This window comes from Microbispora sp. CL1-1 (genome assembly GCF_012034195.1).
Lineage (GTDB): Bacteria > Actinomycetota > Actinomycetes > Streptosporangiales > Streptosporangiaceae > Microbispora.
In genome coordinates, this window is the sequence record NZ_JAATEK010000020.1 from 55,597 (window position 1) to 113,025 (window position 57,429).

At 72.5% G+C, this 57,429-nt stretch carries 49 protein-coding genes (2 of these 49 cut by a window edge); 19 read left to right on the forward strand and 30 right to left on the reverse strand.

The genetic code is table 11. The features are described 5' to 3' along the window. Window positions 1–763, reverse strand: partial view of an AfsR/SARP family transcriptional regulator gene (locus HCK04_RS22770; protein ID WP_142649399.1) — the beginning only. The gene continues 2,144 nt to the left of window position 1, outside the view; only the first 763 of its 2,907 coding nucleotides appear in the window; it begins with the start codon at window positions 761–763; its stop codon lies off the left edge, out of view. A gap of 100 nt (window positions 764–863) precedes the next feature. Between HCK04_RS22770 and HCK04_RS22775 the strand changes: the two genes are divergently transcribed. From HCK04_RS22775 to HCK04_RS22785, 3 genes are all read left to right on the forward strand, one after another. Further along, window positions 864–1,763, forward strand: a complete 900-nt coding sequence (locus HCK04_RS22775) for a M23 family metallopeptidase (RefSeq protein WP_142649400.1) — start codon at window positions 864–866, stop codon at window positions 1,761–1,763. 5 nt (window positions 1,764–1,768) lie between these two features. Further along, complete coding sequence (locus HCK04_RS22780; protein WP_142649401.1) at window positions 1,769–3,295, forward strand: peptidoglycan recognition family protein; 1,527 nt, start codon at window positions 1,769–1,771, stop codon at window positions 3,293–3,295. 195 nt (window positions 3,296–3,490) lie between these two features. Beyond that, window positions 3,491–3,781, forward strand: a complete 291-nt coding sequence (locus tag HCK04_RS22785; protein WP_142649402.1) for a hypothetical protein — start codon at window positions 3,491–3,493, stop codon at window positions 3,779–3,781. A 105-nt stretch (window positions 3,782–3,886) separates the two neighbouring features. Here HCK04_RS22785 and HCK04_RS22790 read toward each other — a convergent pair whose 3' ends face one another. Both HCK04_RS22790 and HCK04_RS22795 read right to left on the reverse strand, forming a co-directional pair. Then, complete coding sequence (locus tag HCK04_RS22790; protein ID WP_142649403.1) at window positions 3,887–4,534, reverse strand: nitroreductase family protein; 648 nt, start codon at window positions 4,532–4,534, stop codon at window positions 3,887–3,889. Between the two features lie 11 nt (window positions 4,535–4,545). After that, a complete protein-coding gene (locus tag HCK04_RS22795; protein WP_142649404.1) occupies window positions 4,546–4,725 on the reverse strand; it encodes a hypothetical protein in 180 nt (59 codons plus the stop codon). Window positions 4,726–4,856: 131 nt separating this feature from the next. Between HCK04_RS22795 and HCK04_RS22800 the strand changes: the two genes are divergently transcribed. From HCK04_RS22800 to HCK04_RS22820, 5 genes are all read left to right on the forward strand, one after another. Then, window positions 4,857–5,306, forward strand: coding sequence for a MarR family transcriptional regulator (locus HCK04_RS22800; RefSeq protein ID WP_142649405.1), 450 nt, complete (start codon window positions 4,857–4,859; stop codon window positions 5,304–5,306). A 380-nt stretch (window positions 5,307–5,686) separates the two neighbouring features. Continuing rightward, window positions 5,687–6,268, forward strand: a complete 582-nt coding sequence (locus HCK04_RS22805; RefSeq protein WP_312845761.1) for a histidine kinase — start codon at window positions 5,687–5,689, stop codon at window positions 6,266–6,268. 340 nt (window positions 6,269–6,608) lie between these two features. Further along, entirely contained in the window at window positions 6,609–7,223 is a 615-nt protein-coding gene (locus HCK04_RS22810) for a hypothetical protein (RefSeq protein WP_168066186.1), read from the forward strand. A 51-nt stretch (window positions 7,224–7,274) separates the two neighbouring features. After that, complete coding sequence (locus HCK04_RS22815) at window positions 7,275–7,946, forward strand: response regulator transcription factor (RefSeq protein WP_142649408.1); 672 nt, start codon at window positions 7,275–7,277, stop codon at window positions 7,944–7,946. After that, a complete protein-coding gene (locus HCK04_RS22820) occupies window positions 7,943–9,292 on the forward strand; it encodes a HAMP domain-containing sensor histidine kinase (RefSeq protein ID WP_142649409.1) in 1,350 nt (449 codons plus the stop codon). The genes HCK04_RS22815 and HCK04_RS22820 overlap by 4 nt, the downstream gene beginning before the upstream one ends. Window positions 9,293–9,401: 109 nt before the next feature. Here the strand turns inward: HCK04_RS22820 and HCK04_RS22825 are convergent, their stop codons facing one another. Together HCK04_RS22825 and HCK04_RS22830 are read right to left on the reverse strand one after the other, a co-directional pair. Beyond that, a complete protein-coding gene (locus tag HCK04_RS22825) occupies window positions 9,402–10,133 on the reverse strand; it encodes an alpha/beta hydrolase (protein WP_142649410.1) in 732 nt (243 codons plus the stop codon). A 426-nt stretch (window positions 10,134–10,559) separates the two neighbouring features. Further along, window positions 10,560–11,375 carry a DUF998 domain-containing protein gene (locus tag HCK04_RS22830; RefSeq protein ID WP_142649411.1) on the reverse strand — a complete coding sequence of 272 codons (816 nt, stop codon included), beginning with the start codon at window positions 11,373–11,375 and terminating at the stop codon, window positions 10,560–10,562. Between the two features lie 356 nt (window positions 11,376–11,731). Between HCK04_RS22830 and HCK04_RS22835 the strand changes: the two genes are divergently transcribed. Beyond that, window positions 11,732–12,106 carry a YciI family protein gene (locus tag HCK04_RS22835; protein WP_142649412.1) on the forward strand — a complete coding sequence of 125 codons (375 nt, stop codon included), beginning with the start codon at window positions 11,732–11,734 and terminating at the stop codon, window positions 12,104–12,106. 103 nt (window positions 12,107–12,209) lie between these two features. Beyond that, window positions 12,210–14,390 (forward strand): DUF6596 domain-containing protein, encoded by a 2,181-nt coding sequence (locus HCK04_RS22840; RefSeq protein ID WP_260617375.1) that lies wholly within the window; start codon window positions 12,210–12,212, stop codon window positions 14,388–14,390. On the opposite strand, the gene HCK04_RS22845 is transcribed toward HCK04_RS22840, so the two are convergent. The 4 genes from HCK04_RS22845 to leuA form a co-directional block, all read right to left on the reverse strand. Beyond that, complete coding sequence (locus tag HCK04_RS22845) at window positions 14,320–14,997, reverse strand: phosphatase PAP2 family protein (RefSeq protein WP_142649413.1); 678 nt, start codon at window positions 14,995–14,997, stop codon at window positions 14,320–14,322. The two genes, HCK04_RS22840 and HCK04_RS22845, sit on opposite strands and share 71 nt — an antisense overlap. 108 nt (window positions 14,998–15,105) lie before the next feature. Continuing rightward, window positions 15,106–16,428 (reverse strand): APC family permease, encoded by a 1,323-nt coding sequence (locus HCK04_RS22850; protein ID WP_142649414.1) that lies wholly within the window; start codon window positions 16,426–16,428, stop codon window positions 15,106–15,108. Between the two features lie 71 nt (window positions 16,429–16,499). Next, the gene (locus HCK04_RS22855) at window positions 16,500–19,298 is read right to left on the reverse strand and encodes a LuxR family transcriptional regulator (RefSeq protein WP_142649415.1); all 2,799 of its coding nucleotides are present in this window, start codon (window positions 19,296–19,298) and stop codon (window positions 16,500–16,502) included. A 102-nt stretch (window positions 19,299–19,400) separates the two neighbouring features. Then, window positions 19,401–21,134, reverse strand: coding sequence for a 2-isopropylmalate synthase (gene leuA, locus HCK04_RS22860; RefSeq protein ID WP_185949013.1), 1,734 nt, complete (start codon window positions 21,132–21,134; stop codon window positions 19,401–19,403). A 357-nt stretch (window positions 21,135–21,491) separates the two neighbouring features. Between leuA and HCK04_RS22865 the strand changes: the two genes are divergently transcribed. The 3 genes from HCK04_RS22865 to HCK04_RS22875 are packed head-to-tail and all read left to right on the forward strand — an operon-like array spanning window position 21,492 to window position 24,217. Next, complete coding sequence (locus HCK04_RS22865; protein WP_168066188.1) at window positions 21,492–22,379, forward strand: UbiA family prenyltransferase; 888 nt, start codon at window positions 21,492–21,494, stop codon at window positions 22,377–22,379. Window positions 22,380–22,421: 42 nt separating this feature from the next. Continuing rightward, window positions 22,422–23,510, forward strand: a complete 1,089-nt coding sequence (locus HCK04_RS22870) for a histidine kinase (protein WP_168066190.1) — start codon at window positions 22,422–22,424, stop codon at window positions 23,508–23,510. Further along, the gene (locus tag HCK04_RS22875; RefSeq protein ID WP_142649419.1) at window positions 23,507–24,217 is read left to right on the forward strand and encodes a response regulator transcription factor; all 711 of its coding nucleotides are present in this window, start codon (window positions 23,507–23,509) and stop codon (window positions 24,215–24,217) included. Before HCK04_RS22870 ends, HCK04_RS22875 begins: the two co-directional genes overlap by 4 nt. Window positions 24,218–24,341: 124 nt before the next feature. Here the strand turns inward: HCK04_RS22875 and HCK04_RS22880 are convergent, their stop codons facing one another. The 12 genes from HCK04_RS22880 to HCK04_RS22935 all read right to left on the reverse strand — a co-directional run bounded on the left by HCK04_RS22880 (window position 24,342) and on the right by HCK04_RS22935 (window position 40,853). Next, a complete protein-coding gene (locus tag HCK04_RS22880; protein ID WP_142649420.1) occupies window positions 24,342–25,304 on the reverse strand; it encodes an aldo/keto reductase in 963 nt (320 codons plus the stop codon). 183 nt (window positions 25,305–25,487) lie between these two features. Next, on the reverse strand, window positions 25,488–26,294 hold the full coding sequence (locus HCK04_RS41345) for a cupin domain-containing protein (protein ID WP_205830591.1): 807 nt from the start codon (window positions 26,292–26,294) through the stop codon (window positions 25,488–25,490). Between the two features lie 13 nt (window positions 26,295–26,307). Next, window positions 26,308–27,615: an MFS transporter gene (locus HCK04_RS22890; RefSeq protein WP_205830592.1), complete on the reverse strand. Its 1,308-nt coding sequence runs from the start codon at window positions 27,613–27,615 to the stop codon at window positions 26,308–26,310. Next, window positions 27,612–28,832 carry an ATP-grasp domain-containing protein gene (locus tag HCK04_RS22895; protein ID WP_142649421.1) on the reverse strand — a complete coding sequence of 407 codons (1,221 nt, stop codon included), beginning with the start codon at window positions 28,830–28,832 and terminating at the stop codon, window positions 27,612–27,614. Before HCK04_RS22895 ends, HCK04_RS22890 begins: the two co-directional genes overlap by 4 nt. Window positions 28,833–29,137: 305 nt before the next feature. Continuing rightward, complete coding sequence (locus HCK04_RS22900; protein ID WP_142649422.1) at window positions 29,138–30,631, reverse strand: MFS transporter; 1,494 nt, start codon at window positions 30,629–30,631, stop codon at window positions 29,138–29,140. 33 nt (window positions 30,632–30,664) lie between these two features. Then, entirely contained in the window at window positions 30,665–32,143 is a 1,479-nt protein-coding gene (locus HCK04_RS22905) for an FAD-dependent oxidoreductase (RefSeq protein ID WP_142649423.1), read from the reverse strand. Next, entirely contained in the window at window positions 32,140–34,317 is a 2,178-nt protein-coding gene (locus HCK04_RS22910; protein ID WP_142649424.1) for a molybdopterin oxidoreductase family protein, read from the reverse strand. Before HCK04_RS22910 ends, HCK04_RS22905 begins: the two co-directional genes overlap by 4 nt. Window positions 34,318–34,350: 33 nt before the next feature. Beyond that, a complete protein-coding gene (gene aroF, locus HCK04_RS22915) occupies window positions 34,351–35,433 on the reverse strand; it encodes a 3-deoxy-7-phosphoheptulonate synthase (RefSeq protein WP_142649425.1) in 1,083 nt (360 codons plus the stop codon). 189 nt (window positions 35,434–35,622) lie between these two features. After that, window positions 35,623–37,314, reverse strand: coding sequence for a class I adenylate-forming enzyme family protein (locus HCK04_RS22920; RefSeq protein ID WP_142649426.1), 1,692 nt, complete (start codon window positions 37,312–37,314; stop codon window positions 35,623–35,625). Window positions 37,315–37,319: 5 nt separating this feature from the next. Next, the gene (locus HCK04_RS22925) at window positions 37,320–38,411 is read right to left on the reverse strand and encodes a prephenate dehydrogenase/arogenate dehydrogenase family protein (protein WP_142649427.1); all 1,092 of its coding nucleotides are present in this window, start codon (window positions 38,409–38,411) and stop codon (window positions 37,320–37,322) included. 2 nt (window positions 38,412–38,413) lie between these two features. Then, window positions 38,414–40,489, reverse strand: coding sequence for an aminodeoxychorismate synthase component I (pabB, locus tag HCK04_RS22930; RefSeq protein WP_142649428.1), 2,076 nt, complete (start codon window positions 40,487–40,489; stop codon window positions 38,414–38,416). A 55-nt stretch (window positions 40,490–40,544) separates the two neighbouring features. Continuing rightward, window positions 40,545–40,853: a chorismate mutase family protein gene (locus HCK04_RS22935; protein WP_142621117.1), complete on the reverse strand. Its 309-nt coding sequence runs from the start codon at window positions 40,851–40,853 to the stop codon at window positions 40,545–40,547. Between the two features lie 350 nt (window positions 40,854–41,203). Between HCK04_RS22935 and HCK04_RS22940 the strand changes: the two genes are divergently transcribed. Further along, window positions 41,204–42,484, forward strand: a complete 1,281-nt coding sequence (locus tag HCK04_RS22940) for an ATP-grasp domain-containing protein (RefSeq protein WP_205830593.1) — start codon at window positions 41,204–41,206, stop codon at window positions 42,482–42,484. A gap of 93 nt (window positions 42,485–42,577) precedes the next feature. Here the strand turns inward: HCK04_RS22940 and HCK04_RS22945 are convergent, their stop codons facing one another. Both HCK04_RS22945 and HCK04_RS22950 read right to left on the reverse strand, forming a co-directional pair. Next, window positions 42,578–45,214: a discoidin domain-containing protein gene (locus HCK04_RS22945; protein ID WP_142649429.1), complete on the reverse strand. Its 2,637-nt coding sequence runs from the start codon at window positions 45,212–45,214 to the stop codon at window positions 42,578–42,580. A gap of 439 nt (window positions 45,215–45,653) precedes the next feature. Continuing rightward, window positions 45,654–46,838 carry an ROK family protein gene (locus HCK04_RS22950; RefSeq protein ID WP_142649430.1) on the reverse strand — a complete coding sequence of 395 codons (1,185 nt, stop codon included), beginning with the start codon at window positions 46,836–46,838 and terminating at the stop codon, window positions 45,654–45,656. A 187-nt stretch (window positions 46,839–47,025) separates the two neighbouring features. Between HCK04_RS22950 and HCK04_RS22955 the strand changes: the two genes are divergently transcribed. Next, window positions 47,026–47,178, forward strand: coding sequence for a hypothetical protein (locus tag HCK04_RS22955; RefSeq protein ID WP_168066192.1), 153 nt, complete (start codon window positions 47,026–47,028; stop codon window positions 47,176–47,178). Between the two features lie 36 nt (window positions 47,179–47,214). Here the strand turns inward: HCK04_RS22955 and HCK04_RS22960 are convergent, their stop codons facing one another. Then, a complete protein-coding gene (locus HCK04_RS22960; protein ID WP_142649431.1) occupies window positions 47,215–47,784 on the reverse strand; it encodes a TetR/AcrR family transcriptional regulator in 570 nt (189 codons plus the stop codon). An 81-nt stretch (window positions 47,785–47,865) separates the two neighbouring features. Between HCK04_RS22960 and HCK04_RS22965 the strand changes: the two genes are divergently transcribed. Then, window positions 47,866–48,789, forward strand: a complete 924-nt coding sequence (locus HCK04_RS22965) for an NADP-dependent oxidoreductase (RefSeq protein ID WP_142649432.1) — start codon at window positions 47,866–47,868, stop codon at window positions 48,787–48,789. Window positions 48,790–48,798: 9 nt separating this feature from the next. On the opposite strand, the gene HCK04_RS22970 is transcribed toward HCK04_RS22965, so the two are convergent. The 3 genes from HCK04_RS22970 to HCK04_RS22980 are packed head-to-tail and all read right to left on the reverse strand — an operon-like array spanning window position 48,799 to window position 53,282. After that, window positions 48,799–49,875, reverse strand: coding sequence for a nitronate monooxygenase (locus tag HCK04_RS22970; RefSeq protein WP_261985735.1), 1,077 nt, complete (start codon window positions 49,873–49,875; stop codon window positions 48,799–48,801). A 9-nt stretch (window positions 49,876–49,884) separates the two neighbouring features. Beyond that, window positions 49,885–51,264, reverse strand: coding sequence for a 3-carboxy-cis,cis-muconate cycloisomerase (gene pcaB / locus HCK04_RS22975; RefSeq protein ID WP_142649433.1), 1,380 nt, complete (start codon window positions 51,262–51,264; stop codon window positions 49,885–49,887). Then, window positions 51,264–53,282 (reverse strand): FAD/NAD(P)-binding protein, encoded by a 2,019-nt coding sequence (locus HCK04_RS22980; RefSeq protein ID WP_142649434.1) that lies wholly within the window; start codon window positions 53,280–53,282, stop codon window positions 51,264–51,266. The genes pcaB and HCK04_RS22980 overlap by 1 nt, the downstream gene beginning before the upstream one ends. A gap of 109 nt (window positions 53,283–53,391) precedes the next feature. On the opposite strand from HCK04_RS22980, the gene HCK04_RS22985 reads away from it, so the two are divergent. Beyond that, window positions 53,392–54,330 (forward strand): LysR family transcriptional regulator, encoded by a 939-nt coding sequence (locus HCK04_RS22985; RefSeq protein WP_142649435.1) that lies wholly within the window; start codon window positions 53,392–53,394, stop codon window positions 54,328–54,330. A gap of 7 nt (window positions 54,331–54,337) precedes the next feature. On the opposite strand, the gene HCK04_RS22990 is transcribed toward HCK04_RS22985, so the two are convergent. Then, on the reverse strand, window positions 54,338–54,985 hold the full coding sequence (locus HCK04_RS22990; protein ID WP_142649436.1) for a DsbA family protein: 648 nt from the start codon (window positions 54,983–54,985) through the stop codon (window positions 54,338–54,340). Between the two features lie 163 nt (window positions 54,986–55,148). Between HCK04_RS22990 and HCK04_RS22995 the strand changes: the two genes are divergently transcribed. After that, window positions 55,149–55,925 (forward strand): isocitrate lyase/phosphoenolpyruvate mutase family protein, encoded by a 777-nt coding sequence (locus HCK04_RS22995; protein WP_142649437.1) that lies wholly within the window; start codon window positions 55,149–55,151, stop codon window positions 55,923–55,925. A 14-nt stretch (window positions 55,926–55,939) separates the two neighbouring features. Here HCK04_RS22995 and HCK04_RS23000 read toward each other — a convergent pair whose 3' ends face one another. Then, entirely contained in the window at window positions 55,940–56,374 is a 435-nt protein-coding gene (locus HCK04_RS23000; RefSeq protein ID WP_142649438.1) for a TIGR03668 family PPOX class F420-dependent oxidoreductase, read from the reverse strand. Between the two features lie 71 nt (window positions 56,375–56,445). Here HCK04_RS23000 and HCK04_RS23005 point away from each other — a divergent pair, with 71 nt between their 5' ends. Continuing rightward, entirely contained in the window at window positions 56,446–56,865 is a 420-nt protein-coding gene (locus HCK04_RS23005) for a ClpX C4-type zinc finger protein (protein WP_168066194.1), read from the forward strand. Window positions 56,866–56,874: 9 nt separating this feature from the next. Here the strand turns inward: HCK04_RS23005 and kynU are convergent, their stop codons facing one another. Next, a protein-coding gene (gene kynU / locus HCK04_RS23010; RefSeq protein ID WP_142649440.1) for a kynureninase crosses the window boundary here: on the reverse strand, window positions 56,875–57,429 show its end. Its footprint extends 684 nt past the window's final position; 555 of the gene's 1,239 nt are visible here — the last part of the coding sequence; its start codon lies beyond the right edge, outside the window; it ends in the stop codon at window positions 56,875–56,877.

Below are 57,429 nucleotides of genomic sequence, written 5' to 3' on the forward strand. Positions count from 1 at the left end.
GTGGTCGTGGGGGCGGCTCCCCGGCGAGCACTGCAGCGTGCGCCCGGCGCAGCTCGGGCCCCGGCCCGACGCCGAGCTCGCTCACGAGGTGTTCGCGGATCGTGCCGAAGGCGCGCAGCGCCTCACCCTGCCGTCCCGACCAGTGCAGGGCCAGCATGAGCCTGCCCCACAGGTCCTCGCGGAAAGGATGGTCGGCGAGCAGGGCGCGCAGCTCCCCGGCCGCCTCGCCGTACTCTCCGGCCGCCATCAGCAGCTCGACCAGGTCTTCCGCGGCGCGCAGCCGTGCCTGCGCGAGCCGTCCGAGCCTGCGGTCCCACAGCGGGCTGCCGGGCAGATCGGACAGCGGGACGCCCTGCCACAGCGCCAGCGCCCGTGCCAGCAGGCCGGCCGCCTCGTCCGGCCGGCCCCGCGCCCGGCGCTCCCGCGCGGCGGTCACCCGCTCCTCGAACAGCAGCAGGTCGAGCTCATGTGGCGGCAGCTCGATCGCGTACCCCGACCCGATGGCCCGGATGCGAGCCGGGGCGGGCCCGAGCTCCGCGCGCAGCGCGCTCGCGTACGTGCGGAGGTTGGCCGCGGCCGAGCGCGGCCGGTGGTCCGGCCACAGCACCTCGGCGAGCACGTCGCCGCCGACGGTGTGGTTGGCGTGGAGGAGAAGGGTGGCCAGGAGCATGCGGGGCTTCGGCCCGCCGAGCCGTGGCGCCGTGCCCGGCAGGCGGACCTCCAGGGGACCGAGCACGCTGAACATAGGCCGATCGACTGTCATGACCGTGTTGCTCCTCGAAGGACCGGTTCGCCATGACTCGCGCAGTCTTTGTACCCAACTCTTGATGTTTTTTGTGCGGCAGATTCCGACTCTTTTGGTCATGAGACTCAAATCGCTTGTCACGGCGGGTTTCGCGCTGGTCCTGGGCCTCGCGTTCGGCACCGCCACCGCCCCGGCGGCCTCCGCAGCGGGTGCGCGCCCGAACTTCCAGATGCCGTTCCCCTGTGGCCAGACGTGGACGGGCAACTCCAGCGCGAGCAGCGCCCACCAGTCGTACGAGATCGACTTCAACCGGGGCAGCACGGCCGACGCCGACTACGGCGACACGGTCGTGGCCGCGGCGGCCGGCACCGTCGTCATCTCGGCCCACCAGGGCTCGACGAACGGCTTCGGCAACCTCATCAAGATCGACCACGGTGGCGGCTGGTTCACCTACTACGCCCACCTGAGCGTGCGCTCGGTGGGCGAGGGGGCCCACGTGAACCAGGGGCAGAAGATCGGCGAGGTCGGCAACACCAGCAAGCCGGGCAACAACATCTCCCCGCACCTGCACTACGAGGTGCGCACGAGCGACACGACCTACCCCGCCAACATCCAGAAGGCGGTGTTCAACGGGGTCACCTTCGGCTACCCCGCGCAGACCGTGACCTCGCAGAACTGCGGCGGCGGATCGACCAACCCCTACACCCCGCAGGAGGTCTGCGGCAGCGGCTACTCGGTGATCGACTCGGCCGGCCTCGGCACGGCGGGCACCGTCTATCTGCTCTACAACTCCGGCAACGGCTACAACTGCGTCGTCACGATGAAGAAGACCTCGCTGGGCACGCCCACCGCGACCACCGCCTACCTGGAGGTCAAGGGCAAGAGCCGGGTGACCGACTCGGGCAACTTCGGCTACTACGCCGGACCGGTGCGCGCCTCGGCCGCCGGCACCTGCGTCAAGTGGGGCGGCAAGGCGGGCTCGAACACCTACGACAGCCCCTTCGAGCACTGCGGCTGATCCCCATGACCGCATCCCCGATCGTCCGCGCGCCCCGATGTGCGGCCCTGACCGCCGCGGGCGTCGTGACGCTCCTGCTGTGCCTGGCCGGGCTCGTCCCGGCCGGGCCTGCCTCAGCCGGACCCGCCTCAGCCGGACCCGCCTCGGCCGGGCCTGCCTCGGCCGCCGAGGGCCCGCTCGCCACCGCCTTCACGCAGGCGGCGGCGGCCCACGGCGTCCCCCGCGACCTGCTCGTCGCGCTCGCCTACGCCGAGACCCACCTCGACGGCCACGGCGGCAGGCCGAGCGCGAGCGGCGGCTACGGCGTGGCGCACCTGGTCAGCAACCCCACGCTGCACACCCTGGAGGAGGCGGCAAAGCTCACCGGAGCGCCGGTCGCCTCGCTCAAGGCCGACGACACGGCCAACGTGGCGGGCGCGGCGGCCGTCCTGCGGGCCAGGGCCGACGCCCTGGGCCTGGACGCCGCCGCCCGCGCCGACTCCGACCGCTGGTACACCGCCGTCGCGCGCTACGGCGGGGCGAGCACGCCCGAGGTCGCCCGGCTGTACGCCGACGCCGTCTACGACCTGCTGTCGGCCGGGTTCACCGCGCGGACGCCGGCGGGCGAGACGATCACGGTGGCCGCCCGTCCGGCGCATCCCGACCGGGGAGCCCTCGCGAACGCCCGCGACCTCGGCCTGCCGGAGAACAACCGCACGCTCGCCGCGGCGGCCGTCGACTACCCCGGCGCGACGTGGGTGGCCGCCAGCAGCGCCAACTACGCCGTGTCCGACCGGCCGGCGAGCGACTCCATCGACCGCATCGTCATCCACGTCACCCAGGGCTCGTACGCCGGGACGATCTCCTGGTTCCAGAACCCCGCCGCCCAGGTGTCCGCGCACTACGTCGTACGGTCGTCCGACGGCGCGATCACCCAGATGGTGCGGGAGAAGGACCGGGCCTGGCACGCGGGCAACTCCGACTACAACCACCACTCCGTCGGCATCGAGCACGAGGGATACGTCGACAACGCGTCGTGGTTCACCGACGCGATGTACCGCTCCTCGGCCGCCCTCGTGCGCTCCATCGCCGCGCGGTACGGCATCCCCACCGACCGGTCGCACATCGTGGGGCACTCCCAGGTCCCCGGCACCGACCACACCGATCCCGGGCCCAACTGGAACTGGACCACGTACATGCAGTACGTCACGGGCGGCGGCGGCACCGGGAACCCGTACACGCCGGAGCAGGTGTGCGGCGACGGTTACTCGGTGATCGACTCGGCCGGCCTCGGCACGGCGGGCTCCGTCTATCTGCTCTACAACTCCGGCAACGGCTACAACTGCGTCGTCACGTTGAAGAAGACCTCGCTGGGCACGCCCACCGCGACCACCGCGTACCTGGAGGTCCAGGGCAAGAGCCGGGTGACCGACTCGGGCAACTTCGGCTACTACGCCGGGCCGGTACGGGCGGCAGCGGCGGACAAGTGCGTTAAATGGGGTGGCAAGGCGGGCTCGAACACCTACGACAGCCCCTTCGAGCACTGCGGCTGACCTTTTCCGGCATCGGTTCGTGATCCGGGGCCTCCGCGCGCCGCACTGCGCGGGGGCCCTCCGGTGCTGGTGCGGAGATCTGCGAAAGCATGGGCTGTGGGGTGTAGAGGCCGCAGGGAGGGCATTAAGGCCCTGATGCAGCCCGCTCCGCGGGCGATCCGTGCCCGCGGAACCACCCTCACGCAGAGGACGTCGATGAACGACCAGCCGCCCGAGTGGGCGAGAAATCTTGAGAAGGCGGCGATCGAGGCGGCCAGGGCCGTCGAACGCGCCGGCCGGGCACTCGGCAAGGCGGTGGAGCAGGCGGGGCGCACCGCCAAGGCCCAGGCCGCGATGGCGGCGGCCTACCAGGCCGACCTGGAAACGCTGGAAAAGGTGCTGCGGGGCCTCCCCGCGGAGCAGGTCAGGGACATCTCGGCCGCCGCGGCGGTGGTCACGGCGACCGCCGACCGGGTGCTGTCCCAGACGCCGAAGGACGACCTCTGAACCTGGCTCCGGCCCCGACGCGGCGGGACACGGACGTTCGCGAACCGGCAGTGGGTCCGCGGCCTTTGCGGCTCGGGTCAGATGGTCGGCCTGGTGGCCGGGCGTTCACCATCCTTCCCAGTGCAGGACCTGGTCACGTGGGATGCGGCGCGCGGGTTTGAAGTCGGTGCCGATCGTGTAGGCGAGCGGGATGAACGCGGCGAGCATGACCTCGTCGTAGGGGACGCCCAGGGTGGCGGCGAGCTCGCGTTCGAGGGGTCCCTGGGCGGTGGTCCATGTGGTGCCGAGGCCGCGGGCGCGGGCGGCGAGCATGAAGCTCCAGGTCGCGGGCAGGATGGATCCCCATGTGCCGGATTGGACGGCCGCCGAGGCGTGATCGGTGCGTCCTTCGATGGCGGGGATGACGAACGCCGGGACGCGGTGGATGTTGTCGGTCAGGTGCCGTAGCCCCTCGAACACGCCCTGGGTGGAGCGCGGAGCGTGGTTCATGCGGCGGAGGTCGTGTTCGTTCAGTGGTTGGCCCTCCGCGACGGCGAGCGCGCGGCGGAAGATGTCGCCCACCTTGCGGCGCAGGCACGGCTCGGTGACCACGATGAAGTGCCAGCGTTGCCGGTTGCGTCCGGTGGGTGCTTGGGTGGCCAGGTCGATGCATTCCTCGATGAGCTCGCGCGGGACGGGCCGGTCGAAGTCGAGCCGCTTGCGGACGGCCCGGGTGGTGGACAGCAGTTCGTCGGGGGTCAGGTTGAGGGTCATCGTCATGCTCCTCATGCGCGTGTGGAGGTCGGTGCGGTGGTCGCCGGTTCGCCGGCCGCGGGTTCGACGCCGGCTCGCAGGCCGAGGCAGGCGATGAGCACGCCGAGCAGCGAGAAGGATCCGGCGGTAAGGAACGCCGCTGCGCACAGCAGGATCAGGGCCGCCGCCGCCCGGCGGTCGGAACGCATCACCAGAGCCCTCCGTCTTTGAGCAGATGATCTACAGCAAGACGAAACCGTATTCTCACAAACAATCTGCTGTCAAACAATCGCCTGACAGATGGCCCTGGTAGCCTCGGACGGGTCGACAATGCAGGAGACCCATGCCTTCCAAGCCCGCCCGGCCGGCGTACTTCCCGACGCTGGCGGCCGAACGCCCGGACATCGCGATGTGCCGCGCCTCGGCGTACCTGGCCCGCGCCGCCGACGCCCACGCCACCCGGCACGGCCTCGGCGTCGGCCAGCACCTGGTGCTGAAGATGCTCGACGCCGTCGGCCCTTGCTCCCAGCAGGCGCTCAGCGAGGAACTGCGGATCGACCGCAGCGTCATGGTGAACGTGTGCGACGACCTGGAGCAGTCCGGATTCGTCCGCCGCGAACGCAACCCCGACGATCGCCGCTCTTACGCCGTCACCATCACCGACAAGGGCCGCGAACGCCTCGCCGAGGCCGAGAGCACCGTCTCCTCCTACCTGGAAGAAGCATTCGCCCCTCTCACCACCGGCGAACGCGCCCAGCTCACTGCCCTGGTCTGCAAGCTCATGCAGCTCTGATCTCGGGGCAGGCGCGAACGATGCGTTGGTCGTCTCCGATCGTTCCCCGGCCCGTGAACGATGCGGCGGAGGGTGGAGCGGCCGACGCCGTACTGCATGGCGAGGTGATGCTCATCATCTTCCGGCGCATTCCGGCCGCCTCCCTGGAGGACCGGCGGCCGAGCGGCACGCCGATATCCACAGCCTGTGGATGACCGTCCGGAGCTGCGGTTTTCGGCACCCCTGATGTGAGGCGCACCGTAGGAAGCCCGGCGGCGCCCCTCATGGTGACCGCACCACCCGGCTTCTAGCGTCAATCCGCATGAACAGCACCGAAATCGGAGGAATCGCCGGGTGGGCGATGGAGCATCGACGAGCCGGCCAGGACCCGCGCCGGCATCGTGAGCGCGGTCGACCAGGAGCGGCGCAGGATCGAACGCGACCTGCACGACGGCGTGCAGCAGCGGCTGGTCGCCCTCGCCGTGCTGATCGGGCGGGCCCGGCGCGGGCGGAGTCCCCAGCTCCTCGACGACCTGCTTCATCAGGCCCACGAGGAGGCGCAGGAGGCCCTGCGCGAGCTGCGCGAGGTCGCCTGGCGGGTCTACCCGGCCGAGCTCGACACGCTCGGGCTGCGCGAGTCCCTGTCCGCCGTCGCCGAGCGGGCCGGAATGCCCGTCACGGTCGCGTACGGCCTCGCCGCCCGCCCGCCCGGCGAGGTCGAGACGGCGATCTACTTCGTCGTACGGGAGGCCGTGACGAACGCCGCCAAGCATGCGGCGGCGGGGCAGGTGCGGGTGGAGATCGTGGAGGACGGCGACACGATCGTCGTGCGGGTGCGCGACGACGGGCGGGGCGGCGCCGACCCCGGCGGTGGCGGCCTGTCCGGGCTGGCCCGCAGGGTCGCCGCGCTGGACGGCCGGTTCCAGGTGGACAGTCCGCCCGGCGGCCCGACCATCGTGAGCGCGGAACTCCCCCGCGAATGACCCCGGCCCGGCCGCCCCCTCCCAATGGGCTCGTCCAGCCCCTCCCGACCAGCTCGCCCACCACCCACCCCGCAGGGACAGCGATCAGCTGTCGCCGGCGTACGCGCGTCGCGTGGCCGTCTCGTTCAGACCGGTGGCTGTTCGCCGTGCGGCGTTATCGTCGGCGACATGACCGATCGATCGCTCGCTTGGGACAACGCGGCCCTTCTAAGGAACCTCTAAAGTTGGCTGAAACCACGCCAGAGGCCGCGATGTTTGCGTTGTCGCCAGGACGCCGGTAATCGTCCGGCGCGCTTCGTGGACGAAAGGCATCACGATGGTGAAACGCACACGACTGGTCGTGGCCGCGATCACGCTCACCACGCTGGCCGCGAGCGGTACGGCCGCGGCGGCCGGTCCGGCCCCGACACCCGGCGCGGTGAAATCCGACGACGCGACGATCAAGCCAGGCGCGAGGGCCGGGGCGGATGCGGACGCCGATCTGGCCGCGATCGCGGCGAAGGTCGGGGTGACGACCGAGCGGCTCGACGCCGCGCTGGTCGCGGCCAAGACGACGCCGGCCGGCTCGGCCGACCTCACGCCGGATGCCTTCGTCGCGGCGGTCGCGGCCGGCCTGGAACTGCCGGTCTCGCAGGTTCGGGATGCTCTGGGACCGATCGTCGCCAAGCCCGCATCCGGTGGCGACAATCAGGGCAAGCCTGACAGCGCGGGCCCAAAGGCCCAAGATGGTTCGCAGGACTCGCCGTTCACCACCGACGCCGCGGCGGCGTCTTTGGCCGCGGCGCTCGGTGTCGGTCAAGCCAAGGCCAAGGCCGCTCTGGCCGCTCTGGTGGCGTCGGACAGAGTCCGCCCGACGTCCAGGGATTTCGGTGACATCGCCGCCTCGCTCGGGGTGGGCTCCGACCGGCTCGAAGCCGCGTTACGCGACCTGAAGCGGTCACTGAGCCAGGGCTGACAGCCACCGCGTCTCACACAACTGCGGCATCGAGGGTGAGGATGGGCGACCATGCGGATACTCGTGGTGGACGACGACCCGGCTGTGCGGCGGTCCCTGGAGCATGCGTTGCGCCGGGACGGCTATGACGTGTCATCCGCCGCCGATGGGGCGTCCGCCCTCGCCGAGCACGGCGTGTTCCGCCCGGACGCGGTGGTGCTCGACGTCCTCATGCCCGAACCGAACGGGCTGGAGGTGTGCCGGGCGCTGCGCACGGGCGGGCACGACACGCCGATCCTGATGCTCACAGCCCGCGACCTGGTCGTCGACCGGGTCGCCGGGCTCGACGCGGGGGCCGACGACTACCTGACCAAGCCCTTCGCCTTGGAGGAGCTGCGGGCCCGGCTGAGAGCCCTGCTCCGGCGCAGCGGCGCCAGGGCCGAAGTGCTGCGCTTCGCCGACGTCGATCTGGACGTCAGCGGCTGCAGGGCCGAGCGCGCCGGCCGGCGCCTGGATCTGACCAAGACGGAGTTGTCCCTGCTGGAGCTGTTCCTGCGCAACCCCGGCCGGGTGCTGAGCCGGACCCAGATCTTCGAGTCCGTCTGGGGCTACGACTTCGGCCCCGAGTCGAACGCGCTGTGGGTGTACATCAGCTACCTGCGAAGCAAGCTCGAAGCGGACGGCGGCAGCAGATTGATCCAGACGGTGCGCGGCCTGGGGTATGTCCTGCGCGAGGAACCATGAACCTGCGCACCCGGCTGGCCATCGCCGGCGGTTCCGTGGTCGCGGGCGCCCTGGTGCTCGTGTCGGTGGTCCTCTATCCGGCCGTGAACGCCAACCTTCGCGGCCAGATCGACAGCGCGCTCGTCGCGGCCGCCGACCGGGCACCGAGCGTGGCCGCGGCCATCAAGGCCAAGTTCAGGGACGCCAACGGAGAGCCGGGCTTCCCGACTGCTCCGCTGGCGATCGGAAGCACCCAGCTGCAGATCGTGCCGGACCCGGTCCGGATCGGGCCGTCGACGGAGTTCGTCGACCTCACCGCCCGCGACGTCGCCGTCGCGGACGGCACCTCCGGCGCCTACTTCCGTGACGCGGCCTACGACGGAGTCGTCTACCGGGTCTACACGGCCCGGCTGCCGGACTCACCAGGGACGCTCGTACGCACAGCAATCCCGGAATCCGATCCCGCGCCCACGCTACGCGAACTCGCCTTGCTGCTCGCCGGCTCGACGGTGGCCGCCGGACTCCTGGCGGCACTGGCCTCACGTTTGGCGGCACGTCGCGTCCTGCGCCCGGTGCACCAGCTCACCGAGACCGTCGAGCTGATCCGCACGACCGGCGACCTGTCCATCCCGATCCCCGCCGACGGCCGGGATGAGATCGGCCGGCTCGGCTCGGCGTTCGCGGCGATGACCGCCGCCCTGGACGAATCGGTCGGTGCCCAGCGCCGCCTGGTGGCCGACGCCTCGCACGAACTGCGCACACCGCTGACGAGCCTGACGGTGAACCTCGAACTGCTGTCGGAGAACCTGGCCGACGCGCAGGCCCCGCTCCTCGCCGCCGAAGCGCTCGGCCAGGCCGGCGAACTCAAGACGTTGGTCAACGACCTGATCGACCTGGCCCGCTACGGCCAGGCGCCGTTCCACACGGAAGACGTCCGCCTCGACCTCGTCGCCGAACGCGTCGCGGCCCGGGCGGCGCACCGGGCCCCGCGGATCGGATTCGAGCTGACCTGCGCGCCCACTCTCGTCCACGGAGACCCCGACGCCCTGGAACGCGCCGTCGCGAACCTCGTCGACAACGCCGTGAAGTGGAGCCCGCCCGACGGCCGGATCAAGATCAGCGTCAAGGCGGGCACCCTCGAGGTCGCGGACACCGGCCCGGGGATTCCCGACAGCGATCTCGAATTCGTCTTCGACCGCTTCTACCGATCACCCGCGGCCCGCGCGCACCCTGGCTCCGGGCTGGGCCTGGCCATCGTCCGGCAGGTCGCCGAGGCTCACGGCGGTACGGCCGAAGCCGTGCCGTGTGAAAGGGGCGCGTTACTGCGGCTGACCCTGCCGACGTGTGCCGAGCAGGCGGAGCCCTAGGCACCCCCGGGGGGATGCCCAGGGAGTGCCCGGGGCTCCTTGCAGTCGGCGGAGATCGTGGGCACCCGCAGCCTCGGGCCTGCCTGAAGGTCCGAACGCCGTACAGGCGCTAACCGAGGTGCCGCGCGAAGAACCGCAGCGAGCTGCCGGTCTCGAACTCGGGGATCTCCCCATGGCCGCCGGGATTGGCGTGCAGCGTCTTGTCGGCCGGCCCCAGAGCGTCGAACAGCGCCAGGGCCCGGTCTCGCGGCACCCTGTCGTCGTCCCACTGGAGCAGGAACCGGACCGGAACGGTGACCCGGGCGGCGTCCTCGGCCAGCCCGTCCACGCCCAGCAGGCCCAGCACCGCCGCGCGGACCCGGGGCTCCGCTGCGACGAAGGGCACGCCGAGCCCGCAGCCCATCGACATGCCGAAGTAGCCCACAGGGCCGGTGCCGACGACGTCGAGCTTCTGCGCCACGGTCACGACCGCCTGCCATTCCGGCACGGCGTGACCGGCCAGGAACGTGTGCATGGTGGCGAGATGCGGGGCGACGTCCTCACCCGCGGCCATGCCGGCCCGCAATCCGGCCGCGACCCGGGCGAACTCCTCTGTTTTCGGCCGGTCGCCATGGTTGGGCGCGTCGACCGCGACCACCGCGAAGCCGCCCTCGGCGACGAAGCGGCGGGCGCGCTCCACGACGCCGGGGGCCCTCTTGTGCTGCCCGCCGCCGTGGCCCATCAGGATCAGGGGACGAGCCCCGGCGGCGCCTTCCGGTGTCCACAGCACACCGGGGATCTCGCCGAGGAAGAACTGCTGTTCGGTGACGCCGTCCGACGACGTCCGAGAAATGAAACGCAACGCGTTACACGCCTTTCGGGATGCCTTCTGCGGGCGCTCCCTAGACCATGCGACGGAGGGAGCCCCGACCTGACACAGCGTTGATCGGTCTCACCTCCTCGGGTCGCGGCAATGCACGGCGACGCAGAACGTATCACCAGAACGCGCAGAGCTCCCAGTGGTTTATCACCGGGGGCTCTGCGCGGTCTCCGCGTCGGCGGGGCCGACGCGTGGCCAGGGTCAGCGCGTGGCCGGGGTCAGTGCCGGACTCTCAGCGCCGGACTGGTCAGCACGGGGCGTGTCAGCGTCGGGCCGGTCAGCACCGGGCCGGTCAGCGCGGAACTGGTCAGCGCGGAACTGGTCAGCGCGGAACTGGTCAGCGCGGAACTGGTCAGCCACCGGGCCGGTCAGCGCGGAACTGGTCTGCGCCGGTCCGCCTCGGAGTGGTCAGCGTCGTGCGGCGTCACCCGTGAGGTCCGCGCGCTTGACGGCGGCGACCACCGAGACCCAGGCCATCGCGACGAGCACGCCGACGCACAGGGTGAGGGAACCGGCCCGCCCGCCGGACATGGCCCACCCGTTGCCCAGCAGGAGAGCCAGGCCGGCGAGCCGGGAGGCCACCGCATGCCGGGCCCGCCCGGCGCGGGTGAAGTGCCGGCCGAGCACGAAGCAGGCCGCGATGAGCGAGGTGAAGGCCACCGAGCCGGCCGCCATGTGCAGCATCGCGTGCCAGCTCATCCCGGCCGGGGCACCCAGCGGGGTGCCCGCGGGGAAGCCGTCGCCCGGGTCCATGCTGAAGACCCCGGCCGCCGCGAGCCCGGCGCCCTCGACGAGCAGCAGCCTGGGCGCCCACGTCCCTCCGGGCGTGCCGCGCATGACCCGGCGCAGTCCGATCGCCCCGGCGACCGTCAGGACGGCGGTGATCCAGAAGTTGGCGATCTGCAGCCACCCGAGGTCGCCGGTGCTGAGCATGCTCAGCGGGTGACGGAGCAGGTCGAACCCCTCGCGGGTGAACGCCTGCGTCAGCGAGACGATCCCGAAGACGGGCGTGGTGAGCGCGGCGCAGGTGAGCAGCGCACGCGTCGATCCCGTGGAGCCCGCCAGGCTCGTGGCACCCGTCGCCCCCGCCGCGCCCGACGAGCCCGGGGTGCCCGATGCGGAGCGCCGTGCGGCCTGCCGCCCGATGAGCCGAGACGTCGGCCGAGAGGTGAGCTGAGAGGTGAGCTGGGTCGTGGGCTGGGCGGTGTCCTGCGTGGCGGTCATGGCCGTTCCCTTCTTCGGTGTCCCGGCCGGGGGTTGGCTCGTCCGGCCTTCGGTGTCCTGGCCGGGGTGGTGTCCGGCCTCGCTCACGCGTCGAACGGCGGCGGCGCGATTCGACCATCCGCGCCCGCTCCCGCCGCCCGGCCGCCCTTCAACCCCGCCCACCTGCGATAACGGTCGCGAATGCGCATTCCCTGTCACATGCGCATTCCCTGTCACATCGAGGCGTCGGCCCAGGTCACGGCGTGCCAGGATCGGAGCCTGTCGATTCCGGCCCGGCCCGTACGACGTGGAGGTGACGGCAGGGACCGGCGAACGGCCCGGCCGGCCACAGGACCAGAGAAAGAAGGAGAACGACGATGCGGTTTCTGATGACCACCAAGGGCGGCTCCCGCACCCCGGACGCGGCGATGATGGCCGAGATGGGCGCCTTCATCGAGGAGATGACCCGGGCCGGCGTGCTGCTCGCCACGGGTGGGCTGGAGCCGGGCGGGGTGCGGATGGTCTCCTCCGGGGGCGAGATCACCGTGACGGACGGCCCCTTCACGGAGGCGAAGGAGGCGATCGTCAGCTTCGCCCTGGTCGAGGCGCGCTCCCGTGAGGAGGCCGTGGAGCTGGCCCGCCGCTTCTGGAAGATCGTCGGTGACGGCGAGGGCTTGATCCAGCAGGTGTTCGGCCCCGAAGACGCCCCCGGAGACGCCCCCGGAGACGCCCCCGAGGACGGCCCCCGCTGACACCCGGAGAGCGCCGGCGAGGCCGTGACCAGGCAGGCGTCCGGCCTCCGGCGGCGTACGCGCCGGGTTGCGCGGCGGACGGGCCGATGCTGTCATCGGTCGGGTGACCTCCCTGGACGCCCATCGCGTCGTGGACGCCGTCTGGAAGATGGAGTCCGCGAGGATCGTCGCCGGTCTCGTACGGATGATCGGCGACGTCGGCCTGGCGGAGGAGCTGGCGCAGGACGCCGTTCTCACGGCGCTGGAGCAGTGGCCCGAGGCGGGCGTCCCGGACAACCCGGGCGCCTGGCTCATGGCCGTCGCCAAGCGCCGGGCCGTCGACCACCTGCGCCGGGAGGAGCGGCGCGACCGCGGGCAGGAGTTGCTCGCCCACGATCTGACCACCCGCCCCGACGAGGGCGAACGCGACGTGGACGAGGTGGTGGACGCTCTCGACGGGGAGATCGGCGACGACGTCCTCCGGCTGATGTTCGTCTCCTGTCACCCGGTGCTGTCCACCGAGGCCCGGGTCGCGCTCACGCTGCGGCTGATCGGCGGCCTGCGGACCGACGAGATCGCGCGGGCCTTCCTCGTCTCCGAGAGCGCCGTCGCGCAGCGGATCGTGCGGGCCAAGCGGGCGCTCGCCGACGCGCACGTCCCCTTCGAGGTGCCATCGGGGCCCGAGCGGGCGGCCCGGCTGTCGTCGGTGCTCGAAGTGATCTATCTCGTGTTCAACGAGGGATATTCGGCGACGGCGGGCGACGACCTGATGCGCCCGTCCCTGTGCCTGGAGGCGCTGCGCCTGGGCCGCCTCCTGGCCGATCTGGCCCCGGACGAGGCCGAAGTGCACGGCCTGGTCGCGCTGATGGAACTGCAGCAGTCGCGCTCCGCCGCGCGCACCGGCCCGTCGGGGGAGCCTGTCGTGCTGCACGAGCAGAACCGGGGGCGCTGGGACCCGCTGCTCATCCGGCGTGGCTTCGCGGCGCTGCTGCGGGCGCGGCAGGCGGGCGGCCCCCTCGGCCCGTACGTGCTGCAGGCGGCCATCGCGGCCTGCCACGCGCGGGCCGCCACCCCGGAGGAGACCGACTGGCCGCAGATCGCGGCGCTCTACGAGGCCCTCGTCAGGGTGCTGCCCACGCCGGTGGTCCAGCTCAACCGCGCGGTCGCGCTGGCCATGGCCCATGGTCCGCGCGCCGGTCTCACGCTGGTGGACACGCTGACCGGAGAACCGGCGCTCAAGGGCTATCACCTGCTGCCCGCCGTACGCGGGGACCTGCTGGCCCGGCTCGGCCGGCACGACGAAGCCCGTGCGGAGTTCGAACGCGCCGCGTCCCTCACCCGCAACACCGCCGAACGGGCGGTGCTGCTGCGCCGCGCCGCGACGTGCGCCGAGAACGCCGAACCCGCGAATTCACTGTCCGCAAGGGCCGCAGGGCGGCAGACGGCGGGCGGGGACGTCACCCTCGGCGGGGCGATGACGCTCTTCCTCACCCGGCCAGGTCTGAGCGCCGACACCGTCCGGTCCTACAACCAGACTCTGACGCGGCTGTGCCGGCACCTCGGCGAAGACGTCCCGCTGCGCGACGTGACGTCCGACCGGATCACCGAGGTCTTCGCCGCGGCGTGGGGCACGGCGGCGGGCGCGACCTGGAACCGGCACCGCGCGGCGCTGCGGTCGTTCGCCGCGTGGGCGGCCGAGCGCGGCTGGGCCGCCGCGGACCTCGCCGCCCCGCTCGACCGGCGGCCCGAACCCCGTGGCCGCACCCGCCCCATCGACCGGTCGCGCCTGGAGAGCCTGTGGGAGCGGCAGGACCTCCCGCTGCGCGAGCGCACACTCTGGCTGCTGCTGTACGAGAGCGCGGCCCCGGCGGAATGGGCGCTCTCGCTCAACGTGGAGCACCTCGACCTGCCCGGCATGCGCGGCGAGGTGAAGGCCAGGGGTCACTGGCTGCGCTGGCAGTCCGGCACGGCCGCGCTCCTTCCCCTCCTCGTCGGCGACCGCCGCCGTGGCCCGCTGTTCCTCGCCGACCGCAGGCCGGGGCCGGGCCGCATGCCGGCGGCGGCCGACCTGTGCCCCCACACGGGCCGGGGCCGCCTGTCGTACGAGCGGGCGGAGTATCTGTTCAAACGGGCCACCGCGGAGCTCGACCCGGAGGGCGGCGGCTACACCCTCCACCGCCTGCGCCACTCGCGCCTGGCCCACCTCGGCGAGGACGGCTGGTCGGCGCCGATGCTCATGTCCCTGTCCGGCCACGCCAGCGCCCGCACCCTGCACGGGTTCGTCCGGGTGGCGGGCGGCCCGTAGCCACCAGCACCGCCAGCGCCGGGCGCCGCCGCATCGCGGAGATCAGCGCGGTCGCCGGGCTCCGCAGGGCCGGCAGGACCACCGGCGCGACCAGCGCGCCGAGCAGCAGCCCCGCCGCCACGTCGTGGGGATAGTGCACGCCGACGAAGACCCGGGAGAACGCCTCCAGCAGCGCGAGCACCGGCGCCACCACCGCCACAACGCCGCGCCACAGGACGGCCGGCCCGACGGCCGCCGCCGCGGCGAACGTCGCGTGGTTGCTCGGCAGCGACCAGTCGCCGTACGGCGGGCAGGTCGCCACCGTGACCACGTCGGTGAGGTCCCAGCAGGGGCGGTGCAGCCGCAGCACGCTCTTGACGCCCTCGCTCGCGAGGTAGGCCGTCACCACCGCGACCGGTGCGAGCAGGGCGAGCGCCATCGTGCGGTCGTCCCCGCGCCGCGCCCGCCACCAGCCGAAGACGAGGAGCGCGAAGAGGATCACAGGGACGGCGTCCGTCGCGACCGCCGCCGCGTCGCGCACCCACCCGGGGGTGTGCAGGGCGAACGCCGTGATCTCCCGGTACCACTCCGCGCTGATGTCCGGAACGTCCTCGATCTGGTTCCCCACCGGTTCCCTTTCGTGCCGCTGCCCGCCGTGCCGTCCGGCCCCTAGACCCTAGAGACCGGACGGCACGGCGGGCACTCTCGGAAGGTCGCCGGTGACCCTCCACTTTCGTCAATGGTCGGGCTGCTCACCCCCGGGTACGGCCTCCTCCCTGCGGACGAACCGCGCGTACGCCAGGGCGGCGCCGCCGACCAGCAGCGGCCAGACGAGGTAGACGCCCGACGCGGCGACCAGCAGGGCGACCGCCACGAGCGCGAGCAGGGCGGCGGCCCTGGCCCGGCCGCGCGGCAGCAGCCGGATCGCGGCCGCCACGCCGATCGCGTAGACCACCACGAACGACCCGTTGGTCATCAGCACCAGCGGCCGGATGCCCGTCCCCGCCGCGTACACGACGGCGAGCGCCAGGAAGGACAGCACGGCGACGACCGTGAGGCTGCGCCGGGGCACCTCCCCCGCGACGCTGCCGCGGGACAGCCAGCCGGGCAGGGCGCCGTCGCGCCCGAGGGCGGCGCCGAGCTTGGCCGCACCGGCCCAGTACGCGTTCATCGCGCCGAGCGTCAGCAGCAGCGCGGCGGCGGCGGCCAGCAGCCGGGCGTTGCCGCCGAGGCCGAGGGCCAGCAGGTCGCCGAGGGGCGCCCGCGCACCTCCGGCGGCCGGGCCGAGGACCGCGACCGTGGCGAAGGCCACCGACAGGTACAGGACGCCGACGAGCACGACGGCCGCCGCGGCGGCCCTGGGCAGGTCCCTTGACGGCCTGCGGAAGTCGGCCGCGAGGTGCGTGATCGCCTCCCAGCCGGCGAAGCTCCACACGAGCAGGGCCGCCGCCGGGGCGATGGCCGTCCAGCCGTTCGGGGCGAACGGCCGCAGGTTGGCCAGGTCGGCGTGCGGGAGCGACAGCGCCACGGCGACGACGAGCAACGCGACGAGCAGCCCGGCCAGCCCGAGCTGGACCCGGCCGGTCACCCGCAGGCCGGAGGCGTTCGACACGGTCACGACCGCCATCAGGCCCGCCGCGGTCAGCGTCGCGGTGCCGGTTCCGCCGCCCACCGCCGCGGCGACGTACTCGCCGCCGAACAGGGCCGCGGCGGCGGCGCTCGGCGGGATCGCGAAGTAGAAGCACCAGCCGACGACGACCGCGGCCCGGTCGCCGAAGGCGAGGCGGGCGTAGGTGGAGACGCCGCCGGAGTCCGGGTGGCGCGCGCCGAGCGCGGCGAACGCCGCGGCCAGCGGGGCCGACAGCACGACCAGGCCGAGCCAGGCCAGCAGCGACGCCGGTCCGGCCGCCTGGGCGGCGAGCGCGGGCAGGGCGATGACGCCCGTGCCGAGCACCGCGCCGACGTACATCGCGGTGCCCTGGGCCGCAGTGAGACGGCCCGCCGGTGGGGCGGCCGATGTGGCGGCAGGGGTGACAGGTGTGACGCTCGTCTGAGTCATGCGCGTTCACCTTCCAGTCAGGGAAGTGGCCGGCCGGGGGTCTCCCGGCCGGCCGAGGGCGTGGAGCGGTCTCAGGCGGAGGTGCTGAACTCGAGGCTGGCGGGCAGGTCGGAGCGGCGGGTGACGTTGAGCTTGCGGTAGATCCGGGTCAGGTGCTGCTCGACCGTGCTGACCGTGATGTAGAGCTTGTCGGCGATCTCGCGGTTGGTGTATCCGACCGCGGCGAGCGCGGCCACCCGGCGCTCGGCCTCGCTGAGCGTGGACGGGCCGCTCTCCGTGCGGGGCGGCTCGGCCGGCTGCCCGGGGCTGCCCTGGGTGAGCGCGTTGACCAGCGGGATGGCCTCGCACTCCTCGGCGATCCGCTGCGCCTGCCTGGCGACCGTACGGGCGCGGCGCAGCTCCCCCACCGCCTGGTAGGCGTCGGCGAGGTCGGCCAGGGCGCGGGCCAGCTCGTACTGGTCGCCGCTCGCCTGGAGCATGTCGGCGGCGCGGCGCAGCAGCGGGGGACGCTGCCGGGGCTCGCTCGCGGCGGCGGTCAGCCGCAGGCCGGTGCCGCGGGCGCGGACCGGGCCGGGGGCGCAGCGCGCCACGTGCTCGTCCAGCAGCGGCCGGGCCCGCTCCGCGCGGCCCATGCCGATCAGCGCCTCGGCCGCGCCCGTACGCCAGGAGACCAGCCCCGGCGAGTCGAGGCTCCAGGAGCCCATCAGCTCGCCGCACGTCTGGAAGTCGCGCAGCGCCATGCCGAGGTCGCCCGTCGCGAGGTGGTAGCGGCCCCGCGCGTTCAGGTAGTGCAGGCCGTATCGGGTCTGCAGCATGGCCTCGGGCACGGGCTGGTTCACGAGCTGCACGGCCTCGTCGAGCCGGCCCATCGCGGTCACGGCCGTCAGCAGCACCGACAGCGGGGCGCCGACCGCGACCCCCCAGCTCGTCGGCGGGATGAGCCGTACGGCCGTCTGGGCGAGGCCCTCCGCGCCCTCGAGGTCGCCCTGCCGCAGGCTGATCTCGGCACGCAGCGCCGCGAGGCGGGCCTGCCTGCTGGGGGCGCGCCGGCTGGCGGCCTCCTCGAAGAACAGGTCGCACCAGGGAGCGGCCAGGTCGGGCCGCTCACCATAGATCAGCGCGAGCAGGGCGCACTCGACGGCGTCCATCGACATGTCGTCGAGGCGGGAGCTGCGCAGGATGCGCTCCACGTCGGCGAACGTCTGCGGGTGCGGGCCCTTGGTGAGCACCGACGCGAGCGCGGTGGCGGCCTCCAGCCGGCCGATGACCGGCGCGGACGGCGGCGCCTGCGTGCTCATGTCGGTGACCCTCGGGAGGTGCGCCAGGAACGGTGTGTAGGAGCAGCGCAGCCACGGCCGGGCGGCACGGATCTCGGCCACCGTCTCCGCGTCCATGATCGAGCCGATCCGGCCCAGGTGGTCGAGCACGTCGCGGGCGTCGTCGAACCTGCCGTGCCACAGCAGCGCCTTGGCCAGCACGACCGCGTCCGAGCCGCGCAGGTGGCCGCGGTGCATGGCGTCGGTGAGCTCATCGAGGTGGGCGGCGGGGGCGCTGGGGTTGAGCCGCCACTCCGCCCGCACCAGCGTCGTCTTGATGGTGGCGCGGCGCTGGTCGTCGGTGCAGGCCCCGTCGGCCAGGCGCAGGTAGTCGACGGCGGGCTCGACGCGTCCCTCGCTGAGCGCCTGCCGGGCCGCCTCCTCCAGGATCGGTACGGCCCAGGGCCCCCCGTTGTGCTGGGCGGCCAGCAGGTGCTCGGCGATCACGGCGGCCGGGGCGCCCTGGCCGTAGGCCAGCTCGGCGGCCCTGCGGTGCAGGTCGGTCCGCTCGTGCCGGTCGAGGTCGGCGAGCACGGCGGCGCGCGCCTGGGGGTGGCGCAGGTGGAGGTCGGCGCCGACCAGTCCGGCGTTGTGCAGCGCGTTGAGCGCCTGGACGACGACGCCGGCGTCGAGGTCGAGCAGCCGGTCGAGGTGGCCGGGGTCGCCGGCGACGGCCAGGCCCCGGGCGACGCGGGCCGCGAGCGGATGGCCTCGGCGCAGGCACGACTGCACCGCCTGGCGATAGGCGTCGCCCGTGACGATCTCGTCGATCGCGGCGTCCGTCTCGCTCGGCGCCGGGGCTCCTCCGGCGTCGGCCGCGGCGAGGTGGTCCTCGATGAGCGCGCCCACGAGCAGCGGGTTGCCGCCGCTGACCGCGTGCCAGTCCGCGGCGAACCGCCGGGCGACGTCGTCGCCCACGATGTCGGCGGCCATGATCTCGACACCCTCGCGGGACAGGGCCGACAGCGGGAGGCGGCGGCAGTGCGGCTGGCGCAGCAGCTCGGTCTGGAACAGCGACGGGGCGTTCCACGTCTCCTCCGACTGGCTGAAGATCGCCAGGATGTGGGCGAAGCGCAGCCGGCGGGCGAGGTAGGCCAGGCAGAGCTGCGAGGCGCGGTCGGCGTGCTGGATGTCGTCCACCACGATCATGAGGGGGTGCCGCTCGGCGAGTTCGAGGAGCACCATGCACAGGGCGTGCACGATGTGGGCGTCCACCTGGTCGACGTAGTCGGCGAGCGGGTCGGCCGACATGGCGCAGCGGGCGCCCTCGCGCAGCAGGTTGCGGGTGCGCTCCTCCTCCTCGGGGGTGAGCGGCGCGTTGTGCAGGATCTGCGACAGCACGGCCAGCGCCAGTCCCGACTCCGACTGCGAGCAGGTCGCGGTCAGCGGCAGGGCGCCGTGCTCCAGCGCGTCCTCGACCAGCGTGTTGAGCAGTGCGGTCTTGCCCGTCGCGACGGGCCCGCCGACGATCGCGATCTTCCCTCTGCCGGTGACGGCGTCGGCCAGCATGTCCTCAAGGGAGGCCAACACCTCTTCCCGCTCAACCAGGGCCATAATGAGCCTCCCGAATTTCGTTCGTTTCCCGGCCGCACGGCCGGGTTTCACAATTGCCGTGACTTGCTGTTAACCTTCTATATTTGGTCTAGATTTGGCCGATCAGCCGACCAGCGTCATTCGAGCGGAAACGCTCTCGCCGGCCCGCTCCGCCGCGCCTTCCGCGTTCGATTCGCCCGCGCGGGCCAGTGCCGAGCGGACGGCCGCGAAGGACGCGGCGACCACGTCGTGGTCGAGGCCCACACCCCAGACCTGCCGTCCGTCGATCACGCACTCGGCGTAGACCGCGACCTCCCGGTCCTCCGCGCTGCCGGCCGCGGCCTCCACGCCGGTGCGGTGGACCATCTGCACGTCCACGTTCCAGACCGCCAGCCGGGCGCCCAGGGTGCGGATCGCGTCGGCCCGCGACCCGGCGATGTCGAAGCGCGCGCCGTCGATGTAGAGCGTGGTCTGCAGCGGCCGTCCGCCGAGCCCGAGCGGCACGGTGATCTCGGTCCGCGACAGGTACTCCTGGTCGAACAGGTCGCGCACGACGGCCGGGGTGATCTCGCCGCCCGTGCCGTCCGCGTGGGCCTGCACGACGCGGGCGAACTCCGCCTGCAGGCTCTTGGGCAGGTTCAGCCCGTGCCAGGCGCTCAGGATGTAGGCCACGCCGCCCTTGCCCGACTGGCTGTTGATGCGCACCACGGCCTCGTACGTGCGGCCGACGTCCTTGGGGTCGATCGGCAGGTACGGCATGCGCCACGGCAGGTCGTCGACGCTGGCGCCGGCCTCGGCGGCCTCCACGGCCAGTGCGTCGAAGCCCTTCTTGATGGCGTCCTGGTGGGAGCCGGAGAAGGCGGTGTAGACGAGGTCGCCGCCGTACGGGTGGCGGGGGCTGACCTGCATCTCGTTGCAGTATTCGACCGTGCGCCGGATCTCGGTGATGTCGGAGAAGTCGATGCCGGGGTCGACCCCGTGCGTGTACATGTTCAGGCCGAGCGTGACCAGGCAGACGTTGCCGGCCCGCTCGCCGTTGCCGAACAGGCAGCCCTCGATCCGCTGGGCGCCGGCCAGCAGGGCCAGCTCGGAGGCGGCCACGCCGGTGCCCCGGTCGTTGTGCGGGTGGATCGACAGGCAGACGTGCTCGCGGCGCGACAGGTTGCGGTCGAGCCACTCGATCTGGTCGGCGAAGACGTGCGGGAGCGACCGCTCCACCGTCGTCGGGAAGTTGAGGATGATCTCCCGGCCCTCCTCCGGCTGCCAGACGTCCATGACCGCCTCGCAGACCTCGAGGGCGAACTCGGGCTCGGTCTCGTTGAACAGCTCCGGCGAATACTGGAACCCCAGGTCGCAGTCGCCCAGGGTGGCCTCGGCGTACTTCATCATCAGGCGGGTGCCCTCGACGGCGAGGTCGCGGCACTCGTCACGCGTCATGCCGAAGACCACCCGGCGGAAGAGCGGGGCCGTCGCGTTGTAGAGGTGGATGTTGGCCCGGGGCGCGCCGGCCAGGCTCTCCACGGTCCGCCGGATCAGCTCGTCGCGCGCCTGCACCAGGACCGAGATCCGCACGTCGTCGGGGATCCGGTCCTGCTCGATCAGCATGCGCACGAAGTCGTGGTCGTCCTGGCTCGCGACCGGGAACCCGACCTCGATCTCCTTGTAACCCATCCGTACGAGCAGGTCGAACATCGCGAGCTTGCGCTCCGGGCTCATCGGGTTGACGAGCGACTGGTTGCCGTCGCGCAGGTCGGTGGACAGCCATCGCGGGGCGGCCTCGATCGTCCGGTCCGGCCAGCGCCGGTCCGCCAGGCGGACGGGGGTGAAGGCCGAGTAACGGGAAGGAGAGCTGCTCATGAGGAATTCCTTTCTCATCCGGCGACTTGCTACCGAATTCGCGACCGACCGTTTATCCGAAAGCTGTCCGCGAATCGCGTCTACTTCCTTCCGGAAGCCCGTCCAAATTGCCGGTGATTCGCTGACCGGTACGCTGCCGAAGCTACAAGCGCCCTGGTCAAGGGGCAAGAGAGAAGCAACTAGAGTGCGCCCCGGATCACCCGTACGATCGGTAGGGGTATCGAAAGTTGTAGTCCCGGTACAACCTCCCGGGCAGCCCTCTTAACGACCCCCTGAATCGGACACATACTCCGGGACATGTCGATCAGCAGAGCAGCATTCCCGGCCATTTCGATTTCGCCTTTCCGAATCCTCGGAATGTGTCTGACCGAGGCGCGCCCGTCCGTTCTGGCGATCTTCTTCCTGCGGTTCGCCGCCGGCGCGGCCCTGGACGCCGGGCTCGCCCCCGCCGACCCGTTCCGCCTCGTGGCGGGGGCCCTGGTGTGGCAGTTCGCGATCTTCTTCGTCTACCTGTTCAACGGCGTGATGGACGTGCGGGAGGACCGTGTCAACGGCTCGCGCCGGCCGATCGCGCGCGGCGACCTCGACCCCGCCCAGGCCCGGGTCATCGCCTGGGCCGCCGCCGCGGCCGCCCTGCTCGGCGCGCTGCTGCTCGGCGGGCCGATGATCTGGCTGGTCACGGCGGTGCTCGTGCTCGGCTACCTCTACTCGGCGCCGCCCTTCCAGTTGAAGAAGTGGTCCAGCGCCACGGCGGTGATCGGCGGGGTGGCCGGTGTGCTCTCCTACTGCGCCGGCTACACCTCGTGCGGGGCCGGCCCCTCCGGGCGGGAGGCGATCGCGCTGCCCGCGTTCGCCGTCGCGGCCTCGCTGTGGATGGGTCTGGTCGGCTCGCCGGCGAAGGACCTGCCCGACATCGCGGGCGACCGCTCCGCCGGGCGCGTGACGTTCGCGGTGAGCCGCGGAGAATGGCCGGTCAGGCTGCTGCTGTCGGCGGTCGCCGCGTCTGTCGCGCTCGCTTTCTGCGCGGTCGCGCTGCTGTTGCGAGTGCCACTCGGCTTCGCGCCCGTCGCGATGCTCACCGGCGCCTCACTGCTCGTCGTGGTGACGCTTACTCCGCTTTCCCAGGGGTCCCGGATGCGCCGCCGCCTGCCGTACCGGGCGTTCATGACAACGCAATACGCCGTGCATTTGGCCGTCCTTCTCCCACTGGTGTCACAATTCTTATTGTCTGGGCGTGCGGCTTAGTCCAGGATGGAGGCACTCGTCCGCTTCCTCTCGGAGGGTCCATTGGCGGGAGACGGAGAACTCGGACCGGCGGTCCCGGACTTCGAGGCATTCCTTGAAGCGCATCGCTCCGAGATTCTGGAAGCGTACGCACGGAACCTCGCGGCCCTGGACAGCCCGATCAGCCGCGACCCGATCGCGCTGCGGCAGGCGATGGCGAACGCGGAGCAGATCCTCGACGACGTGGCGGAGACGCTGCGGGCCGGCACCATCAAGGTGGGCGACTCCCACAAGATGATCGCGTGGGAGGTGGGTGCGACCAGGGCGGCGAGCGGGGTCCACCCGGACGAGTCGCTCCGCGCGGCGTCGGTATGGTTCCAGGCGGTCGTGACCTGCCTGATGGAGCGGATGCCCGGCGACGCCGAGTCGATGCGGCTGCTCACGCTGGTCGTCCTCGGGCTGGAACGCAGCATCACGACCCGGATCAGGGAGGCGTCGGCCAGCTACTCCAGCTTTCTGCTCGACAAGGTCCACGAGGCCCAGGTCGAGGAGCGCCGCCGGATCGCCAGGGAGCTGCACGACCGGCTCGGGCACGGCCTCAGCGTCGCCCACCGGCAACTGGAGCTGTACGATCTGCACCGGGCGACCAAGCCGGCGACGGCGACCGCCAAAGTGGAGACCGCCCACCAGGCCATCCTGGAGACCATGCAGAACCTGCGTGCGGTCACCAGCGAACTGCACCCGCAGGAGCCGCTCAACAGCCTCGAGAAGGCCCTGCTGTACTACCTCGAGACCGTGGACATGGACGAGGTGGACATCCGGCTGCGGGTCAGCGGGGACGAGACATGGGCCTCCCCCACGGTGCGCGACGAGTCCTTCCTCATCCTGCGTGAGGCGACGAGGAACGCGCTCAACCACGGCAACCCCACCAAGGTGCTGATCCGGGTCGCCTTCGCCCCTCACGAGCTGCGGGCGTCGGTGGAGGACAACGGACTGGGCTTCGACGAAGGAGGCCGCCGCTCCGACGGGGTGGGCCTGATGTCGATGCAGGAACGGGCCGCGATCATCGGAGGGACGACCACCATCACCAGCAGGCCGGGCCACGGCACGCACGTCGAGCTGTACGTGCCCTTCTCGGGGCTAGGCACATGAGCGAATCGGACAAAATGATCAGCATCGCCATCATCGACGACCACGCGCTGTTCAGGGAGGGTCTACGCGAGATCCTGGAGACCCAGGAGGACTTCGAGGTCGTCGGCGAAGCGGGCGACTCCGAGGGAGCGGTGGCCCTGGTCGAGCGGGAGCACCCCGACGTGGTCCTCCTCGACGTCGAGATCCCCGGCGACGACGCCACGCAGACCGTGACCCGCATGCGCGCGATCTCGCCCGAGTCGCAGATCATCATCCTCAGCATGTACGACGGCCCGCAGCTGCTGAGCCGGCTGCTGTCGGCGGGCATCCGCGGCTACCTGCTCAAGAGCGTGCACCGCCAGGAGCTGATCTCGGCCGTCAGGAGCGTCAGGGACGAGCCCGACCGGCTCGTGCTCGCCGTCTCGCGCGACTCCTTCGCCCAGGTGCAGGGGGGCGGATCGAAGGTGGTGCTGACCGACAGGGAGCGGGAGATCCTCGAACTCGCCGCCCAGGCGCTGAGCAACTACCAGATCGCCACCCGGCTCACGCTCACCGAGGCGACGATCAAGAGGCACCTGCACAACATCTTCACCAAGCTCGGCGCGGTCTCCCGGATCGACGCGGTCAACAAGGCGCTCGCCGCCTCGCTCATCTCGCCGCGCCGCGACCAGCCCGCGCCCCGCCCCCGTCCGAACACCCCCGTACGGGGACAGCGCTCGTTCCCCTGAGTCTTTGAACCCCTGAGCCTCTGAACCCCTGAGTCCCTGAGCCTCTGAGCCCCTGCGCCACGGCCCCCGCCGCGGCCCCGGCAGGGGGGTGACCTGTCCCTGAGGTGAGCTGACAGGGGCGAGCTCACTCCTCCCGCAGCGGATACGTCCCTGCGAGGCGGGCCTTGACCGGCTCGGGCAGCAGGATGCCGGTCGCGGTGAGGTTCATCTCCAGGTGGACCAGGTCGCGCGTGCTCGGCACCGGCACGATGTCGTCGCCGCGCGCCAGCAGCCAGGCGATGGCCAGCCGCCCGATGCCGATGTCCATGTCGGCCGCCACCCCCTGGGCGTCGCGCAGCCGCTGCAGCTCCGCCTCCAGGTTCTCCTGGGAGAAACGCGGGTCGAGGCGGCGTACGTCTCCGGGGCCGAGCTGCACCGGCGAGGTGATCCGGCCGGTCAGGAAGCCCCGGCCGAGCGGCCGGCCGGCGACGACGCCCATCCCCAGCTCGCGCGCCACCGGCAGCACCTCCAGCTCCGCCCGGCGCTGCCACAGGGAGTACTCCACCGCGACGGCGGCGACGGGCCGCGCCGCGTGCGCGCGCCGCAACCGGTTTCCGTCGACGCCGCGAACGCCGATGTGCGCGATCTTCCCCGCGTCCTGGAGGCGGCCGGCCACGCCCATCGTCTCCTCGATCGGCGCGCCGGTGGCGCCGGGGTCCACCACGAACAGGTCGATCTGCTCCATCCCCAGGCGGGCCAGAGACGCGTCGCAGGCGCGGCCGAGGTCCTCGGGGCGGGACACGTGGTCTCGCCCCTCCCAGCGGCCGGCGCCGGTCCGTCCGGCCGCGCGGCCGTATCCGGGGCCATGGGGCGCCGCCGCGATCAGGGCCTCGTCGCGCCGGTGGGCGACGGCCTTGCCCACCAGGCGCTCGGCCTCGCCGTCGGCGTCGATCAGGTCGATCAGCGACACGCCGCCGTCGAGCGCGCGCATGACGACCCGCATCGCCTCATCGTGGTCGACCGGGCCGTACGCGCCGGTCAGCGCGGTGCAGCCGAGCCCGAGGCTCGTGGAGACCAGGCCCTGCCCGCCGAGGTTCACGCGTCGCATGACGCCGCCCGCGTGCCGGGTCGCGGTGACAGATTGATTGGTTTGGATATCGCTTGGTCATTCACGTGGACACCGTTGAAAATAATGGAGATTCGAGAAAGTCGATGATGCACCGGATACCACTCATATTGCGCGAGGCGGATTTTCCGCCCCCAGTTTTCCCTATCACTGCGACCGACCGCATCACAAATCCGGCACACCATCATGCAGATATGACGGCAATTCGGCCACGGAGCCGCCGAACACGACGAAGCGGCTGGCGAGGCGGCCCGTGTGGGGGTTGCGGGCTCCGTGCCGGACGCCCGGCGGCGCGAAGACGCCGTCGCCCGGCCCCAGCTCCACCCACCGGTCGTGCAGGTAGAACTGCCCCTCACCCTCGAAGACGAAGTACACGGTCTCGCTCTCCTCGTGCTGACGCACCCCGAGCGTCTCGCCCGGCAGCATGATCCCGCAACGCAGGCAGAGCCCCGCGCGACCGGCTCCCGGCCGGAACAGCACGCTCGCCACGGGCGGGGTCAGCCAGGTCTCGCCGTTCCAGAGCGAGCGGAACCGGGCCGGGCCCGCGGCGCCCGTGCCGCCTGAGGACGGCACGGCGCTCCAGACGTAGACGGTCATCTCCCGGTCGCCGGCCGACAGGGAGTAGGGGCTGCCCACGGGCGAATACAACGCCGAGGCGGCGCGCATCCGGCTGATCTCGTAGCCCACGGTGCCGACGCCCGCGCCGGCCAGCACGACCGCGACCTGCTCGGCCGCCGCCGCGCCGGGCGGCGACCACTGGCGGCCCGCGGGGATGCGGACCGCCTCGACCGTGGAGTGCCACGCGCCGATGTGCGGGCCGGCCACCGGGCTCACCCAGCAGTCGCCGTGCCGCCGATACTCCAGCTCCGCGCCCCGCAGCACCACGCCGGTCTCCTGCCGGGTCTCCTGCCGGGTGTCCTGCCGGGCGTCCTGCCGGGTCTCCTGCACGGCCTCTCGGACGGTGAGATTCATGGCGTCTCCCTGGTCACGCCCGCGCGAGCTGTTCGGCACGGGCGGCGGGGCGGGTGAGGATCGCGTGGTACTGCCAGATGATCACCAGGCCGAAGACGCCGTACATCGCGGCCATGCCCCACGGGGGAAGGACCGAGCCGATCGTGATGCACAGCGACGCGACCACCAGGGCCACCCGGATGTTGAGGTTGTAGACCGCCATGTAGCGGGTGCGGGACGCGGCCGGCACCATGTCGGCGAGCAGCGCCTGCCGCACCGGCACGTCCATCAGTTCGCCGATGGTGAGCACCAGCGCGGCCACGAGCAGCACCCAGCCGGTGTCGCTGACGGCCAGCACCATGTATCCGGCGGCGAACAGCCCCGCTCCGGCGTACAGCCGGACCCGGTCGGGCACCCGGCGCAGCACGACGTGGGCGACGAGCGCGAGCGCCACGACCAGCACGGTGTTCTCCGCGCGGAGGATGCCGAGCATCTCCACGCCGTCCACGCGGATCGACCACGAGCCGATCGACAGCAGGTCCTGCGCCGGCAGATCTCTGGCCAGCCGTACGCCGATGTAGTTGATCAGTTGCAGCTCGATGGACATGAACAGTGTGGCGGCGATCAGCAGCCGGCCGAAGGCCCGGTCCTGGAGCACCAGCCGGTAGCCGTTGGCGAAGTCCCGCAGGATCGACCCGCGCGGCCCGCTCTCCCCCGGCCCACTCTCCCCCGGCCCGGTCGGCTCGGTGTCCTCGGGCTTGGTCTCCGCGATGAAGAAGTACGTCGCCGCGGCGATCGCGACCGTGCCCGTGGCCGCCAGGGCCAGCAGCAGCGTGAAGTGGCCGTTGTAGAGGAAGCCGCCGAGCAGCGCGCCGACGGCCAGCGCGAGGTTGATCGACCAGTAGTTGATCGTGTAGACGAGCTTGCGGCTCTCGGGGGTCGTGACGTCGAGGATCATCGCGTCGTTCGCCGGCATCGCGAAGCTCGCGGCGAACTTGTTGACGAGGTAGCCGCAGTAGACGATCGCCGGGTTGTGCCAGGAGGGCGAGTCGGCGACCGCCATGAGCGCGAACGTCAGGCAGACGCCGGTCTCGCCGAGCAGCAGCGTGCGCCGCCGCCCGCGGGCGTCGGACATGTGCCCGCCCGCCAGCGTGCCCACGACGCCGAGCACCATGACGGTCACGACCAGCACGCCCGCGACCGCCACGCCGTACTCGAAGGCGAGATAGATGGCCATGAACGACATGACCATCGAGTCGAGCAGGCGCTGCAGGAAGCCGACCGCGATGCGGATGCGCAGGTTGGGATGAAGCACTGCCGGGTGGAGTGCGGCCAGGTTCACGACGTCACACCCGCTCCGACGGGCTCGCCCGCCTCGACCCGGACGAGCGAGTGGACGTGCCGCGCCCGCGCGACGGCCTGCTCCTCGGTCTCCCCGGTCACGACGACGAAGCCGTGGCGGGTGCGCCAGTCCACCGTCTCCGGGATCCGGTCGCCCGGCCGGAACGGGAACTCCAGCATGTCGACGTAGTCGAGCGCCCTGGCCTCCTCCACGCCGGAGACGGCGCGGACCTCGCCGGGGGTCAGGCTGAAGTAGGAGATGTGGGCGACCGCACGGCGCTCCACCGTGCCCGGCGCCTTTCCGCCGAGGATCCGGAACACGGCCCGCTCGATGTCGAGCCCGGTGGCGAGCTGCACCAGGCGCGGGATCTGGTCGCCGCCGAGCCGCGCCTGTGACTCGACGATCCGGGGACCGGCCGCGGTCCAGATGATCTCGGTGTGGGCCGGGCCGGTCTGGTATCCGGTCAGCCGCAGCATCTCGATCGTCAGCTCGGCCATCGCCTCGGTGTCCGGCCCGGCGGGCGCGGGGTGCACGTGCCCGGCCTCCACGAACAGCGGCGGCGGGCCGAGCACCTTGCGGGTGACGCCCACCACCTGGTGGCGGCCGTGGTCGCTGAGCGACTCCACGCTGAATTCGGGGCCGCGCAGATACTCCTCCACCAGCACCGGGCCGGCGTAGCCGTACGAGTCGAGCAGCGCGCCCCACTCGGCGACCTGGCCGGGCTCGCGCAGCAGGTAGACGCCCCGGCTGCCGGCCAGCTCCGTCGGCTTGACGACCACGGGCAGCTCGAAGCCGTCGAGCAGGGCGGGCACGTCCTGCCAGCGCGCCGCGTGGGCGAAGCGCACCGGCGACAGGCCGTGCCCGGCGAGCAGCCGCCGGAGCTGGAGCTTGTCGTTGAGCAGTTCGATCGAGCGTGCGGGGTTGACCGCCTTGCCGAGGTCCTCCGCGATGCGGTAGGTCGCGAGCATGCTCTCCTCGGCGCCGATGTGGTAGACGAAATCGGGGTCGAAGTCGCGCACCGCCTGCCGTACGGTCCGGTCGAACGCGACGGGGTCGGAGAAGTCCGTCAGCACGAAGGCGTCGGCCAGGTCGGCGATGCCGGCCAGGTAGTCCGGCGTCTGCAGGGTGGGATCCCAGACCGCGCAGATCCGGTGCCCCTCCTCACGGGCCTTGATGACGAACGCCCGGTAGGGCATGACCATGACGAGGTCGCTCACCGGGTCCCTCCCTTCTTTCTCCTGGATGCGGGTGATCAGCGGTCAGTAGGGCAGCCGGCGGCCCGACGGGGTGCGCAGGTCGGGCGCGGCGTTCGACTGGGGCTTCCTGGTCGGCTTGCCGACTTGAATGCGACGTGCCATCGAAATCCCTCCACATCCCTGGTGAACCGTTTCGCGTGCCCTCTGACCAGCACGCTGGCACGCGCCCATGGCCGCCACAACGGCCGCGCACCCTAATGACCAGGCCGGATGACGTAAGGGGCAGACGGCCTACAACTTTGGTTACGCCGGGGTGCTACGAAAATTCACACCCGGGCGTAGGCGAAGCTCGGCGCGCGGCTCGGCCCGCGCCGCAGGTAGGTCCACCACGTGAGCCCGGCGAGCAGCACGTAGGAACCGACGAAGATCCACAGGGCGGGCAGCGACCAGCCCGCGTGCTCCTGTGCGACACGAGCCGCCGCGGCGCCGGTCACGCCCTTCATCGCGCTCGCCGCGTCGGTGCTCGCCACGCGGAACACCTGCTGGATCAGGAACCCGCCGAACGCGCCGATCGCCCCGGCGATGCCGATCACGGCCGCCGCCTTGCGCTTGTAGTCCGGCGCGGTCGCCGCCGGGTCGAGGCCGCGCCTGGCCGCCTCCCTGCGCCCCAGCTCGCCGAAGATCACCGGGATCATCCGGTACGTCGAGCCGTTGCCCACCCCGGAGCAGGCGAAGACCACCAGGTAGGAGCAGAAGAACAGGCCGAAGTCGTGGCGGATGACCCCGCCCGCCGCCGCGACCGTCGCCACCACCATCCCGGCGAAGACGGCCAGCGTGACCCGGGCCCCGCCGTACCGGTCGGACAGCCTGCCCCCGAAGGGCCGGGCGACGGAGCCGACCAGCGCCCCAACGAAGCCCAGCCCGGCGAGGTAGTCGCGGATGAACGGATGCTGCGCCAGGAACTCCGGGAACGTCGTCCTGATCACCAGCGGCAGCGCGAAGGAGAACCCGATGAACGAGCCGAACGTGCCGATGTAGAGCAGCGACACGATCCAGGTCTGCCCGTGCCGCAGCGCCGCGGCGTACGACCGGGGGTCGGCCTTGGCCTCGGCCAGGCTGTCCATGAACAACCAGGCGCCGAGCGCGGCGACCACGATGAACGGCATCCAGATGAGCCCGGCGTACGCGAGGTGGACCTGTGTGCCCGACGCCGCCACGGGCACGCCCGCGACGACCACCAGCGGCACCAGGAGCTGGACGACCGCGACGCCGAGGTTGCCGCCGGCCGCGTTGAGGCCGAGCGCGAAGCCCTTGCGCCGCTCCGGATAGAAGAACGAGATGTTCGCCATCGAGGAGGAGAAGTTGCCGCCGCCGACGCCCGCCGTGGCGGAGCAGGCGAGCAGGACCCAGAACGTCGTGTCGTGGTCCTGCGCGGCCAGCCACCCGCTCGGCACGACGAACGCCAGCAGCGCCGACGGCACCAGCAGCAGCGCCGCCGATATCACCGTCCACAACCGGCCGCCGAAGCGCGGCACCGCGAACGTGTACGGGATCCGGATCGCCGAGCCGACCAGGTTGGGCACGGAGACGAGCCAGAACGACTCCGACACGCTCATCGGCAGCCCGGCGGCGGGCAGGCTCAGCACCACCACCGACCACAGCACCCAGATAGCGAAGCCCAGGTGCTCGGTGAACACCGAGAAGATCAGGTTGCGCCGGGCCACCCGGCGGCCGGTGGTCTCCCAGAACTCCTCGTCCTCCGGGTTCCAGTGTTCGATCCAGCCGCGGCCGCGCCGGGCGGCCGCCGTCGTTTCGCTCATGCGGGTCTCCTTGTCAGCGTGGTCGTAGGGATCTCATTGGGCATGCGCCACCCCCGCGGCGTCCTCCTTGTCGGCCCGGGCGAGCCAGCGGGCGATGCCGCAGACCGTGTCGGTGCAGGTGCCGCAGCCGGTGGTCGCCCGGGTGGCCGAGGCGAGGGCGGTCAGGTCGCGGGCTCCGGACCGCCACGCGGCGACCAGCGTGTTCTTGCTGACCGCGTTGCAGCGGCACACGACGCTCGTCCCCGGCAGCGCCGCCGCGTCCGTGCCGCCGGGCGCCCCGCCCTCGCCGTACGGCATGGCCCGGCCGAGCAGCAGCGCGAGCCGGTCGGGCGGCACGGGCAGGCCGCGGTCGTAGAACTGGGTGATCGTGGCGGCTGCGTCGGGCACGCCGAGCGCGATGGCCCCCGCGACCCGCTCGTCGCGGACGACGAGCTTGGCGTAGCGGCCCCGGGCCGGCTCGCTGAGCCACAGCACCTCGGCGCGCGGGTCGTCCGGCCCGGCGTGCACGTCGCCGAGCGAGGCCAGGTCCACCCCGCTCGCCTTGAGCCGGGTCACCACCTTCGTGCCGCGGTAGGGCGAGCGCGTGCCGGTGAGCAGCGCGGCCAGCGCGGCGGCCTGCTCCCAGGCGGGCTGCACCAGGCCGGGCACCGTGCCGGGATGCCGGGCGCAGTCGCCGATGGCGTGGATCAGCGGGTCGTTCGTGCGCAGGTCGTCGTCCACCAGCACGCCGCCGTCGACGGCGAGCCCGGCCGCCGACGCCTGCGCGGTCTGCGGGCGGACCCCCGCCGCCACGACGACGAGGTCGGCCTCGACCAGCCGTCCGTCGTCCAGCTTCAGCCCGTCGCCGGGCAGATAGCGGGCCGCGCGCGAGTTCACCAGCACCCGCACGCCGAGGCCGCGCAGGACCTGGGCGAGCACCTCGCCCGCGCCGTCGTCGAGCTGGCGCTCCATCAGGTGGCGGCGCGGATGGACGACGGTGACCGCGTTGCCGCGCTCGGCCAGGCCGCGCGCCGCCTCCAGGCCGAGCAGGCCGCCGCCGAGCACGGCCACCCGCACGCCGCCGCGGGTTCCGGCGGTGATCGCGGCGCAGTCGTCCAGCGTGCGGAACGTGGCCACGCCGGGGGCGAGACCGCCGTCGTCGCCGGTCAGCCCCTCCACCGGCGGCACCCACGCACGCGCGCCGGTCGCCAGCACGAGCACGTCGTAGCCGATCCGCGTGCCGTCGTCGAGCGTGACACCGCGCCCCTCGCGGTCGATCGAGACGACCTCGCGGCCCCGATGCACCTCCACGCCGTGCGCGGCGGCCCAGCCCTCGTCCTGCAGCCGCACCGACGCCGGGGACATCGCGCCCGCCAGCACGTTCGACAGCAGGACCCGGTTGTACGGCGGGTGCGGCTCGTCGCCGATCGCGACGATGGCGACGCGCTCTCCCGCCGGATCACGGCGGCGGATCTCCTCCGCCAGCCGGGCGCCGGCCATGCCATAGCCGGCGATCACGACCCTGGTAGTCACTGCGCCTCCCGTTCGCCCGCTGGCGTCAGCCGTACGGCGCAGACCTTGAATTCGGGCATCCGGCTGACGGGATCGAGCGCCGGATTCGTCACGAGGTTGGCGCGCTGGGCGCCCGGGAAGTGGAACGGCAGGAAGACCACGTCGGGCCGCATCGACGGCACGCAGCGCACCGGGACGACGACCCGCCCGCGCCTGCCGACGACCGCCGCCGCCGCGCCGTCGCTCAGCCCGGCCCGCCGCGCGGTGTCCGGGTGCACCTCGACGTACGCCTCGGGCACGGCCGCGCGCAGCTCCTCCACACGCCGGGTCTGCGCGCCCGACTGGTAGTGCTGGAGCACCCGCCCGGTGATCGCGTACAGGGGGAACTCCTCGTCCGGCGGCTCGGCCGGCCCCTTGTGGTCCACCGCGGCGAACCTGGCCCGCCCGTCGGGGTGGGCGAACCGGTCCAGGAACAGCCGCGGCGTCCCCGGATGCCCCGGCTTGTCGTGCTCCGGCTTGTCGTGCCCCGGCTTGTCGCGCTCCGGCTGCCCGTGCTCGGGCCGCCGGGGGACGGGCCAGTGGAGCCGCTCCCCTGCGCGCAGCCGGTCCCAGGTCACGCCCGAATAGTCGGCGGGGCCGCCCTCCGACGCCGCCCGCAGCTCGGTGAAGACCGTCTCGGGGTCGGCGGGGAAGCGCTCGGGCGGCTGCCCGAGCAGTACGGCCAGGTCGTGCAGGACCTCCAGGTCGGTGCGCACCCCGGGCGGCGGGGCCAGCGCGCGGCGGCGCAGCAGCACGCGTCCTTCGAGGTTGGTCAGCGTGCCGTCCTCCTCGGCCCACTGCGTGATGGGCAGGACCACGTCGGCCATCCGGGCCGTCTCCGACAGCACGATGTCGGAGACCACGAGCAGGTCGAGCGCGGCCAGCCGGTCGGCCACCCGGGCCGAGTGCGGCGCCGACACGGCCGGGTTGCTGCCGAACACCAGCAGCGCGGACGGGCCGCCGCCGGTGCCGAGCGCGTCGAGCAGCTCGAACGCCGAGCGCCCCGGGCCGGGCAGCGCGGACGGCTCGATCCCCCACACCCGTGCCACGTGCGCGCGGGCCGCCGGATCGTCGATCTTCCGGTAGCCGGGAAGCTGGTCGGCCTTCTGCCCGTGCTCGCGCCCGCCCTGGCCGTTGCCCTGGCCGGTCAGGCAGCCCCAGCCCGAGCCGCGGCGGCCGGGCAGGCCCAGCGCGAGCGCCAGGTTGATCCAGGCCCCGGCCGTGTCCACGCCCGTGGCGTGCTGCTCCACCCCCCTGGCGGTCAGCACGTACGCGCTCGCGGCCTCGGACAGCATCGCGGCGGCCCTGCGCTGGTCGGCGGCGGCGACGCCGGTCACCCGCTCGACCCGCTCGGGCCACCAGGCGGCGGCCACCCGCCAGGTCTCCTCGAAGCCGGTCGTCCGCTCGGCGACGTACGCGTGGTCGAGCCGGCCGCCGGCCACGGCGGCGTGGAGGATGCCGAGCGCCAGCGCGAGGTCGGTGCCCGGGGCCGGCGCGAGGTGCAGCGCCGCACGCTCGGCCGTCGGGGTGCGCCGGGGATCGACCACGATCAGCCCCCCGGCGTCCATGGCGCGGCGCAGGTGGGACAGGAACGGCGGCATCGTCTCGGCCGGGTTGGCCCCGGCGAGCAGCACCGCGTCCGCGCCCTCCAGGTCGGTCAGGGGGAACGGCAGCCCCCGGTCGAGGCCGAAGGCGCGGTGCGCCGCGGCCGCCGCCGACGACATGCAGAACCTGCCGTTGTAGTCGACCTGCGAGGTGCCGAGCGCCACCCGGGCGAACTTGCCGAGCAGGTAGGCCTTCTCGTTGGTGAGTCCGCCGCCGCCGAAGACCGCGACGGCGTCGGGTCCGCGCTCCGCGGAGATCTCCTTGATCCTGCGGGCGACGAGGCCGAGCGCCTCGTCCCAGCTCGCCGGGCGCAGGGTGCCGCCGTCCCGGACGAGCGGCGTGGTGAGCCGGGCCGGCGAGCCGAGCAGGGCCGCGGAGGTCCAGCCCTTCTGGCACAGTCCGCCCGCGGACGGGTCGCGGGGCCGCACCCGCACCGAGGCGCGGCCCGCCGGGCTGAGAGTCATCCCGCACTGCAACGCACAATACGGACAGTGAGTGTCAACGGCGCCGACGTCGGCGTCCGCCAGGCGCGTGCTCGTCGCCGCGCGCATCGCTCCACCTCCTCGACCGGCACTCGTACGCGGCTAGACGACGTCGGAGGTGAGGGCGTCGTGGATCTCGGAGTAGTCGGCGGCCGGGGCCGGGGACAGCCGGCGGCCGACGCCGAGCGCGAGCATCTCCAGGCGGCCCATCAGCCGGGCGAAGTCCTCGGGGAGCAGCGCCTGCTTGCCGTCGCACAACGCCTGCTCGGGCTGAACGTGCACGTCGATCAGCAGGGCGTCCGCGCCCGCCGCGACGGCGGCCAGCGTGAGCGGCTCGATGAGGTCGGGGATGCCGAGGGAGTGGCTCGGGTCGACCATCACCGGCAGGTGGGTGCGCCGCTTGAGCAGCGCGACCGCCGACAGGTCGAGCGTGAAGCGGGTGGCCCCCTCGAACGTCCTGATCCCCCGCTCGCACAGCACGACCTGGTCGTTGCCCTCGGCGAGGAGATACTCGGCGGCGGTGAGCAGCTCGTCGACCGTGCAGCCGAAGCCGCGCTTGAGCACGGCCGGCATGCCGCTGCGGCCCACCTCGGTCAGCAGCTCGAAGTTCTGCATGTTGCGGGTGCCGATCTGGAAGCCGTCGACCACCTCGGCCATCCGCTCGACGTGCCGGGGATCGACCACCTCGGTGAGGATCGGCAGGCCGGTCTCCTCCCTGGCCCGCACCAGCAGGTCGAGGCCCGCCCACTTGAGGCCCTGGAAGGAGTAGGGCGTCGTGCGCGGCTTGAACGCGCCGCCGCGCAGGCCGACCGCGCCGTGCCGGGCGACGGCCCCGGCCGTGGACATCATCTGCCCGGGGTTCTCGACGGCGCAGGGCCCGGCGAAGACGGCGACGTCCCCGTCCCCGATCACCGCGGAGCCGATGGTCACGGCCGTGCCCGAGGGGAACAGCTCGCGCCGGCCGAGCCGGAAGCCGCCGCTCGCCCGCGTCGTCTGCCGGGGCCCGGGCAGGTCGGCCGGGAGGGGCAGCAGGGCGCCGGGCCCCTGGGCCACCATCACGTGCGCCCCGCCCAGCCGGTACGTCGTGGTCGTGGTGCCGGTGGAGTCGAAGTGCTGGGCCCACCCGGCGATGCCGGACGGATCGATCGTCGAGTCGAACACCAGCAACAGCTCGGCGTCGGTCATGGGAGTCCTCCACATCCGTGTGGTCGGGTCTTCGTGCTGTCGGGTCTGTGCGGGGTCGCGACGGGATGGTGTCCGCGTGTGCGCCGCCGGGCCGGTCCTGGGGGGGATGTCCGGCCCGGCGGCGCGGATCGGGTGCGGATCGCCGTTGATCCGCACGGGGATGGCGGGAATCGGGGGCGGCGGGCGGGATCAGACGAAGACGTCGTTGAGGATCGTGCCGAGCGTCTTGCCGCTGTTCTCACGGATGTAGGTGGACAGCGAGCTGTACTTCTCCCGCAGCCGGCGCTTGAGGACCTTGCCGGTGACGCCGACCGGGAAGTCCTCCTCGCTGCGCGCGACCTCCAGCATGGTCAGCTCGGGGTGACCGGCGGCCTTCAGCTTCTCGTTCGCCTCGTTGAGCAGCCGCTGCGCGTCCGGCCGCTCGGCGCTGGACGTCACGACCGCCACCGGGACCGTACGGCCGCGGTGGATGCCCGCCACCACGGCGCAGTCGAGGACCTCGGGCAGCTCGTTGAGCAGCAGCTCCTCCATGAAGACCGAGTAGCCGGTGCCGGTCGGGGTCTCGATCGCGTCCACCGCCCGGTCGACCTGGAAGTAGTTGCCCGCCTCGTCGCGGTAGGCCATGTCGCCGGTCAGCCAGTAGCCCGACAGCTTGCTGCGGTAGGTCGTGTCGGAGTCGCTCCAGTATCCGGCGGTGATCGCCGGGCCCTTCGCGCCGAGCAGGCCGACCTCGTTGACGTCGGCGATCGTGCCGTCCCTGCGCAGCACCGCGACCTCGGCGACGCCGACCGGCTTGCCCACGCAGCGGTCGTTGCGCTCGTCGGCGAGCGTACGGACCTTCAGCAGCACGCCCCAGCCCAGCTCGGTGGTGCCGAGACGGTCGAAGAACGCGGCCGGCGGCAGCGAGGGGTCGCGCTTGGCCAGGATGCCCTTGATGTGCTTCTCGTGGACCGCGTCGCCGATGGAGATCCAGACGTTGACCGAGTCGATCGATCCGGCCGGCAGGTCCGCGGCGGCCAGCTCGGCGTACGCGTGGCCGAAGGCCATGACGGTCGTCGGGCGGTACTTCTCGACGGCCTTGGCCAGCTCGGGGCCGCTGGTGTCGAACCAGGGCACGATCGGCGTGCCGCCGAGCACGGCGTACGTCGTGTAGGCGATGCAGCCGAGGTGCGACTGCGGCAGCGCGGTCATCATGACGGCGCCCGGCTGCTCGTGGTGGTCCACGAGACGGAACCGCGGCCCGGCCACGCACGAGCGGTGGGTCTGGATGACCGGCTTGGGCCGCCCGGTGGTGCCGGAGGAGTGCAGGATCGAGACCGGGTCCTCGCCGACGTGGCGGAAGCGGGCCTCCTGCGGCAGCTTCGCCGCCGGGGGCGCGGGCAGCTCCTCGGCCACCTGCGTCCACCGCAGGCCGGGCAGCAGGTGGAACTCCTCGCCGAGGATCTCCAGGTGGGCGAGGTCGGTGTACATGCCGACCGGGTTGGTCTGGCGGCACAGCTCGGTGGCGATGTAGCGCGAGGCCTTGCTGTTGACCAGCACCGCAACCGCGCCGATCTGGGCCAGCGCGTAGAAGTGCAGGGAGTAGGCGAAGGAGTCCTCCAGGTAGATGGCCACGCGGTCGCGGGGCCGCACGCCCTGGCGCAGGTACCACACCGACCAGCTCTGGGCCAGCTCGTCCAGCTCCAGCAGGCTCCACTCGGTCTGCTGCTCGCCCTTGGTGTTGGTCAGCGGCCTGCCCAGGTGGATGAACGGGAGCTCCGGGTGGGGGTTGGCCTCGATGGCCTTCGTCAGCAGGTTGCCGCCGCCGAGGTCGGGGTCCGCGGCGAGCCTGGCGCGCTGCTCCGTCGTGAGGACGGTCTCGTGGGAGATGGAGATGGTCATCGATCTCACCTTTCGGTAGTGACGGGAGATGAGGTGCTCGTGGTGGGGCCGGGCTGATAAGGGGGTTCGTAGGTGGGGAGTGCGCCGAACATCCCGGCGCACGTGTCGCGGTAGAAGCCGAGATCGGGGCCGAGGAGGTCGCGTAGCCCGCCCAGGGCCGCCGCGAACTCCGCCTCCCCGTCCGCGCGGCCGTCGAGGAGGCCGGCGAGGGTGCGTACGCCGTCGGCCAGCGCCGCGCGGGCGGCGGCGGCCTGCGGGTTGGCCGACTGGACGTCCCAGTAGACCTCCGGGGTGCCCGAGGCGATCCGGGCCAGCAGCGCGAGCATCGTGGCGTGGGGCGGCGGGGCGACGGCGGCCAGTTCGGCGACGCGGACGCCGAGGCCGGCCAGCGCCAGCCCGAACGACAGCACCGCCGCGTGGGTGAGCGCCTGTGTCGCCGCGGCCAGCCGGTCGTGCTCGTGCGCGCCGAGCCGTACGGCACGGCCGCCCCAGCTCTCGACCAGCCGCAGCAGCGCCCGGGTGCGCGGGCCGTCGTGGACCACGACGGCGGCGACCGGCCGCCCCGCGAAGCCGAGCGACGGGGCGAACATCGGGTTGAGACCGGCCGCCTCGACGTTCCCGGCGTGGGCCAGGATCTCGTCGGCGATCGGGCCCTTGACCGAGAGCGTGTCGGCGAGCAGCGCGCCCGGCCGCATCGCGGCGGCCACCTGCTTCACCGCCGCCAGCGCCACCTGCTCGGGCACCGCGAGCAGGACCAGGTCGGCCCGCCCGAGCTCCTCGGCGAGCTCGGGCCCGATGTCCGTGATGTCGCCCCGCAGGACCCTCGCCTCACCGGCCGGGGGAGCCCCTGCCGTGGACTCCTGCGAGGCGACGTTCACGGCCGGCGCGGACCGGGTGGCGCCTTCCCCGGTGGCGGCGCCGGGCGCGGGGTCGACGACGAGCACCTCGGCGCCGGACCGCAGCAGGTGCCCGGCGAACAGGCCGCCCACGGCGCCCGCGCCGCCGACGACGACGCAGCGCCGCAGCAGGCCCGTGTCTCCGTGGTCCGCCGTCCGGCGGTCCCCGTGATCCGTCGTCGTGTGGTCCCCGCGGGTCATCGTCAGGCCCCCACGGTCTGGGCCGCGGTCTCCAGCACCGCGGTGATCATGGCGCGGGACTTGACGACCGTCTCCTCGAACTCCTCCTCGGGGTCCGACAGCGCCACGATCGCGCCGCCGACCCCGAAGCTGACCCGGTCGCGGGTGGCGACGAGGGTGCGGATGATGATGCTGAGGTCGGTGGCCCCGCCGAGGGAGAACCAGCCGAGCGCGCCGGAGTAGGCGCCGCGCGGGCCCTCCTCCAGGCGGTCGATGATCTCCATCGTGCGGATCTTCGGGGCGCCGGTCATCGAACCGCCGGGGAAGGCGGCCCGCACACAGGTCACCACCGACTCCTCCGGCCGCAGCGTGCCGCGGATCGTGGAGACGAGCTGGTGCACCGGCGCGTACGTCTCGACGTGGAAGAGCCGGGGCACGTGCACCGACCCGACCTCGCAGACCGTGTTCAGGTCGTTGCGGATCAAGTCGACGATCATGAGGTTCTCGGCGCGGTCCTTCTCCCGGCTGAGCAGGTCGTGGCGGAGCGCCTCGTCCTCCTCGGGCGTCGCGCCGCGCGGCCGGGTGCCCTTGATCGGCTTGGACTCGGCGACCCGGTCGGGGCCGATCGTCATGAACCGCTCGGGCGAGGCGCTCAGCACCGCGACGTCGGGGAAGTCGAGCAGCGCGCCGTACGGCACCGGGCTGATCTTCCGCAGGTGGCTGTAGGTCCGCAGCGGGTCGATCTCGGCGCGGACGGTGACCGCGTTGGTGAGGCAGATCTCGTAGGACTCGCCGTGGTAGATCTCCTCCAGGCACTCGCCGATCCGGCTGAGGTAGCCCTGCTTGTCGTGCCGCATCTCCACCACGCCGGCGATCGCCGGGTCGGTCATGCCGATCCCCGCGAACGCGACCGGCTCGGGCGGCTCGTGCCGCGGCAGGGAGAACAGCCGCGCCGCGGTCTCGTCCAGCCAGGCGAGCGCGCCGCCGTCGGTGTCCCCCTCCTCGTTCGTCGTCAGCGCGAGCAGGTAGGAGACCTTCTCCACGGCGTCGAGCACGAGCATCCGGTCGGCGAACAGCAGCGCCGCGTCGGGCTCCTCGGCCTGGTGCGCGGCCTGGCCGCCCGCCTCGGCCTTGAGCTCGTAGCCCAGATAGCCGACGTAGCCGAGGTTGAAGTCGAACGGCAGGCCCTCCGGCGCCGGCACGGCGCGCTCACGCAGCTGCTCGTCCAGGTAGTCGAAGAACGGCTGCTCGATGCGCTGCCGCGACCCGTCGGCCCGGCTGACGGTGACCGTCCGCTCCGGCACCCGGTAGGTGACGTACTCGGCGAGCGGGCCGGAGCCGTCGCCCATGAACGAGAACCGCGACAGCCCCTCGATCACCGAGCTGCTGTCGAGCCAGAAGCCGTGCTCCTTGCCCGCGAACAGCTCCCGGTAGGCGCTCTCCGCGTCCGGCAGCAGCGGCAGCCTGCGCACGTGCACCCGGTACGGCGAGCGGGCGGCGGCGGCGCGCTCCTCCCTGGCCCGGCGGTGGGCCAGCGCGAGGTCGCGGAAGTTGGCCAGCAGCTCGCGGCCGTGCTCGCTGCTGATCGACTCGGGGTGGAACTGGACGCCCCAGATGGGCTCGGTGCGGTGCCGCACCCCCATGACCACGCCGTCGTCGGTCCAGGCCACGGCCTCCAGCTCGTCCGGCAGGTCGGTGGCGGCCAGCGAGTGGTAGCGCACGACCGAGAACGGCGAGGGCAGGCCGGCGAAGATGTCGGCCCCGGTGTGGCGCACCTGCGAGACGCGGCCGTGCATCGGCTGCGGCGCGTGGGTGACGGTGCCGCCGAACAGGTGGCAGATGCCCTGGTGGCCGAGGCAGACGCCGAGCACGGGCAGCCCGCTCTCACGGATGGCCCGCGCGCTCACACCGAAGTCGCGGGCCCGCTCGGGCCGGCCGGGACCCGGGGAGATCACGACGCTGTCGAACTCGTGGATCGGCACCTGGGACCAGTCGGCGTCGTTGCGCACCACGACCGGCGGCTGTCCGTTCACCTCACCCAGGAGCTGGTAGAGGTTGTAGGTGAACGAGTCGTAATTGTCGATCAGGATCGTTCTCATGCCGGGGTTCCTCCAAGCCGTGTCGAAATAGCCGGGTGAGTCGCCGGCGCCGCGCTCACCGAGCGGCGACATCGCCGATCACCAGGTCCTCGACCCTGCAGGTCTCCGCGATGACGAGGTCGTAGAGGCGGCGCAGGAAGTCGGGGTCGATTCCGTGGTCCTGCGCGTATCGGGCGGCCCGCCGCTGCACGATGCCGATGCGGTGGGGCTGCATCATCGGGACGTTGTGCTCACGCTTGAAATGCGCGATTTCCACACAGCACTCGATACGCCTGCGCAGTGTGTCGAGCAGCGACTCGTCGATACGGTCGAGCGAGGCCCGCAGCGTCTCCAGACCGTCTTCTCCGGCGCCGTTGCCAGCCATTGAACAGCCCTCCAATCGGGGGTTCACGGATGTTCCGGCCCTATCGGAACGAATTCAGGATTCGGTCGGGCGCGCATTTCTCACAACCCCTAACGGCCCCACAGCGCGGCCGGACAATCCAGGACGACCTCGGACTTCTCGGAACCCCGAGGCAGGGCGGGCGTGAGGCGGCCGGCGACCCCGGTCCACCCCTATCGGGAAACCGGTCATCCCGAATGATCGGGAAATTTCATTGACCGTCCGAAAATGGCGGAACTAATGTCCGTTCGCGAAGTGCCTGTGAGCACGTGCGAGAAACGGCGGTGGCGAAAGTGAAACCTCGAGCATTCGTACTTACCGGATCATTCCTGGTGATCTGCCGGGCCCCTCTTTATCTGCGCGAACTGTCCCGCCGGGGGCTCAAGATCCTGGTGGTCACGTCGGCCTCCTGGCGGGAGAAGGCCCTGGCCCAGATGCGCGACCCCGCGCACCCGGCCTCGGTCATCGAGGAGATCGCCTTCACCGACGGCGACGTCAACACCGACAACTCGTTCACGGCCGGCGTGATCTCCGGCGTACGGGCATGGCGGGACCGCTACGACATCACCGGCGTCTACGCGGTCGGCGAGACCCTGGTCGAGCCGACCGGCCTGGTCGCCGACGCTCTCGGGCTGCCCTCTCCCGGCCTGCGGGCCACCCGCGCCTGCCGCAGCAAGTATCTGCAGCGGTGGTATCTGCCGGAGTTCAGCCCGGCCTCGGTGGTCGTCCCCGCGGCCGGGCGCGCCGCGTTCACCGGCGAGGGCGTGTCGTTCCCCGCCGTGGTCAAGCCCGCGAGCCGGCACTCCAGCTCGGGTGTGGAGACCGTGCACAACGCCGCCGAGCTGCGCGCCCAGCTCGACGCGTATCTGCCGCACGAGACGGTGCTGGTGGAGGAGAAGGTGACCGGCCAGGAGTTCTCCGTGGAGAGCCTGGTGCAGGACGGCCGGGTCCTGTTCGCCTCGGTGACCCGCAAGGAGACGACCGAGTCGGGCGCCCGCACCTTCGTCGAGCTGTCCCACTCGGTGCCGAACGAGCTGGACGGCGTGAACCAGATCATCCTCGACGCCAACCGGCGCATGCTCGAACGGCTGGCCTTCGCCGACGGCATCGCGCACGCCGAATGGCGGGTGGACGGCGAGGGCCGCCCCTATCTGATGGAGGTGGCCGCGCGCACTCCCGGCGACGGCCTGTCGATCCTCTACTCGCTCGCGACCGGCGCCCCGATGGAGCCGGAGATCATCCGCATCGCCCTCGGCGAGCCCGCGGCCTATCCCGCGCCGCGCCGGTACGCCCGCCAGGTCTACCTGGAGCACGAGCCCGGGCGGCTCGGCGACGTCACGGTGGACTGGCCGGGCGTCTCACCGGCCTGGGTCGGCGAGGGCGGCCTGTGGCCCGAGCTCGAGCCGGGCGCCCCGGACGACCCGCCCACGCTGCGCGCCGTGCTCGTGCTCAAGGACCGCGGCGCCGAGCTCGGGCCGCTGCACAGCTCCGACGACCGCGCGGTGACGTTCCTCATCGACGCCGCCACCCCGGCCGAGCTGGACGAGCTGGAGATACGCGTGCGGGACGCCGTACGGATCCACCTGCTGGAGACCGCCGGCGTCCGGATGTAGTCGTGGACGCGCGGAGCGCGGCGGGAGGCGATGCGCCTCCCGCCGCGCCCGGCTTTTCAGGTCGCCTACATCAAGGGTCGCCTACACCAGGGGTCAGGGGTAGCTGACCACGTTGACCGGGACGGTGGCCGTGCCCTGGGCCGCGCCGCCCGTGTTGTTGATGACGTGGGCGATCGTTCCGACGCCGCCCAGCGACACCGTGAGCAGGTCATGGAACTTCACACCCGTCTTGTCGGGCACCTCGAAGCCGCGATCGGCGACGATCGAGGGGTCGGTGCTGAAGTTGCAGTAGCTGCCCATGCCCCAGGCCTCGTGCGTGTTCACGTTGTCGGCCACCTTGTAGGCGGCGTAGCCCCGGGTCGAGCCGTTCATCCAGGACGCCTGGTTCGGCGGGTCGTAGGGCAGCTCGTTCTGGAAGAAGATCGTCCTGCCGCCCTCGCCGTTCCAGATCACCTCGTACTTCTTGTAGTGCTCGACGAACAGGCCGTACGCGATGACGTTGTCGCCGTTGACGATCACGCCGGTGTCCGCCGGGTTGGTGTTCCAGCCCACGCCCGCGCCGTGGTCGGCCCGCCACGCCCAGATGTGGTCGATGATCGTGTTGTCGCTGTTCACGACCAGGCTCGTCGTGGCCGAGCCGGGTCCCGCGCCGCCGATCCGGAAGAACACGTCCTGCACCGAGATCGGGTTGGCGGCGTGGCTCCCCGAGGCGCCGTCGGGGCCGATCCGCAGCAGCACCGGCGAGTTGACCGTGCCGGCGTCGAAGAGCAGACCGGCGATCTTCACGCCGTCGACGTCCGCGACATTCATCGCGACGACCCCGTTGTCCGGGATCAGGGTGGCGTAGCCGAGCCCGAGCACCACCGTGTTCGCCCTGGTCACGTTGAGCGTCTGGTTGAGGTGATAGACGCCAGGCGTGAACAGCAGGTTGAGGCCCTGGCTCAGCGCCTGGTTGAGGGTGGCGGCGCTGTCGGACGGCTTGGCGACGTAGAACTGCGTCAGCGGGATCGACGAGCCCGGGGTCGGGCCGTTCGCCCAGGTCACGCCGCTCGAGTTCGTCCGCGGCGACGGGACGAACACGCGGTAGGCGCCGCCCGAGTCCACGTACAGGTACGGCTTCTCCCGGGTGACGGGGCTGGTCGCCAGCGTCGTGTAGGGCGGGTTGGGGAAGCTCTGCGCCGGAGCGCCGACGACGCCGGAGAACACCATGTTCCACACCGCGTTGGTCCAGCCGCCGATGGTGCTGTCGCGGGTGAACCACTGCTGCTGGGAGTACGGGCCGACCGTGCCGTCGATCTTGCTGTCGGCGATGTAGCCGCCGCTGGCCCAGCCGTACCCGTTGGGGGCGAGGTTCAGCCCGCCGCGCACGTGGATCCGCCGGAACGGCGCGGCCTGGGCCACGGCCCAGCGGTCGGTGCCGTTGACCGGCACGACGGCCAGGTTCTCCGCCGACCGCCAGAAGTTCTGGGTGGCGTTGCCGTTGAACCATCCGGCGTCGACGGTGATGTCACCGTTGATCGTCACGTCGTCGGGCGACTGGCCGAGGCCGGAGATCGAGGTGTAGAAGCCGATCTGGGCGTTGAGGCCGCTGTAGGTGCCCGGCTTGAACAGCAGCGCGTAGCGCTCGCTGCCGAACTGGTTCGACTCCTGCTGATTGAAGATCGTGTCGAGCGTGTTCTGGATGCTCGCGCTCGACATCGACGGGTCGAAGATCTTCACGTTCGGCCCGAGGTCGCCGCCACCCGGCAGGCCGGGACCGCCGTCGTCACCGCCGCCGGTGGTGTTGACGGCGAACTCCCAGAGCGAGTAGCCGTACGCCGTGGCCCTGGTCAGGCCGTACATCCGGACGTAGCGGCCGGTCGCCGACACGTCGAGCGACTGCGTCCCGGCGACGCCGTTGACCGTGGCGGTCGCGTCCGACCAGGTGGACCCGTCGGCCGAGACCTGGATCTTGAACGTCTGGGCGCGTGCGGTCTCCCAGTTGAGCACGACCCGGCAGATCTGCTGCGAACTGCCGAGATCCACCTGGATCCACTGCGGATCACTGAACGCGCTCGACCACCGGGTGCCGGCATCGCCGTCGAACGCCGCCGACGCCGGGGACGCGGCGTTCTCGGTCGAGGAGGCCGACGCGGTCTTGCCCTGCGCGACGTTGGTGGTGCCGCAGGTGGTCCCACCGCCACCCGTCTCCGTGTTGACGGCGAACTCCCAGAGCGAGTAGCCGTACGCCGTGGCGCGGGTGAGCCCGTACATCCGGACGTAGCGGCCGGTCGCCGACACGTCGAGCGACTGCGTCCCGGCGACGCCGTTGACCGTGGCGGTCGCGTCCGACCAAGTGGACCCGTCGGCCGAGACCTGGATCTTGAACGTCTGGGCGCGTGCGGTCTCCCAGTTGAGCACGACCCGGCAGATCTGCTGCGAACTGCCGAGATCCACCTGGATCCACTGCGGATCACTGAACGCGCTCGACCACCGGGTGCCGGCATCGCCGTCGAACGCCGCCGACGCCGGCGTCCCGGCGTTCTCGGTCGAGGAGGCCGACGCGGTCTTGCCCTGCGCGACGTTGGTGGTGCCGCAGGCCGCCGCCGCGGCGGTGTAGGTGGCGGGGACGACGCCGGTCACGGCCGCGAAGGTCGCCAGCGCCACGAGCCCGGCCGCGACCAGGCCGGAGCGCCCGCGCCGCCTGCGCGGCCGTCCGTGCGCGGGGTGAGGCGGGGAGGATGGAGGCATGTACGTCTCCTCGGTGCGGAGCCCCTCGGGCGAGGGTGCGGGGGATGAGAGAGGTCCAGCGGCATGAGCGTGCGCCCCCTGATCGCTTATGTCAAGGCTTAGTTCACGACCAGAATTATCGGTTGACTCCGGCGCCCCGGCGGATGTTAGTCTCCGGGAGAGCGCTCTCCAACGTCACGAGTCCGACCGATTCCCCGCCCGTTAACACCGCCGGATCACCCGCGGCCGCCGCTCCCCTTCCCCTCGCGCGGCGCCCGCCTCCGGGGCACTTCGGCGCGCGGCTCGGTCCCGGCATGCACAAGGAGGTCCCGTAAGGCGTGCCTCATCCCCCCGCCACGCGCGGGGTTTCCTACGTCGCCCGGCCGCGTGCGGGGTCGCATAAAGCCCGGCCAGCGCCCGGCCGCGTGCAGGGCCCTTCCGTGAAGCCCGGGCCGTGTCGTCAGCCGGCGGCGGTGATCCGCGCGACCTGCGGCGCGTTCAGGAACTCCTCCAGCACGAGCGTGGCGGCCCCGAGCGCGACCGCGTCGGGGCCGAGGCGGCCCAGCACGATCGACGTCGCGGCGTACGGCTCGGCCAGCGAGTTGGCGGCGGTGGCGCGGCGAATGTCGGGCAGCAGGCTCTCGCCGAGCTGGACCCCCACCCAGCCGCCTATCACGATCTTCTCGGGGTTGATCAGGTTGACCAGGTTGGCCAGGCCCACGCCCAGATAGGTGACGGTCTCCTCGACCACCGAAGAATTCGAGGCCAGTACGCCCGCGAGGTCCTCCTCCCAGTCGCCCCGCGAGGTGACTCCCGCCCGGTCGAGGATGGCCTCGATCCCGATGTACGCCTCCAGGCAGCCGCGGCCGCCGCAGCGGCAGGGCCGCCCGTTCGCCACGATCTTGGTGTGGCCCCACTCCCCGGCGCTGCTGCTGACCCCGCGGAACGTGGTGCCGTCGGCCACGATGGTCGCGCCCACCCCCACGCCGAGCAGCACGATGACCGCCTCCGAGGCGCCCCGGCCCGAGCCGAACCACAGCTCGGCCTGGCCCATCGTCTTGGCGCCGTTGTCCACGTACAGCGGGAGCGAGGTCCCCCGGCGCAGGAGCGCTCCAAGCGGCACGCCGTCCCAGCCGAAGGTCTTGGCGTGGATGACGCCGTCGGCGCCCGGCTCGACTATGCCGGGAACCCCCACGCCGATGCCGAGCACCTGCTCCGGGGACACCCCGGCGTCCGACAGCACGACGTCGACCCCGGCGAGGATGTGCCGGGCGATCAGCTCGGGATCGTGGCGGGCCGGCCGCAGCATGTAGTCCACCTTGGCCCGCTCGGTCATCTCCAGGTCGAACAGCCCGACCCGGACGTGCGTCTCCGCCACGTCGACGCCGACCGCGAAGCCGTACTCGGGGTTGACCCGCAGCAGCACGCGGGGCCGGCCGCCGTCCGACTCCACCTGGCCCGCCTCGATGACGATGTTCTCGCCCAGCAGGTCGGCGGTCATCGTGCTGACCGTGGCGGCGCTCAGCCCGGTGCGGGCGGTGAGGTCGTTTCTGCTGGTCGGGCCGGAGAAGTAGAGCGTGCGCAGCAACACGGCCCGGTTGCCCCTGCGGATATCCCGAACCGTCCTGCGCTGAGGCCTCGCCATGACCACCCTCCCCGTCGCGACACGGTCATCTTAGTTCAGAGGCGAAAACAAGCACCTCCGCCCTTGTCCGACCTCTTCACCGTGCCATCTCCGGATTACCCGTCCATTACGACGCGGTGTCGTCCCCACCCTTCTTCCAGACCGTGAACTGACACCGCATGCGCCTCTCCGCGGCTACTCCGCTCCGGTGATCGGCTCCCACCCCGTCGCGGACGGCCGCATGGTCGAGGCGTTTCTGGCGAGCAGCGCAGGGACCTCGGACTCGGCGTTCGAGACCGACGTCACGGCAGCGCGAGAACGCCTCCGCGACGAGATGCGGAGCACGTGGCCCGACGCCTGACGGCGGCCACCGGGCGGCGTCAGCAGGAAGACGTTCTCAGCACAGGGTGCCGGCGGCGCGGAGGTCGATGATCGTCTGGCGGGCGAGCTCGCCGAAGTCGTCGCCGCCGGTCGTGGCGCTCCAGCGCTCGTAGGCGATTTTCATGGCCAGCGCGCCCAGTTGCGCGGCCACGGACGCGGTCAGGCCCGGCACTCCGCGCCGCGTGAGCGCGTCGGCCATCGACGCGGTGAGGCCGAGGCCCTTCAGCGCCTCGCGTTCCTGCAGTTCAGGGTGGGCGGCGATCACCGCCAGCCTGCGGGCGGCGAATTCGCGGCGGTCGGGGGTGAAGACCTCCTTCCCGACCACGTCGAGAGCGTGCGCCACCGCCTCCAACGGCGTGGCGGTCGCGGGCGCCTCGGCGATGCCCTTGGCGAGCAGCCCGCTCATCGTGTCTCCGCCGAAGAGCACTTCCCGCTTGTCCGGGAAGTGGCGGAAGAAGGTGCTCTTCGTCAGCCCGGCACGCTCCGCGATCTCGATGACGGTCGTGTTCTCGTAGCCCCGCTCCTCGAAGAGTTCGAGGGCGGCGAGGATCAGTCGTTCCGACGCGTTGGGCTGCCAGCGGGCCATGAGGCAAGTGTACGGGACTTGGTCCCATCACTCATGTATGGTGATGGGACCAAGTCCCATCAGTGCTGTCCGGAGGTCCCCATGAGCCGAGCCGTCGTTTACGAGACGTTCGGAGGTCCCGAGGTGCTGGAGCTGCGCGACGTCCCGGAGCCGCACGCCGGTCCGGGCGAGGTACGCGTCCGCGTGACGGCCGCCGGCCTGAACCCGATGGACTGGATCATCACCTCGACCCCCGAGGCGGCCAAGATGTTCGGTCTCACCCTGCCGTCCGGCTTCGGCTACGACTTCGCGGGCGTCGTCGACGAGGCCTGCGAAGGGGCCGGCGGTTTCGCCGTGGGCGACCGTGTCTACGGAGGCGCGATGGCGAGGGCCGCCGCCGACTTCCTGGTGATGAAGGCTCCGGCGCCCGGCGCGTTGTTCCATACGCCGGACGGCATCGGCGACGAGGTGGCGGCCACGCTCCCGGTGGCCGGTCTGACCGCCGTCGCCGCTCTGGACGCGATCGGCCTGCGATCCGGCGACACCCTCCTGGTCGGCGGCGCGGCCGGCGGCGTCGGCGTGTTCGCCGTACAGCTCGCGCGGCTCGCCGGCGCAAGGGTGATCGGGACCGCCGCGGAGGGCACGTTCGACTTCCTGCGATCACTGGGCGCGGAGCCCGTGACCTACGGACCGGGGCTCGCGGACCGGGTGCGGGCGCTGGCTCCCGGTGGTGTGACCGCCGCGACGGACCTGTTCGGCACCGAGACGGCCGAGGCGGCGCTCGCGCTCGGCGTGTCACGCGAGCGGATCTCCACGATCGCCGCGGGCCCGAATCCTCCCGGCGGCGTACGCGCGACCGGGGGCGAGCAGGCCACCCCTGCCGACCTGGAGCGGATCACCGACGCGATCCTCGCCGGCGCGATCACCGTGCCCATCGCCGCGACCTTCCCGATCGAGCGGATCCGCGACGCCGTGACGCTGCAGGCCGGACGCCACGTCCACGGCAAGATCGTGATCACGCTGTGACTCCGGCCGTCAGGCGCGGGCGGTCGCGAGTTCCTTCATGAGGGTGTCCACGAGGGCGGCGGCGGGGAGGTCGCGGCAGCGGCGGTAACCGTGGCCGCACCACAGCGCCATCGCCTCGGGGTCGCCGTGCTCGGCCGCCGCCCGGCGCAGGCCCTTCGTCAGGTGGTGCACCTGGGGGTAGTACGGGGGCGCCGACGCCTCGTGCTCGGCCATGAACCGGTTGGCCAGGCCGCGTGCCGTGCGTCCGGAAAATGCCCGGGTGAACGCGGTGCGGGTGAAGCGGGGGTCGGCGAGGGCGGCCCTGTGCACGGGATGCGTCCCGCTCTCCGGGGTGCGCAGGAACGCCGTGCCCAGTTGCGCGGCGACCGCGCCCGCGGCGAGGGCGGCGGCGACGTCCGCGCCGTCCATGATCCCCCCGGCCGCGACGAGCGGCACATCGGTCGTCTCACGCACGAGCCGCACGAGTTCCGGCAGGTCGTCGGGTGCCGTCCAGGAGTTCGGCCAGTCCGGCGGCGGGGTCAGGAAGGCCGCCTGGTGCCCGCCCGCTCCCGGGCCCTGCACCACCACCGCGTCGGCGCCGGCCTCGGCCGCCGCGACCGCCTCCCACGGGGTGTTGACCATGACCATGATCACGGCTCCGGTGTCGTGGAGACGGGCCGTCACCTCGGGCGGCGGGCAGCCGAAGGTGAAGGAGGCCACCGGCACGCGTTCGTCCACCAGCACGTCGATCTTGGCGTCCCACGCGTCGTCGTCCCAGGCGGGGGCCTCCGGCAGCGTCACGCCGTACCGCTCGGCCTCGGGGGCGAGCTCCTCGCGATAGCGGGCCACCGCCGCGTCGTCACCCGGCTCCCGCCGCGCCGCGAAGTCGGGGACGAAGACGTTCACCCCGAACGGCCGGTCCGTCCGCTCGCGCACCGCCGCGATGTCCCGGCGCACGTCCTCCGCCGTACGGTAACCCGCGGCGAGGAACCCGAGGCCGCCCGCCCCGGACACCGCCGCCACCAGAGCCGGGGTGGACGGGCCGCCCGCCATGGGCGCCTGGATGATCGGGCTCGACGGCCCGAAGGGAAGGGCGCGACCGGTCACGGTGCCTCCTCACTCGTCTGGACAGCAGCCTAGAACGCGGTCGACGAGCGCTCCGGCGGCCCCCGTGTAGTCGGCGGGGTCGAACAACCGGGCCAGGTCGAGCCCTTCGGGCACGGGCAGGAGCTCCTCCAGCACCTCGGCCACCGGACGCCCGGACGCGGCGGCCTCCGCGGACGCCTCCCCGAGCAGCCGCTTGGCGGCGACCTTCCCCAGCACCGGCGCGAGCACGGCCGCCGCCCGTTCGGTGACGGTCAGGCTGCCGGTGAGCGCGAGGTTGGCCCGCATGCGCTCGGGGAACGCGACCAGTCCCTCGGCCAGCTCGGCCGTCACGGCGGCGGCCCCGCCGACCAGGCGCAGGCACTCGCGCAGCGGCTGCCACTCGGCGTGCCAGGCGCCGGCGGGCCGTTCGTCCTCGGCGAGCAGGCACTGGTGGAGGCTCGCGGCGAGCGCGGGCACCTGGATCGCCGCCGACCGCACGAGGGTGGCGAGGACCGGGTTGCGCTTGTGGGGCATCGCCGACGACACGCCCCGGCCGGGGGCGGCAGGCTCCACGACCTCGGCCACCTCGGTGCGCGACAGCGACTGCACGTCAACCGCGATCTTCCCGAGCACCCCGGCGGCGAGGGCCAGCGCCCCGGCGAGGTCGGCGATCGGAATGCGCAGGACATGCCAGGGGACCACCGGCTCGGCCAGCCCCACCTCGGCCGCGAACGCCGCGATCAGCCGGTCCGGGTACGACTCCGGGCCGGGCACCCCCGCGATCCGCGCGTACTCCACGTAGCCCGCCAGCGTGCCGGCCGCGCCGCCGAGCTCGGCGGGCAGCTCCGCGCGCACCCGGCGCAGCCGGGCCGCGGCCTCGCGTACGGCGTGCAGCCACCCGGCCGCCTTCAGGCCGAAGGTTGTGGGCACCGCCTGCTGGGTCAGCGTGCGGCCCGGCATGAGCGTGTCGCGGTGCCGCGCCGCGAGCCCGGCGAGCGCGGTCGCGGCACGATCGAGGTCGGCGGTGATCAGATCGAGGGTCCGCGCGGCCACCAGCATGGCGGCCGTGTCCATGATGTCCTGGCTCGTCGAGCCGCGGTGCACATATTCGGCCGCGGCCGGATCCACCACCGCCACGGCCGCCGTCAGGTCCTCGACCAGCGCCACGACCGGGTTGGCCGCCTCGCGGGCGCGCAGGGCCAGGGCCGCGAGGTCGAGGCCGCCCGCCTCCGCCACCTTGCCGATGGTCTCCGCGGCCTCCATGGGGACGACCCCGAGCCGGGCCTGCGCGCGGACCAGGGCGGCCTCCGCGTCGAGCATCGCGCGCAGCCACGCGCCGTCGCCGGTCGCCCGCTCCGCCGCCGAACCCACCCGCACCGGGGCCAGCAGGCCCATATCCAGCTCGTTCATCACACACCCGCCCGGGTCGCGGCGCACGCGGAGGCGGCGAGAGCCGTACGGGGTCCGGGGGCCACGCGTGCGACGCGGCGGCGGTCCGGCAGGGCACGCGCGGGCGTCAGCGCGAGCACGCTGCGGGCGATGGCGTCGGAGTCGCCGAGGATCACGGAGTTCACCCCCGGCCGCACGCCCGCGGCCGTCACCCAGTGGACCGACTCGGTGGGCACGCCGTACGCGAACCGCCGCGGGTGGGCCCGCCCGTCCGCGTCGAGCAGCCGGTAGGGCCGGCGGGTCACCGCGAGGCCGCCCGTCTCGTAGCCGGTGTCGCCGCGCCGCCCGCCGATCACGTACGCCCGGCACTGGCCGGTCCGCAGCAGGTGACGCAGCAGGGGGTCGGCCGTGCGCCGCAGGTCGATCTCGGGCAGCCGCGCCTCGACGAGCACCCTGGCCCGTACGGCGGAGCCCGGCACGGCGGCCGACTCGGCCTCGAAGACGCCGTCGCGGGCGTGCACCCGCATGCCGGGACCGATGACGGTGAGCACACCGGCCTCGATGAGCGCGATCATCTGCTCCACCCGCTCGGCCGGCGGCCCGATGGACAGGAACGCGTTGAGCGGCGTGTACCACCGGTCGAGGTCGTCGCGGTGGGAGCGCCCGGTGAGCCCGCCGTGGTCGACCACCTGCCTGACCTCGTTGCGCAGGTCGCGCAGCACGTCGAGGGCGGCCTTCAGCGGCCCGCTCACGTTGCCCGCGCGGGCCTGGGTCAGGTCGGTGCGCAGATAGGCGGTCAGCCACTCGCGCCAGTCGTCGGGCCCGGTGAAGCCGATGCCCCGGTAGGGCTCGGCGACGCGCTCCCAGTCCCACCGGACCGCCTCGCCGATGCCGAAGGCGTCGAGCACCTTGGCCTCCCCGGGGTCGCCCCAGGAGAAGGCGAGGTAGGCGGCGCGGAAGCGATCGGCCACACACTCGCACTCCCGCCGCGCCAGCAGCGTGGCGTAGTAGACGGTCTCGACCTCCTTGGCGATCAGCGGCCACAGGTCGGCGCGGAAGTCGAGCCCGCCGCGGGCGGCCGAGCGCGCGGCCAGCGACGCGATCCTGCCCGGCGTGAGCAGCAGCGGCTCGTGCCTGCCCTCGACGCCCTTCTCGTTCTCGCCCCGCGACTGATACGGAATGCCGCGGCGCGATCCGGCGTACAGGCGGGGCTCCTGGCCGGAGGGCCGATAGACGAGGCGGCCCTCCTCACCCCGCTCGAACCGGCCGCCGCGCCCGATCGTCAGCAGCGCCATGTGGTCGAAGAAGTTGAGCCCGAGGCCGCGCAGCAGCACCGCCTCCCCGGGACGTACGTCGCCGAGGTCGACATCGGCGGGGTTTGCGGGCGGCACGTGGACCAGGTCGTGGGCGGCGGCGTACGCGGCGGCCTCCCGCTCGGCGTCCGTGGGCTCGACCGGCAGGTGCCCCTGCGCCAGGACCACCGCGTCGAGCGAGCCGAGCACGGTGCCGTCCTCCAGCACCACCCGCTGCGCGCCGGTGCCGGGCACGTCGTCGAGCGCGGTCGCCCGGGTGGCGTGCACCCGCACCTCCACCTGCCGGGGCGCCCGCGCGACCACCCGCTCGAACACCCAGCGCAGGTAGCGGCCGTAGAAGGCGCGGGTGGGGTAGGTGTCGGGCCCGAGCCGCCGCGCCTCGGCGAGCACGTGCTCCTCGACGCCGTCCGGGAAGAGCACCAGGTGGCGCGCCCACTCGTACAGGCTCGGGCCGGTCTCCAGCGGCCCCCGGATGTCGACGCTGGGGTCGGTGAAGAGCGTGACCTGCGAGGCGACGGTGTTCATCAGTAGCTGCCCCGGCTGGTCGGTGCGCCACACCTGGCCTGCCCCCGGCGGGTACGGATCGACGACGTGCACCAGGAGGCGTGCCCGCGGCGGCAGCCGGCGCGCGTTGGCGCACAGCCGCTCGATCACCGACATGCCGCGCGGCCCCGCTCCGATCACGCACACCTCGAACGGCCGGGTCGATCGTGTCGTCGTGTTCATCCGCTCCTCCGGTTCCCCTCAGTTCCGATCAGGTCGTGAGACGAGGATGCGGTAGCGAAGCCTTCGTGAGGTATGTCACATTTGGCGAGGCGGTGTTAAGCATTGCTTCATGCATGACGTGACGCGGCTGGCGGCGCTGGTGGCGGTCGCCGAAGCCGGTTCGATCACCCGGGCGGCGGCCCGCCTCGGTTACACGCCGCCCGCGCTGTCGCAGCAGATCGCCAAGCTGGAGCGGGAGGCGGGAGCCGCACTCGTGATCCGGCACCGCCGCGGCGCCACCCTCACGGCGGCGGGCGAGCTGCTGGTGGAGCACGCCCGGCGGGTGCTCGACGAGCTCGAACGGGCCCGCCACGGCCTGTCCGCGCTCGCCGGCCTGTCCGGCGGGCACATCACGATCGGCACCTTCACAACCGCAGGCATCCACCTGTTACCACCGGTGCTCGCGGCGTTCCGGCGGGCTCACCCCGCCGTGGAGGTGAATGTGAAGGAGTACGAACCGCCGTCGGGGCTGCCCGCGCTGGCCACCGGCGAGGCGGATCTCGTGCTCACCCACACCTACGAGCATCAGCCCGACCCCGCACTCCCCTCGGGGGTCACCGTCGAGGCGCTGCTGGTGGAGGAGCTGGTGCTGGTGGCCGCCCCCGGGCACGCGCTCACCGATCCGGCCGAGCCGCTGCCGTGGCCCGAGCTCGCCGGGCGACCGCTGATCAGCGGCTCGCGCGGGCTGGCCAACCGGGAGGCGCTCGAGGCGCTGTTTCGCCGCGAGGGGCTGGCGCCGCCCGTCGTGGCGTACGAGACGGGCAACTACGGCATGTCCTGCGCCCTCGCCAGCGGGGGCATGGGCCTCGCCCTCGTGCCGAGGACCGTGGCCGACCTGGCGGAAAACCCCCTCAGCGTACGGCGGCTCGCCCCGCCGGGCCTGCACCGGACGATCAGCCTGGCCTGGCGGTCCGACGACAGGTCTCCGGCGCTGGCGACCATGCGTTCGCTGTTCAGGAACACCGGCAAGACGACACCCCGGCGGCCCCACGAGGAGCCGCCGAGGTGAGGAGCGCTCAGTCGAACTCGGGGTCGGTGGTGCGGCTGCGCTTCATCTCGTAGAAGTACGGGAACTTCGCCATGGCCAGGGCGCCGTCGAAGATGCGGACGGCCTCCTCACCGCGCGGAATGCGGGTCATGACCGGGCCGAAGAACGCCACACCGTCGATGTGGATCGTGGGCGTGCCCACCTCGTCGCCGACCGGGTCCATGCCCTCGTGGTGCATGCGGCGCAGTGCCTCGTCGTACTCGTCGGTGCCGGCGGCGTCGGCCAGCTCGACCGGCAGGCCGACCTCGGCGAGCGCCTCCTTGGCGACGACTCCGTAGTCCTTGTTGTCCTGGTTGTGAATGCGGGTGCCCATCGCGGTGTAGAGGTCGCGCAGCACGCCCTCGCCGTGCTGCTGCGCGGCGGCGATGCACACGCGGACCGGGCCGCGCCACCGGGGCACCGCCTCGCGGTAGAAGTCGGACAGGTCCTCCTTGCCCTCGTTGAGCACGGAAAGACTCATCACCCGGAACCGCAGGTCGATGTCGCGCTGCTTCTCGACCTCCAGAATCCACCGCGACGTGACCCACGCGAAGGGGCAGACGGGGTCGAAGTAGAAGTCCACTCGGGGACGGCTGCCCGCTCCGGCCTGGTCGGCGGCGCTGTCGATGTCGCTCATGAAAACACTCCTGACGAACGGGGTGGGGGGGCCGGTTTCGCGAGCGTATCCAATGACGGGAAGGCGACGACACCGGTCTCGACCCCTTAAAGCACGACCGGCTTCCCCCTATTTCCGGGCAGCCGGTGGCGTTCCCGCCCACCCTGCTCTCTAGGGTGGTTTCGTGACCGAGTTGCAGAAGAACGCGGCCGCCCTGCGGGCGCTGCACGTGCCCGGCGACCCCGTCGTGCTGCCCAACGCCTGGGACGCCGCGTCGGCACGCGCCGTCGAGGCGGCCGGGTTCCCCGCCGTCGCCACCGGTAGCGCCGCCGTCGCCGCAGTCCTGGGCTACGAGGACGGGCACGACGCTCCCGCCGACGAGATGTTCGCGGCCGTGGCCCGCATCAGCCGGGTCGTGACCGTCCCCGTCACCGCCGACGTGGAGCGCGGCTACGGCCTGAAGCCCGCCGAGCTCGTCGAACGGCTGGCCGCCGCGGGCGCCGCGGGCTGCAACCTGGAGGACTCCGACCCGGCGACCGGCGCGTTGATCGACGCCGCCGAGCAGGCGGACTTCCTGGCCGCCGTGCGGGCGGCGGCGGACGAGGCCGGCACCGGCCTGGTGATCAACGCCCGCGCGGACACCTTCATCCACGGCTCCGCAACCCCGGACGAGAGGCTCGCGGCGGCGATCGACCGGGGCCGCCGCTACCTCGCGGCCGGCGCCGACTGCGTCTATCCGATCCTCGCGGGCGATCCCGAGGTGATCGGCGCGCTCGCCCGGGAGATCGGCGGCCCGGTCAACGTGCTCATGCGGCCGGGCGTGCCGTCCATCCGCGACCTCGCCGCCCTCGGCGTGGCCAGGATCAGCTTCGGCCCCGGCATCCACCGGGCGGCCCAGGCGCTCACCACCCGCATGCTGGACGCCATCGCCCGGGGAGACGACCCCTTCCCGTCCGCCTGACCACGCCGGCCCGCCTACGGCTCGCCGTACGACCAGCCCGACCAGCGCTCGACCCGGACGAGGATCGCGGGCCCGGCCGGGGGCCGATCGCGATACTGGGCGTACTTGCGCACCAGCCACGCCACGGCCCGCTCGCGTTCGTCGCCGCCCTCCACGACGCGGGCGTGCCCGTCGGCGCGCACCCACCACAGCCGTTCCCAGTCGTCCTCGTAGTGGTCGGCCAGCAGGCAGACGCGGGGATTGCCGCGGATGTCGCGCAGCCGTCGCAGGTCGGTGGTGGTCTTCGGCTTGTGGTCCACCGCCGTCACCACGGTGCCCTTCTCGCCGTCCGGCAGCACGGCGAACGTGACCGGGACGAGCCGCGGCGCGCCCCCGGCCCCGACGGTCGCGAGGCGGGCCACCCGGGCCTGCTCGAACAGCTCCCTGGCCCGCTCCTCGGGCACTCTCACCTGGCCAGCCTACGCACGGTGAACACGTACGTCGCTTGATCGTTTTTATGCGGCGGCCTATGGTGTCGGCCATGGAGGCATCTGAGTTACTCGAGCGGGCCCGCTCGCGCGCATCCGACCCCGAAGACCCTCTGGAAATCCTGTCCGCCGCGATCACCCTGTGCCGGGACCTGTCCGGCGAACCGGGTGGCGAGGTGGACGCCCTGCTCGATCTCGCGGTGTGCCGGGCACGCGAGGCCGGCGCGTCCTGGACCGCCATCGGTGAGCGGTTCGGGTTCATCAGGCGAAGCTCGCGCAGGCGTTTCACGCCCGCCTTCGCCCACCGGCACCTGGTCAACCGCCGTATGAAGCGCGACGCCGCCTGCTCCTTCTGCCGCAGGCCGCCGGGTCCGCGCGTCCACATGGTCCACGGCGAGGGCGGGCGCATCTGCGACCGCTGCGTGGCACTGGCCGGAAACATCGTCGCCGGGCTGGCCCGCCGCGGCCGCTGACACACCCCGTCAGGTGACGGTGAGCCGCCGCGCGTAGCGCTCGTCCCGCCACAGCTCCTCGCGGAGCACCTCCGCCAGCGTCGTCGCCGCGTCGTGCACGTCGGCATAGCGCAGGTAGAGCGGGGCGAAGCCGAACCGGACGAAGTCCGGCTCGCGGTAGTCGCCCACCACCCCACGGTCCGCGAGCGCGCGCACCACGGGATAACCCTGCGGGTGACGGTAGCTGACCTGGCTTCCCCGCCGCTCCGGGTCGCGCGGGGAGGCCAGGGCGAGCCCGAGCCCCGGGTCCACGAGATCGTCCAGCAGGTCGATGAACAGCGAGGTCAGGGCCACGCTCTTGGCTCTGACCTCGTCCAGGTCCACCCGCTCCCAGATGTCGAGCGACGCGTTCAGCGCGGCGTACGACAGGATCGGCGGGCTGCCGGTGGCGAACCGCCGCACACCGGGCGCGGGGCGATAGTGCGGTTCGAAGTCGAACGGCGCGGCGTGCCCGTGCCACCCCGACAGCACGTTCTGGACGGCGTCCTGGTGACGCGGCGCGACGTAGAGGTACGCGGGGGCGCC

Coding starts and splice junctions, on each gene's coding strand:
- HCK04_RS22775 (WP_142649400.1), top strand. CDS start 864: ATGAGACTCAAATCGCTTGTCACGGCGGGTTTCGCGCTGGTCCTGGGC.
- HCK04_RS22780 (WP_142649401.1), top strand. CDS start 1,769: ATGACCGCATCCCCGATCGTCCGCGCGCCCCGATGTGCGGCCCTGACC.
- HCK04_RS22785 (WP_142649402.1), top strand. CDS start 3,491: ATGAACGACCAGCCGCCCGAGTGGGCGAGAAATCTTGAGAAGGCGGCG.
- HCK04_RS22790 (WP_142649403.1), bottom strand. CDS start 4,534: ATGACCCTCAACCTGACCCCCGACGAACTGCTGTCCACCACCCGGGCC.
- HCK04_RS22800 (WP_142649405.1), top strand. CDS start 4,857: ATGCCTTCCAAGCCCGCCCGGCCGGCGTACTTCCCGACGCTGGCGGCC.
- HCK04_RS22815 (WP_142649408.1), top strand. CDS start 7,275: ATGCGGATACTCGTGGTGGACGACGACCCGGCTGTGCGGCGGTCCCTG.
- HCK04_RS22820 (WP_142649409.1), top strand. CDS start 7,943: ATGAACCTGCGCACCCGGCTGGCCATCGCCGGCGGTTCCGTGGTCGCG.
- HCK04_RS22830 (WP_142649411.1), bottom strand. CDS start 11,375: ATGACCGCCACGCAGGACACCGCCCAGCCCACGACCCAGCTCACCTCT.
- HCK04_RS22835 (WP_142649412.1), top strand. CDS start 11,732: ATGCGGTTTCTGATGACCACCAAGGGCGGCTCCCGCACCCCGGACGCG.
- HCK04_RS22850 (WP_142649414.1), bottom strand. CDS start 16,428: ATGACTCAGACGAGCGTCACACCTGTCACCCCTGCCGCCACATCGGCC.
- HCK04_RS22855 (WP_142649415.1), bottom strand. CDS start 19,298: ATGGCCCTGGTTGAGCGGGAAGAGGTGTTGGCCTCCCTTGAGGACATG.
- leuA (WP_185949013.1), bottom strand. CDS start 21,134: ATGAGCAGCTCTCCTTCCCGTTACTCGGCCTTCACCCCCGTCCGCCTG.
- HCK04_RS22865 (WP_168066188.1), top strand. CDS start 21,492: ATGTGTCTGACCGAGGCGCGCCCGTCCGTTCTGGCGATCTTCTTCCTG.
- HCK04_RS22875 (WP_142649419.1), top strand. CDS start 23,507: ATGAGCGAATCGGACAAAATGATCAGCATCGCCATCATCGACGACCAC.
- HCK04_RS22880 (WP_142649420.1), bottom strand. CDS start 25,304: ATGCGACGCGTGAACCTCGGCGGGCAGGGCCTGGTCTCCACGAGCCTC.
- HCK04_RS41345 (WP_205830591.1), bottom strand. CDS start 26,294: ATGAATCTCACCGTCCGAGAGGCCGTGCAGGAGACCCGGCAGGACGCC.
- HCK04_RS22900 (WP_142649422.1), bottom strand. CDS start 30,631: ATGAGCGAAACGACGGCGGCCGCCCGGCGCGGCCGCGGCTGGATCGAA.
- HCK04_RS22910 (WP_142649424.1), bottom strand. CDS start 34,317: ATGCGCGCGGCGACGAGCACGCGCCTGGCGGACGCCGACGTCGGCGCC.
- aroF (WP_142649425.1), bottom strand. CDS start 35,433: ATGACCGACGCCGAGCTGTTGCTGGTGTTCGACTCGACGATCGATCCG.
- HCK04_RS22920 (WP_142649426.1), bottom strand. CDS start 37,314: ATGACCATCTCCATCTCCCACGAGACCGTCCTCACGACGGAGCAGCGC.
- HCK04_RS22925 (WP_142649427.1), bottom strand. CDS start 38,411: ATGACCCGCGGGGACCACACGACGACGGATCACGGGGACCGCCGGACG.
- pabB (WP_142649428.1), bottom strand. CDS start 40,489: ATGAGAACGATCCTGATCGACAATTACGACTCGTTCACCTACAACCTC.
- HCK04_RS22935 (WP_142621117.1), bottom strand. CDS start 40,853: ATGGCTGGCAACGGCGCCGGAGAAGACGGTCTGGAGACGCTGCGGGCC.
- HCK04_RS22945 (WP_142649429.1), bottom strand. CDS start 45,214: ATGCCTCCATCCTCCCCGCCTCACCCCGCGCACGGACGGCCGCGCAGG.
- HCK04_RS22950 (WP_142649430.1), bottom strand. CDS start 46,838: ATGGCGAGGCCTCAGCGCAGGACGGTTCGGGATATCCGCAGGGGCAAC.
- HCK04_RS22960 (WP_142649431.1), bottom strand. CDS start 47,784: ATGGCCCGCTGGCAGCCCAACGCGTCGGAACGACTGATCCTCGCCGCC.
- HCK04_RS22965 (WP_142649432.1), top strand. CDS start 47,866: ATGAGCCGAGCCGTCGTTTACGAGACGTTCGGAGGTCCCGAGGTGCTG.
- pcaB (WP_142649433.1), bottom strand. CDS start 51,264: ATGAACGAGCTGGATATGGGCCTGCTGGCCCCGGTGCGGGTGGGTTCG.
- HCK04_RS22980 (WP_142649434.1), bottom strand. CDS start 53,282: ATGAACACGACGACACGATCGACCCGGCCGTTCGAGGTGTGCGTGATC.
- HCK04_RS22985 (WP_142649435.1), top strand. CDS start 53,392: ATGCATGACGTGACGCGGCTGGCGGCGCTGGTGGCGGTCGCCGAAGCC.
- HCK04_RS22990 (WP_142649436.1), bottom strand. CDS start 54,985: ATGAGCGACATCGACAGCGCCGCCGACCAGGCCGGAGCGGGCAGCCGT.
- HCK04_RS23005 (WP_168066194.1), top strand. CDS start 56,446: ATGGAGGCATCTGAGTTACTCGAGCGGGCCCGCTCGCGCGCATCCGAC.